This is a genomic window from Zoogloea sp. GDB6, from assembly GCF_056724105.1.
Genome location: NZ_CM161497.1, coordinates 4,194,983 through 4,250,956, shown reverse-complemented (window position 1 = coordinate 4,250,956; position 55,974 = coordinate 4,194,983). Strand labels below are relative to the sequence as shown.

At 68.6% G+C, this 55,974-nt stretch carries 47 protein-coding genes (2 of these 47 only partly in view); 16 read left to right on the top strand and 31 right to left on the bottom strand.

Annotated elements, in window-relative coordinates; all coding sequences use genetic code 11:
- Window positions 1–1,117, top strand: partial view of a monovalent cation:proton antiporter-2 (CPA2) family protein gene (locus AC1PQG_RS19320; protein ID WP_481119423.1) — the 3' portion only. 668 nt of this gene lie to the left of the window's left edge; the window shows 1,117 of its 1,785 coding nt (coding positions 669–1,785); the start codon falls outside the window, past its left edge; its stop codon occupies window positions 1,115–1,117.
- Here AC1PQG_RS19320 and AC1PQG_RS19315 read toward each other — a convergent pair.
- From AC1PQG_RS19315 to ftsH, 7 genes are all read right to left on the bottom strand, one after another.
- Window positions 1,107–1,466, bottom strand: coding sequence for a hypothetical protein (locus tag AC1PQG_RS19315; protein ID WP_481119422.1), 360 nt, complete (start codon window positions 1,464–1,466; stop codon window positions 1,107–1,109). The genes AC1PQG_RS19320 and AC1PQG_RS19315 overlap by 11 nt on opposite strands.
- A 30-nt stretch (window positions 1,467–1,496) precedes the next feature.
- Window positions 1,497–2,432, bottom strand: a complete 936-nt coding sequence (locus tag AC1PQG_RS19310) for an asparaginase (RefSeq protein ID WP_481119421.1) — start codon at window positions 2,430–2,432, stop codon at window positions 1,497–1,499.
- A 19-nt stretch (window positions 2,433–2,451) separates the two neighbouring features.
- Window positions 2,452–3,180 (bottom strand): amino acid ABC transporter ATP-binding protein, encoded by a 729-nt coding sequence (locus tag AC1PQG_RS19305; protein ID WP_481119420.1) that lies wholly within the window; start codon window positions 3,178–3,180, stop codon window positions 2,452–2,454.
- Between the two features lie 15 nt (window positions 3,181–3,195).
- Window positions 3,196–3,885: a glutamate/aspartate ABC transporter permease GltK gene (gltK, locus tag AC1PQG_RS19300; protein WP_481119419.1), complete on the bottom strand. Its 690-nt coding sequence runs from the start codon at window positions 3,883–3,885 to the stop codon at window positions 3,196–3,198.
- 1 nt (window position 3,886) lies between these two features.
- Window positions 3,887–4,627 carry an amino acid ABC transporter permease gene (locus AC1PQG_RS19295; protein ID WP_481119418.1) on the bottom strand — a complete coding sequence of 247 codons (741 nt, stop codon included), beginning with the start codon at window positions 4,625–4,627 and terminating at the stop codon, window positions 3,887–3,889.
- Window positions 4,628–4,723: 96 nt separating this feature from the next.
- Window positions 4,724–5,626, bottom strand: a complete 903-nt coding sequence (locus AC1PQG_RS19290) for a glutamate/aspartate ABC transporter substrate-binding protein (RefSeq protein ID WP_481119417.1) — start codon at window positions 5,624–5,626, stop codon at window positions 4,724–4,726.
- 159 nt (window positions 5,627–5,785) lie between these two features.
- A complete protein-coding gene (ftsH, locus tag AC1PQG_RS19285) occupies window positions 5,786–7,603 on the bottom strand; it encodes an ATP-dependent zinc metalloprotease FtsH (protein WP_481119416.1) in 1,818 nt (605 codons plus the stop codon).
- 212 nt (window positions 7,604–7,815) lie between these two features.
- On the opposite strand from ftsH, the gene prsT reads away from it, so the two are divergent.
- Window positions 7,816–10,653 (top strand): XrtA/PEP-CTERM system TPR-repeat protein PrsT, encoded by a 2,838-nt coding sequence (prsT, locus tag AC1PQG_RS19280; RefSeq protein WP_481119415.1) that lies wholly within the window; start codon window positions 7,816–7,818, stop codon window positions 10,651–10,653.
- Between the two features lie 189 nt (window positions 10,654–10,842).
- Window positions 10,843–11,715 carry an exosortase-dependent surface protein XDP1 gene (xdp1, locus tag AC1PQG_RS19275; protein ID WP_481119414.1) on the top strand — a complete coding sequence of 291 codons (873 nt, stop codon included), beginning with the start codon at window positions 10,843–10,845 and terminating at the stop codon, window positions 11,713–11,715.
- Between the two features lie 96 nt (window positions 11,716–11,811).
- Here the strand turns inward: xdp1 and AC1PQG_RS19270 are convergent, their stop codons facing one another.
- From AC1PQG_RS19270 to AC1PQG_RS19195, 16 genes are all read right to left on the bottom strand, one after another.
- Window positions 11,812–13,635: a DEAD/DEAH box helicase gene (locus tag AC1PQG_RS19270; RefSeq protein ID WP_481119413.1), complete on the bottom strand. Its 1,824-nt coding sequence runs from the start codon at window positions 13,633–13,635 to the stop codon at window positions 11,812–11,814.
- A gap of 241 nt (window positions 13,636–13,876) precedes the next feature.
- The gene (locus AC1PQG_RS19265; RefSeq protein WP_481119412.1) at window positions 13,877–14,296 is read right to left on the bottom strand and encodes a YbaN family protein; all 420 of its coding nucleotides are present in this window, start codon (window positions 14,294–14,296) and stop codon (window positions 13,877–13,879) included.
- Window positions 14,297–14,663: 367 nt separating this feature from the next.
- Complete coding sequence (locus AC1PQG_RS19260; protein WP_481119411.1) at window positions 14,664–15,626, bottom strand: LLM class flavin-dependent oxidoreductase; 963 nt, start codon at window positions 15,624–15,626, stop codon at window positions 14,664–14,666.
- 14 nt (window positions 15,627–15,640) lie between these two features.
- Window positions 15,641–16,669, bottom strand: a complete 1,029-nt coding sequence (locus tag AC1PQG_RS19255) for an ABC transporter substrate-binding protein (RefSeq protein ID WP_481119410.1) — start codon at window positions 16,667–16,669, stop codon at window positions 15,641–15,643.
- Between the two features lie 2 nt (window positions 16,670–16,671).
- Window positions 16,672–17,706 (bottom strand): TonB-dependent receptor domain-containing protein, encoded by a 1,035-nt coding sequence (locus AC1PQG_RS19250; RefSeq protein WP_481119409.1) that lies wholly within the window; start codon window positions 17,704–17,706, stop codon window positions 16,672–16,674.
- 15 nt (window positions 17,707–17,721) lie between these two features.
- Entirely contained in the window at window positions 17,722–18,909 is a 1,188-nt protein-coding gene (locus tag AC1PQG_RS19245; protein WP_481119408.1) for a TonB-dependent receptor plug domain-containing protein, read from the bottom strand.
- Window positions 18,906–19,745: an ABC transporter ATP-binding protein gene (locus tag AC1PQG_RS19240; RefSeq protein WP_481119407.1), complete on the bottom strand. Its 840-nt coding sequence runs from the start codon at window positions 19,743–19,745 to the stop codon at window positions 18,906–18,908. The genes AC1PQG_RS19245 and AC1PQG_RS19240 overlap by 4 nt, the downstream gene beginning before the upstream one ends.
- Window positions 19,742–20,764: a FecCD family ABC transporter permease gene (locus AC1PQG_RS19235; protein ID WP_481119406.1), complete on the bottom strand. Its 1,023-nt coding sequence runs from the start codon at window positions 20,762–20,764 to the stop codon at window positions 19,742–19,744. Before AC1PQG_RS19235 ends, AC1PQG_RS19240 begins: the two co-directional genes overlap by 4 nt.
- Complete coding sequence (locus AC1PQG_RS19230; RefSeq protein ID WP_481119405.1) at window positions 20,761–21,183, bottom strand: ExbD/TolR family protein; 423 nt, start codon at window positions 21,181–21,183, stop codon at window positions 20,761–20,763. The genes AC1PQG_RS19235 and AC1PQG_RS19230 overlap by 4 nt, the downstream gene beginning before the upstream one ends.
- Entirely contained in the window at window positions 21,183–21,935 is a 753-nt protein-coding gene (locus AC1PQG_RS19225; protein WP_481119404.1) for a MotA/TolQ/ExbB proton channel family protein, read from the bottom strand. The genes AC1PQG_RS19230 and AC1PQG_RS19225 overlap by 1 nt, the downstream gene beginning before the upstream one ends.
- Before the next feature lie 2 nt (window positions 21,936–21,937).
- Complete coding sequence (locus AC1PQG_RS19220) at window positions 21,938–22,684, bottom strand: energy transducer TonB (protein ID WP_481119403.1); 747 nt, start codon at window positions 22,682–22,684, stop codon at window positions 21,938–21,940.
- Between the two features lie 10 nt (window positions 22,685–22,694).
- Window positions 22,695–23,102, bottom strand: a complete 408-nt coding sequence (locus tag AC1PQG_RS19215) for a hypothetical protein (RefSeq protein WP_481119402.1) — start codon at window positions 23,100–23,102, stop codon at window positions 22,695–22,697.
- 314 nt (window positions 23,103–23,416) lie between these two features.
- The gene (locus tag AC1PQG_RS19210; RefSeq protein ID WP_481119401.1) at window positions 23,417–24,094 is read right to left on the bottom strand and encodes a globin domain-containing protein; all 678 of its coding nucleotides are present in this window, start codon (window positions 24,092–24,094) and stop codon (window positions 23,417–23,419) included.
- 23 nt (window positions 24,095–24,117) lie between these two features.
- Complete coding sequence (locus tag AC1PQG_RS19205; RefSeq protein WP_481119400.1) at window positions 24,118–25,161, bottom strand: ABC transporter substrate-binding protein; 1,044 nt, start codon at window positions 25,159–25,161, stop codon at window positions 24,118–24,120.
- Between the two features lie 3 nt (window positions 25,162–25,164).
- Complete coding sequence (locus tag AC1PQG_RS19200) at window positions 25,165–26,028, bottom strand: ABC transporter substrate-binding protein (protein ID WP_481119399.1); 864 nt, start codon at window positions 26,026–26,028, stop codon at window positions 25,165–25,167.
- 8 nt (window positions 26,029–26,036) lie between these two features.
- On the bottom strand, window positions 26,037–28,286 hold the full coding sequence (locus AC1PQG_RS19195; protein WP_481119398.1) for a TonB-dependent receptor: 2,250 nt from the start codon (window positions 28,284–28,286) through the stop codon (window positions 26,037–26,039).
- Window positions 28,287–28,696: 410 nt separating this feature from the next.
- On the opposite strand from AC1PQG_RS19195, the gene AC1PQG_RS19190 reads away from it, so the two are divergent.
- The 3 genes from AC1PQG_RS19190 to AC1PQG_RS19180 are packed head-to-tail and all read left to right on the top strand — an operon-like array spanning window position 28,697 to window position 33,403.
- Entirely contained in the window at window positions 28,697–30,748 is a 2,052-nt protein-coding gene (locus AC1PQG_RS19190) for a TonB-dependent receptor plug domain-containing protein (RefSeq protein ID WP_481119397.1), read from the top strand.
- A 10-nt stretch (window positions 30,749–30,758) separates the two neighbouring features.
- Window positions 30,759–32,060 carry an ABC transporter substrate-binding protein gene (locus AC1PQG_RS19185; RefSeq protein ID WP_481119396.1) on the top strand — a complete coding sequence of 434 codons (1,302 nt, stop codon included), beginning with the start codon at window positions 30,759–30,761 and terminating at the stop codon, window positions 32,058–32,060.
- Window positions 32,060–33,403 (top strand): di-heme oxidoreductase family protein, encoded by a 1,344-nt coding sequence (locus AC1PQG_RS19180; RefSeq protein WP_481119395.1) that lies wholly within the window; start codon window positions 32,060–32,062, stop codon window positions 33,401–33,403. Before AC1PQG_RS19185 ends, AC1PQG_RS19180 begins: the two co-directional genes overlap by 1 nt.
- A 188-nt stretch (window positions 33,404–33,591) precedes the next feature.
- Here AC1PQG_RS19180 and AC1PQG_RS19175 read toward each other — a convergent pair whose 3' ends face one another.
- Window positions 33,592–34,020 (bottom strand): TOBE domain-containing protein, encoded by a 429-nt coding sequence (locus AC1PQG_RS19175; RefSeq protein ID WP_481119394.1) that lies wholly within the window; start codon window positions 34,018–34,020, stop codon window positions 33,592–33,594.
- A 166-nt stretch (window positions 34,021–34,186) separates the two neighbouring features.
- Between AC1PQG_RS19175 and AC1PQG_RS19170 the strand changes: the two genes are divergently transcribed.
- From AC1PQG_RS19170 to modC, 4 genes are read left to right on the top strand one after another with little or no spacing between them, the layout of a single operon-like run.
- Window positions 34,187–35,014, top strand: a complete 828-nt coding sequence (locus AC1PQG_RS19170; protein WP_481119393.1) for a TOBE domain-containing protein — start codon at window positions 34,187–34,189, stop codon at window positions 35,012–35,014.
- 25 nt (window positions 35,015–35,039) lie between these two features.
- The gene (modA, locus tag AC1PQG_RS19165; protein WP_481119392.1) at window positions 35,040–35,798 is read left to right on the top strand and encodes a molybdate ABC transporter substrate-binding protein; all 759 of its coding nucleotides are present in this window, start codon (window positions 35,040–35,042) and stop codon (window positions 35,796–35,798) included.
- 14 nt (window positions 35,799–35,812) lie between these two features.
- Window positions 35,813–36,499 (top strand): molybdate ABC transporter permease subunit, encoded by a 687-nt coding sequence (gene modB, locus AC1PQG_RS19160; protein WP_481119391.1) that lies wholly within the window; start codon window positions 35,813–35,815, stop codon window positions 36,497–36,499.
- Window positions 36,496–37,578: a molybdenum ABC transporter ATP-binding protein gene (gene modC, locus AC1PQG_RS19155; protein WP_481119390.1), complete on the top strand. Its 1,083-nt coding sequence runs from the start codon at window positions 36,496–36,498 to the stop codon at window positions 37,576–37,578. The genes modB and modC overlap by 4 nt, the downstream gene beginning before the upstream one ends.
- 27 nt (window positions 37,579–37,605) lie before the next feature.
- On the opposite strand, the gene AC1PQG_RS19150 is transcribed toward modC, so the two are convergent.
- The 3 genes from AC1PQG_RS19150 to AC1PQG_RS19140 all read right to left on the bottom strand — a co-directional run bounded on the left by AC1PQG_RS19150 (window position 37,606) and on the right by AC1PQG_RS19140 (window position 42,300).
- A complete protein-coding gene (locus AC1PQG_RS19150) occupies window positions 37,606–39,108 on the bottom strand; it encodes an aldehyde dehydrogenase family protein (protein WP_481119389.1) in 1,503 nt (500 codons plus the stop codon).
- Between the two features lie 29 nt (window positions 39,109–39,137).
- The gene (locus AC1PQG_RS19145; RefSeq protein WP_481119388.1) at window positions 39,138–40,001 is read right to left on the bottom strand and encodes a transporter; all 864 of its coding nucleotides are present in this window, start codon (window positions 39,999–40,001) and stop codon (window positions 39,138–39,140) included.
- 160 nt (window positions 40,002–40,161) lie between these two features.
- Entirely contained in the window at window positions 40,162–42,300 is a 2,139-nt protein-coding gene (locus AC1PQG_RS19140; protein ID WP_481119387.1) for a PQQ-dependent dehydrogenase, methanol/ethanol family, read from the bottom strand.
- Between the two features lie 266 nt (window positions 42,301–42,566).
- Between AC1PQG_RS19140 and AC1PQG_RS19135 the strand changes: the two genes are divergently transcribed.
- Entirely contained in the window at window positions 42,567–44,519 is a 1,953-nt protein-coding gene (locus tag AC1PQG_RS19135; protein ID WP_481119386.1) for a sigma-54-dependent Fis family transcriptional regulator, read from the top strand.
- Between the two features lies 1 nt (window position 44,520).
- On the opposite strand, the gene AC1PQG_RS19130 is transcribed toward AC1PQG_RS19135, so the two are convergent.
- The gene (locus AC1PQG_RS19130; RefSeq protein WP_481119385.1) at window positions 44,521–46,131 is read right to left on the bottom strand and encodes a methyl-accepting chemotaxis protein; all 1,611 of its coding nucleotides are present in this window, start codon (window positions 46,129–46,131) and stop codon (window positions 44,521–44,523) included.
- 201 nt (window positions 46,132–46,332) lie between these two features.
- On the opposite strand from AC1PQG_RS19130, the gene AC1PQG_RS19125 reads away from it, so the two are divergent.
- Window positions 46,333–47,193, top strand: a complete 861-nt coding sequence (locus tag AC1PQG_RS19125; RefSeq protein WP_481119384.1) for a fused MFS/spermidine synthase — start codon at window positions 46,333–46,335, stop codon at window positions 47,191–47,193.
- A 9-nt stretch (window positions 47,194–47,202) separates the two neighbouring features.
- Here the strand turns inward: AC1PQG_RS19125 and fdhD are convergent, their stop codons facing one another.
- Entirely contained in the window at window positions 47,203–48,045 is an 843-nt protein-coding gene (gene fdhD / locus AC1PQG_RS19120; protein WP_481119383.1) for a formate dehydrogenase accessory sulfurtransferase FdhD, read from the bottom strand.
- Window positions 48,046–48,114: 69 nt separating this feature from the next.
- Complete coding sequence (locus tag AC1PQG_RS19115) at window positions 48,115–49,962, bottom strand: diguanylate cyclase domain-containing protein (RefSeq protein ID WP_481119382.1); 1,848 nt, start codon at window positions 49,960–49,962, stop codon at window positions 48,115–48,117.
- 212 nt (window positions 49,963–50,174) lie between these two features.
- Here AC1PQG_RS19115 and gluQRS point away from each other — a divergent pair, with 212 nt between their 5' ends.
- The 4 genes from gluQRS to AC1PQG_RS19095 all read left to right on the top strand — a co-directional run bounded on the left by gluQRS (window position 50,175) and on the right by AC1PQG_RS19095 (window position 54,736).
- Window positions 50,175–51,101, top strand: a complete 927-nt coding sequence (gluQRS, locus tag AC1PQG_RS19110; RefSeq protein ID WP_481119381.1) for a tRNA glutamyl-Q(34) synthetase GluQRS — start codon at window positions 50,175–50,177, stop codon at window positions 51,099–51,101.
- A gap of 110 nt (window positions 51,102–51,211) precedes the next feature.
- Window positions 51,212–51,823, top strand: coding sequence for a glutathione peroxidase (locus tag AC1PQG_RS19105; protein WP_481119380.1), 612 nt, complete (start codon window positions 51,212–51,214; stop codon window positions 51,821–51,823).
- A 112-nt stretch (window positions 51,824–51,935) separates the two neighbouring features.
- On the top strand, window positions 51,936–52,721 hold the full coding sequence (locus AC1PQG_RS19100) for an SDR family NAD(P)-dependent oxidoreductase (RefSeq protein ID WP_481119379.1): 786 nt from the start codon (window positions 51,936–51,938) through the stop codon (window positions 52,719–52,721).
- 563 nt (window positions 52,722–53,284) lie between these two features.
- On the top strand, window positions 53,285–54,736 hold the full coding sequence (locus AC1PQG_RS19095; RefSeq protein ID WP_481119378.1) for an aminotransferase-like domain-containing protein: 1,452 nt from the start codon (window positions 53,285–53,287) through the stop codon (window positions 54,734–54,736).
- Between the two features lie 25 nt (window positions 54,737–54,761).
- Here the strand turns inward: AC1PQG_RS19095 and AC1PQG_RS19090 are convergent, their stop codons facing one another.
- On the bottom strand, window positions 54,762–55,974 hold the 3' portion of the coding sequence (locus AC1PQG_RS19090; RefSeq protein WP_481119377.1) for a potassium transporter Kup. 659 nt of this gene lie beyond the right edge of the window; 1,213 of the gene's 1,872 nt are visible here — the last part of the coding sequence; the start codon falls outside the window, past its right edge; its stop codon occupies window positions 54,762–54,764.

Sequence of the window (55,974 nt, the reverse complement as noted above, 5' to 3'; positions counted from 1 at the left end):
GGCGCTGTTGATGCAAGCGGGCGGTCTGTCCATGTCCCTGGGGGCTTTCGTGGCGGGCGTGCTGCTGGCCGACTCGGAATTCCGCCATGAACTGGAAGCGGCCATCGCACCTTTCCAGGGTTTGCTGCTGGGCCTGTTCTTCATGGCCGTCGGGATGTCCACCAACCTCGACCTGCTGCTCAAGTTCCCGTGGCAGATCGCCCAGCTCACCGCCGGGCTGATCGTCGTCAAGGGCGTGGTGCTGTTCGTGCTGCGGCGCCTGTTCGGCGGCACGACAGCGGACGCACGCCTGTTGGCCCTGGTGCTGGCCCAGGGTGGTGAGTTCGCCTTCGTGCTGTTCGATGCGGCCCAGTCCTTCCGCGTGCTCGGCGAGGTGCAGGCCGACAAGCTGACGCTGGTGGTGGCGATGTCGATGGCGGTGTCGCCGCTGCTGCTGATGTTCGGCGACTGGCTGGCCAAGTCCGCCAAGAAGAATGAAGTGCCGCGGGACTTCGACGAGATGCCGGAGGACGGCAGCGAGGTGGTGATCGCCGGCTTCGGGCGTGTCGGGCAGGTCGTCGGGCGCCTGTTGCTGGCGCGGGGCGTCAGCTTCACGGCGCTGGACTCCGATGCCGGCCAGGTGGATACCGTGCGCCGCTTCGGCCTCAAGGTCTTCTACGGCGATGCGGCCCACCTGGATCTCTTGCATGCGGCGCAGATCGGCCAGGCCAAGGTCTTCGTGCTGGCCATCGACGATGTGGAAGCGTCGCTGCGCACCGCCGAGCTGGTGCGCAAGCATTTCCCGCATGTGCAGATCGTCGCCCGGGCGCGCAACCGCTTCCACGCCAGCCGCCTGATGGACCTCGGCATCGAGCGGCAGATCCGCGAGGCGCTGCCGTCGAGCCTGGAAATGGCCAAGTGGACGCTGGAGCTGCTCAACGAGCCGCCGGCGCTGGCCGAGCAGATGGTCAATCGCTTTGCCCGCCACGATGCCGAGGTGCTGGCCCGCCAGCAGGCCATTGGCCATGACGAGCACAAGTTGATCCAGTCTTCGCTGGAGGCCCGCGAGGAGCTGGCCCAGGTGCTGGAGGAGGCCCGCGTGGCCTTCACCCGCAAGGGGCGCGGCGCTACGTCCTGAGCGTGGGGCCTCCTGCGGGCAGCCCCGGGCGTGCTGACGAAGTGATTTTTCCCCATGAAAAAATCATTTTTTCGGCTGAAAAAAGCCGTCGCTCACATGACAAAAAGCTCGGGCGGCGTCCCTCGATGATTGGGGGGCGTGCCACAAGCTTTTTTGTCACGCCGCCCGATGATTTTTTCATGCATCCCGTCGATTCAGCGGCATGACGCAAAAATGCCGTCGTGCCGCTGGACGATTCCTCGGCGTGAAAAATCCAGTTTTTCATATGAAAAAACGGATTTTTCGCCTGACGGAAAAAATCCGTCAGGCGTCCCGACGATCGGGTGACGTGTAAAAAGCCATTCGTCACGCCGCCGGATGATTCCGCGGCGCCACCGGATCATTCTTCCAGTTGCAGAAAGCTCTGTGCTTCGCCGCCGCGGGCGAGGGCCAGCATCAGCGCGATGCGGGCCTTGGCGGGGGGCAGGTCGCCAGCGGTGAGCCAGCCTTCCCGGTCATCGTCGGCGTTGGCGTTGTGGACCACCGGGCCGGCGCAGCGGCTGGCACGCAGGATCGCCACGCCGTGTTCGCGGGCCCGGGCGAGGGCCGGCAGCCAGGCGGCGGGCACGCTGCCGTGGCCGGTGAGGGCCAGCACCAGGCCGCGGGCGCCGGCGGCGATGCAGGCCTCCACCAGCTCCGGCGGCGCCCCGGCGTAGCCCATCAGCACGTCCACCCGCGGTAGCGTGGCCGGGCTCAGGTCGGCGCAGCGCCCGTCGGGGCGGCCGTCGGTCCATGGCCTTGCCGACTCGAAGGCGTCCAGCCCATGGGTGCGGGCCTTGCCGAGCCAGCGTGCCGGGTAGGCGGTCCGGTTCATCACCGCCAGCACCCCCTTGCCGTGGGCGCTCGGGCTGGCGGCCAGGCACACGGCGGCGCGCAGGTTGGCCGGGCCGTCGGCCTGCGGGTGGTCGGCCGGGCGCATCGCGCCGGTCAGCACCACCGGCTTGTCGCCGGGCAGCGTGAGATGGAGGAAGTAGGCGGTCTCTTCCAGCGTGTCGGTGCCGTGCAGGATCACGATGCCGGCAATCGCCGGGTCGGCCAGCGCGCGCCGCGCGGCGGCGAGGATCACCAGCCAGTCGGCCGGGGTCATGTCCTTGCTGTCGAGGGACAGGATCTGCTCGGCGCTCAGTTCGGCGGTGGCGTCGAGGCCGGGGACGGCCGCCAGCAGTTGTTCCACCGGGCGCACGCCAGCCCGGTAACGGGGGCTGTCGGCGGCGGGATCGGCTTCGCCGGCGATGGTGCCGCCGGTGGCCAGCAGGTGGATGTGCGGACGGGGCATGGCGCTGGCGTTCAGTGAGTCAGTGGGTCAGGATCTTGGCGAGGAACTGGCGCGCGCGTTCGGAGCGCGGGTTGCCGAAGAAGCTGTCCTTGTCGTCGTCCTCGACGATCTGGCCCTTGTCCATGAAGAGGATGCGGTTGGCGACCTTCTTGGCGAAGCCCATCTCGTGGGTCACGCACATCATCGTCATGCCCTCGTGGGCGAGCTCGACCATGACGTCGAGGACCTCGTTGATCATCTCCGGGTCGAGGGCCGACGTGGGTTCGTCGAAGAGCATGCAGATCGGGTCCATCGCCAGCGCGCGGGCAATCGCCACGCGCTGCTGCTGGCCGCCGGAGAGCTGGCCGGGAAACTTGTCGGCGTGGGCCTTGAGGCCGACCCGGTCGAGGAGCTTGAGGCCCTTGTCGGTAGCTGCGTCCCGGCCACGGCCGAGCACCTTGATCTGGGCGATGGTCAGGTTGTCGGTGATGCTCATGTGCGGGAACAGCTCGAAGTGCTGGAAGACCATGCCGACGCGGCTGCGCAGCCGGGGCAGGTCGGTCTTCGGGTCCCCGACGGAGATGCCGTCGACGCTGATGGTGCCGCTCTGGAAGGGCTCCAGGCCGTTGACGCACTTGATCAGCGTGGATTTGCCGCTGCCGGACGGCCCGCAGACGACGATCACCTCGCCCTTCTTGACCTCGGTGGAGCAGTCGGTGAGAACCTGGAAGGCCCCGTAGTGCTTGGAAACGTTCTGGATGGAAATCATCTCGGGCTCCGGAAATCAGTGCGCCACGTGGGCGTTGAGCTTTTTCTGGTAATGGCGCACGGCCTGGGAGGCCGCGAAGCAGATCAGGAAATAGACCGCGCCGGCGAACAGCAGCAGCTCGACCAGCCGTCCGTCCCGGTCGCCGACCTTGTAGGCGGCGCCGAAGAAGTCGGCCAGCGCCGACACATAGACCAGGGACGTATCCTGGAACAGCACGATGGCCTGGGTCAGCAGCAGCGGCACCATGTTGCGGAAAGCCTGGGGCAGCACGACCAGGCGCATCGCCTGGGCGTAGCTCATGCCCAGCGCCGACGCGGCGGAGATCTGCCCCTTGGGTACCGACTGGATGCCGGCGCGGATGATTTCCGAGTAGTAGGCCGCCTCGAACAGCGCGAAGCCGACCAGCGCCGAGGCTAGGCGGACGTCGGTGTTCGGATCGAGATTGAAGAAGCCGCGCAGCACCTGCGGCACGATCAGGAAGAACCACAACAGCACCATCACCAGCGGGATGGCGCGGAACAGGTTGACATAGCCGGCGGCCAGCCAGGCCAGGGGTTTGAGGGCGGACAGGCGGGCCATGGCCAGCAGCGTGCCCCAGGCGATGCCGAACAGCACTGCGCAGGCGGTGATGCCGAGGGAGACCTTCATGCCCTCCCACAGGAAAGGCAGCGCGCCGGGAATCGAGGACCAGTCGAATTCGTACATGTCACTTGCCTCCCAGGTAGCCGGGCACCCGCGTGCGCGCTTCGACGATGCGCATCAGGCCCATCACGACGACGTTGATGGCGAGGTAGAGCAGCGTCACGGCGATGAAGGACTCGTAGGGCTGGGCGGTGTAATCGACGAGTTGGCGGCCCTGGGCGGCCAGCTCGAGGAGGCCGATGGTCGAGCACACCGCGGAGTTCTTGAAGATGTTGAGGAATTCCGAGGTGAGCGGCGGCACGATGAGGCGGAAGGCCATCGGCAGCAGCACGTGGCGGTAGGTTTGCGGCAGCGTGAAGCCGAGGGCCAGGCCGGCGGCCTTCTGGCCGCGGGGCAGCGCGCCGATGCCGGCGCGGACCTGTTCGGCGACGCGGGCGCTGGTGAAGAAGGCCAGGCACAGCATGGCCGCCAGGAACTGCTGGGTGAGCGGCGACAGCTGCTGCTTGAAGGCGTCGCCGAGGCCGAAGGGCAGGATCTCCGGCAGCACGAAGTACCAGCTGAACAGCTGCACCAGCAGCGGGGTGTTGCGGAAGATCTCCACGTAGGCGGCGGCGAGGCCGGACAAGGCCTTGCTCGGCGCGGTGCGCAGCACGCCCACCAGGCTGCCCAGGGCCAGCGCGACGAGCCAGGCCGACAGGGACAGCACGATCGTGGTCTGCAGGCCCGACAGCAGCCAGGCCAGGTAGGTGGTTTCACCGGTCGGGACCGGACTGCCGAAGATGCTCCAGTTCCATTGGTAGCCCATGCGGGTCTCCTTGCGGAAGGTGGCGGCGGCGATGGCCTTCGCCTCTACGTGGAACGGAAGCCGGCGGGGTGGCTTCCGTCGCCTGCAGTCACGCGCTCACTCGAAGGGTTTGTCGTTGGGTGCCTTGTAGAGCTTGAGCATCGCGTCGGAGAGCGGGAAGTTGAGGTTCAGGCCCTTGGGCGGGATGGGCTGGGTGAACCACTTCTTGTAGATGGCCTCGGCCTCGCCGGAAGTCATGGCCTTGGCGAGGGCGGCGTCGACGACCTTCTTGAAGCCGGGGTCGTCCTTCCTGAGCATGCAGCCGTAGGCCTCGAAGCTCTGCGGCGTGCCGGTGACGACCCAGTCGGCGGGGCGCTTGGCCTTGGCCATTTCGCCGTAGAGGAGGGCGTCGTCCATCATGAAGGCGACGGCGCGGCCGGTCTCGAGGGTGAGGAAGGCCTCGCCGTGGTCCTTGGCGGAGATGATGTTCATGCCGAGCTTCTTGTCCTCGTTCATCTTGCGGATGAGGCGCTCGGAGGTGGTGCCGGCGGTGGTGACGACGTTCTTGCCGGCGAGATTGGGGAAGTCCTTGATGCCGGACTCCTTCTTGGTCAGCAGGCGGGTGCCGATGATGAAGATGGTGTCGGAGAAGGCGACCTGGCGGGCGCGCTCGGCGTTATGGGTGGTGGAGCCGCACTCGATGTCGATGGTGCCGTTCTGGATGAGGGGGATGCGGTTCTGGGAGGTGACGGGGGTGAGCTTGACCTGCAGGGCGGGCAGCTTGAGGTTGGCCTTGACCGCGTCGACGACCTTGAGCATCAGCTCCTGGCTGTAGCCGACGACCTGCTGCTTGTCGTCGTAGTAGGAGAAGGGGATGGACGACTCCCGGTGGCCCAGGGAGATCGTTCCGCTGTCCTTGATCTTCTTGAGCGTCGGCGATTCCTGGGCGACGGCCGGCAGGGTGGTGAGGCCGGCGGTCAGGGCCAGGGCGGCGAGGGTGAACTTGGGGATACAGGACATGAGCGGCTTCCTCCACGGGATGTCGAACGATCACGGATGGGGTGGTTTCGCCCGTCGCCCGGCGGCGAAGCGAGGCGGGGCGCGCCTTGGCGCGCAGTGCAGGCATTGTAGCCCGCTCCGTCGCCAGGCGGGCGGCTGCCGCGCGTGTGCCCGTTTGGCCTATACCGATTCGATACGCGCGTGGATGGCCTTGAGGTCGGCTTCGTCGAGGGTCTCGCGGGCCAGCAGATCGTGGGCCGTTTCCTCGAGGATCGTCCGGCGCGCGGTGAGGATAGACAGGCTGCGCTCGAAGGCCGAGGCGACGATGCGGCGCACTGCGCAGTCGATCTCGCGGGCGGTTTCCTCGGAGTAGGCGCGCTCCTGCGGCGGGGCCGCGTTCTGGCCGAGGAAGTTGGCCTTGTCGGTGTCGTAGGCCACGTTGCCGAGCTCGACGTCCATACCGAAGCGCATGACGATGGAGCGGGCGATGGAGGTGACCTTCTGCAGGTCATCGGCGGCGCCGGTGGACACTTCGCCGAAGACGATCTGCTCGGCGGCACGGCCACCCAGCAGCACCGCCATCTTGTTCTCCAGTTCGGCGCGAGTCATCAGGAAGCGGTCTTCGGTGGGGCGCTGGATGGTGTAGCCGAGGGCGCCGACGCCGCGCGGGATGATGCTGATCTTGTGCACCGGGTCGGTGCCGGGCAAACCCATGGCCACCAGTGCGTGGCCCATCTCGTGGTAGGCGACGACGGTGCGCTCGTGCTCGTTGAGGACGCGGTTCTTCTTCTCGAGGCCGGCGACGATGCGCTCGACGGCTACCGTGAAGTCCTCGACGGTGACCGACTGGCCGTTGCGGCGGGTGGCGACCAGCGCCGCCTCGTTGCACAGGTTGGCCAGGTCGGCGCCGGAGAAGCCCGGCGTCAGCGCGGCGACCTTCTCGGCGTCGGTGTCCGGGGCAAGGGTGATCTTCTTCATGTGCACCGCCAGGATCGCGATGCGGCCCTTCTTGTCAGGACGGTCGACGAGCACCTGGCGGTCGAAGCGGCCGGCGCGCAGCAGGGCCGGGTCGAGCACTTCGGGGCGGTTGGTGGCGGCCAGCAGTACCAGGCCGGAGGAGGAGTCGAAGCCGTCCAGCTCCACCAGCAGCTGGTTGAGGGTCTGTTCCTTCTCGTCATGGCCGCCCATCGCGAAGGCGCCGCGGGCACGGCCCATGGCGTCCAGCTCGTCGATGAAGATGATCGCCGGGGCCTTGGCGCGGGCCTGCTCGAAGAGGTCGCGCACGCGGGCGGCGCCGACGCCGACGAACATCTCGACGAACTCCGAGCCGGAGATCGAGAAGAAGGGCACGCCGGCCTCGCCGGCCACCGCCTTGGCGAGCAGGGTCTTGCCGGTGCCCGGCGGGCCGACCAGCAGCACGCCCTTCGGCACGCGGCCGCCGAGGCGGCCATAGCGCTGCGGGTCCTTCAGGAAGCCGACGACTTCCTTCAGTTCGTCCTTGGCCTCGTCCACGCCGGCCACGTCCTCGAAGCTGACGCCGGTATTGGCCGCCACATAGACCTTGGCCTTGCTCTTGCCGAGGTTCATGAAGCCGCCGCCGAGGCCCTGCTTGCCCGCGAAGCGGCGCATCGCGAACATCCAGATGGCGACGAAGATGACGGCCGGCAACACCCAGCCGAGGATGTCGCGGAACAGGGTGTTCTCGACGACGCCGGTGAACTTGATGTCGTACTGGCCGAGGTCCTTGGCCAGCGCCGGATCGACGCGGGTGGTGACGAATTTCTGGCGGCCGTCCTGCAGGGGCTGCTTGAAGGTGCCCTGGATGGTGTTGTCGGCGATGGCGATCTCGGCCACCTCGCCGGCCTTCACCATGCGCTGGAATTCGCTGTAGGGCACCGGCTCGACGGTGCGCATCTGCACCCACAGGTCGTGCAGGGTGAAGATCGCGAACAGCGCGAAGATGAAGTACCAGAGGCTGAACTGGGTTTTCTTTTCCATGGGGCAGAGCAGAGGGAGGGCGGACTGGTTCACCCCATATGGGGCCGTGAGCTGCGCCCTTCAAGCGGCAGCGGCGCCGGGCTGCGCACTTGGTGGGCCGCGTGACTTCCTTCCTGCTGACCTGATGGCGCGGTGCGAGTTCCGTCACGGGGCGGTTTTCACCAGCCGGACATAATGGCATCCGAGAAAAATTGAATCTGGATGCGCCTTCCATGTCTTCTGCCAGTTGTCTGCTCAAACCTGCATTGCGTCACTCCCTCCTGGCTTTCCTGGTCTGCGCGGGCTTGGCCGGAGGCGGTGTGGAGGCCGCGGTCCGTGCCCCCAACGACAAGGCCGTCCGCTACTACGAGGATGCCAGCGGGCGCTTCGCCCGCAAGGATTACGCGGGTGCCGTTGTCCAGGCACGCAATGCAATCCAGCAGGAGCCGGGCATGCTTGCCGCGCATCTGCTGCTGGGCAAGGCCCTGCTGAAGGATGGGCAGGCCGCGGCGGCCGAGGCCGAGTTCGAGCGTGCGCTGGACTTGGGCGTCAACCTCTCGGAAATTGCGCAGCCCTACGGCACGGCCCTGATGATGTTCGGCAAGAGCAAGAAGGTGCTGGAGCGTATCCGCCCGGATGGCCTGCCACCTGAAGCGAGGGCCGAAGTGCTGGCCATGCGGGCGACGGCCTACGCGGACGAGGGCAACATGCAGGAGGCCTTCCGTGCCGTCGATGCCAGCCGCCAGGCCGACCCGAAATCCCTGGCCCCCCTGCGCGCGGAAGTGGACCTGTCCCTGCGTGAGCGTAATCCCGAGCGGGCCCGCAAGGCGCTCGACACGGCGCTCGGCATGGCGCCGGCCGATGCCTCATTGCTGAGCCTGCGCGGCGCGCTGCTGCAGTCCGCCGGAGATGTCCAGGGGGCGCTGGCCTATTTCGGCAAGGCCCTCGCTGCCGACCCCCGCCTGCTGGATGCGCTGGTGGCACGGGCGTCCCTGTTGATCGACCTGAAGCGTCCGGAAGAAGCCTGGCCCGATCTGGAGAAGGCGGCCGGCCTGATCAAGCGGGAGCCGCGCGTGGCCTATCTGAAGAGCCTGGTCCTGGCCGCCCGCGGTGACAGCAAGGCATCCCACACCCAGCTGGAGGAGGTCACAGCGCTGGTGGATGCCCTTCCGGAGGATTTCGTGTCCCGCCAGCCGCCGCTGTTGATGCTGGGAGGACTGGCGTCCTATGCCACCGGCCGCTCGGAACGGGCGAGGGCGCTGCTCGAGCAATACGTGCTGCGGATGCCCAAGGACCCCGCCGGCCGCAAACTGCTCGCCAACATTTACCTCGCCAACGGGGAGTTGGCGCGGGTCGGAGATCTGCTGGAGCCCATGCTGCGTTCCGGCGATGCCGACCAGCAGGTGCTGACGACGCTGGCTGCGTTGCGGCTGAAGCAGCGCCGCTACGCGGAGGCCGCGACGGCCCTGGAGGCGGCCGGGCGGATGTCCGGTGACGATCCGGGGATCGTCGCGCAACGGGGGTTTGCCCTGCTCGGCAGCCAACAGCCGGATCTGGGCCTGGCGACGCTGCGCCGAGCCTTTGACAAGGACCCGCGCCAGGTGAACGTGGCATCCGCCTTGAGCGCCTTGTATCTACGCCGGGGAGACAGGCGGAATGCGCTGCAGGTTGCTGAGGCCCTGCTCAAGGCCGTGCCGTCGGAAGGGCTTGCCTACAATCTGCTCGGGGCTGTCCGGTCCGCCAGTGGCCAGCCGGCAGAAGCCCGTGTCGCCTACACGAAGGCCTTGTCGCTGGCACCGGAGCTTGTGCCGGCACAGCTCAATCTGTCTCGCCTGGATATGACCGAGGGCAAGCTGGATGCCGCGCGCATGCGCCTGAGCGCGCTGCTCCGCAAGTCGCCGCAGCATGTGCAGGCGACCACGGAACTGGCGCGGGTGGAGATGCGGGCCGGCCGTCTGGCCGAGGCGCAAGGCTTGCTCGAGAAGGCCTGGGGCTTGGCGCCCGGTGACCCGCAGGTTGGGCTTGAGCTGTTGGGCTTGTACCGGCAGATGAACAAGGCTGAGCCGGCGCTGGCCGTGGCGAAGCGCATGAGCCAGGGACGCCCCGATGATCCGGCGGTGGCTGAGGCCCTCGGGCGATCCGCGTTGGCCATGGGCGACAAGGATGCGGCGCGAACGGCCTTTGCGACGCTGGCCAGGCTGATTGGGGCGAATGCCGAGCGGCTGGTCGAGCTCGGCAGGCTGCAATTGGAGGCCGGCGCCGCCATGGAGGCTGCGGCGAGCGCGGAGAGGGCGCTGGTGGCCCGGGCCGGCTATCTGCCCGCCCAGATCCTGCAGGTGGAGGCCGAACTGGGCGTGGGTAATTTGTCGCGGGCGGAGTCGCTGCAGCGTGCGCTGCTGGCCCGCACTGCCAACGGGGCCGATGCACTGCGTCTGGCTGGCGACATCGCCATGGCAAGGAAAGCGCCGGTGGATGCGCTACGACAATATCAGGCAGCCATGGCCAAGGCGCCCGCGTCGAACCTGGCCCTGCGGGCCTTTGCCGCGGCGTTCCGTGCCGGAGACGGTGCGCAAGGGGTGGCCCTGCTCGAGACATGGCTGCGGGGGCATGCGGATGACACCGCCGCGCGCACGGCGCTGGCCGAGGGCTATCTGCGCCTGAACCGGCTGGCCGATGCCCGCTCCACCTATGACGAAGTGCTCGCCCGCGATCCACGGAACGGCATGGCGGCCAACAACCTGGCCCAGGTCCTGCTGCGCCTCAACGATGCAGGGGCGGTGGCTGCCGCGGAGCGCGCCGCCAAGCTGGCGCCGGGCGATGCCAACGTGCTCGATACGCTGGGTTGGGCGCGTGCCCGCAACGGGGCGCTGGATATCGGCTTGAAGACCTTGCGCGACGCCCGGCTGAAGGCGCCGGAGTCTCGTGACATCCGCTACCACCTGGCGTGGGCGCTGCACCGCAGCGGAAAGCGGGAGGAAGCGCGGGTCGAATTGGCGGCGGCGCTACGTGCCGAAGGGGAGTTCGACAGCGCACAGGAAGCCCAGCAATTGAGGGGTGAGCTCGGATTATGAGTCGAAGTGTGAAATAGTTGTTGTCGGTATGTTTTACAGATTTCGATAATTTGTAGTAATTGAATAAAAAAATTGTTGTTTTTCATTGAATTATAGAATTGGTGCGGATTTTGCATTAAGAATCCCCAAGTGCCTGTCGTTCGTCGTGTTTCGACGAATCCGGGGCGTAAATTCTTAGTGGGGTGTGAAATGTCAAAATATGTGTTCGGGTCCCTGGCGCTGGGACTGGCGCTCATCGCTACGGCTCCGGTCCAGGCCGCGTCTTCGTGGAGTTTCACGACGGGGGGCACGGAAGCCAATGCGAACAGTTTCGGAAATACGCGTACATACTCGGCGGGCACCAACCAGAACGTGACCATCTCCGCGTGGTCCGATACGAAGAACAGCGGAAGCGGGGCCAACACTGTTACCAACGCATATATACAGAATGCGTATCTCGGCTCCTATTCGGGTGGTCTTGGCGTGACCAACCGCGATGGCGCAACTGGGGCTGGCGATACCAATGAAGGCACTATCGCGAATACGTCGGTGCCCGGCCACACGATGGACAACAGTGTCCGCTATGACTCGATGCTGTTCGACTTCGGAACGGGTAAGTCGGTCGCACTCAACAGTGTGACGGTTGGCTGGTGGTATTCCGATTCGGATATCACCGTGCTGGCCTACACGGGAACCGGCACACCGACCTTCGTCTCCGCCAATCAGGGCTACGCCAGTCTACTGAGCAGTGGCTGGAGCGTCGTGAAGGCGTCGGCGGGGACGACCGGTACCGCGAACTATTCCAATGCGGCAGGCAATACTCCGCAGCAGAGCAGCGATGCGAGCAAATACGTGCCGCTGGCGGTGAATGATTTGAACGTCAGTGCGCGCTACTGGTTGGTCGGTGCGCTCAACAATCTGGTGCAAGCTCTGCCGAATGGTGCCACCGTGAATGCGGGTAACGACTACGTCAAGATTGCGGCGATCAGTGCCACCTACAAGACGCCGGAGCCCTCCAGCATGGTGCTGGCGAGTGGGGCGCTGGCCGGCATTATGCTGATGCGACGCCGCCGGAAAAATTGACGGTCTTTCCTTTTTCAAGGATGACGACAAAAACGGCACCGTGAAGGTGCCGTTTTTGTTTCAGTGAACCCCGTACGCGACGGGGCCGGTCTGGATTCAGCGGTTGCCGTTGTTGCTGCGCGGCGAGAACAGCGCGGCCGGCTTGATGTCACCGGTCTTGCGGCCCGTGAGGGTGACGGCCGGGCGGGTGCTTTCTTCCAGCGCGGCCGGCGTGCCACGGTTCGGATTGCCGCCGTTTCCACCCCTTCCGTGTCCGCCCTGACCGTTGCCCTGGCGGTGGATGTTGAAGCTGGCTTCCGGGTCACGATACTGCGGCTTGGCCTTGGATTTGTAGTCGACGCGGTTGCCGAAATCGTCGTCCATGTCGGCCTGGCGGGGAGCGCGCTGTTCGCGGTTGCCCGGTTCGCCACTACCACTCTGGGGCTTGTCGCTCCGGTTGCGACCCTGGCGCTCCTGCGGTTGTCCCTGGCGAGCGGGCCGGCCCTGGCCCTGGCCTTGTCCTTGGCCCTGTCTTTGGGGGCGGGACTGCTGGCCCTGGCCCTGGCCCTGGCTCTGGCCTTGAGCCTGCTCCTGGCTTTGACCCTTCGGCTTGCCCTGGCGCTGCCCCTGTTTCTGCCCCTGACCCTGCTTCTGGCCTTGGCCCTGGGATTGACCTTGGCCCTGCCCCTGGCGGCGGTCGCGGCCGCCGTTGTGGACGCCGCGGGGTTCGCGGGGCGGGCGCTCGTCGCTCTCGGCGGGGGCTGCGGAGGGCACGAAGTCGGGCACCTCGACCTTGTCGATGAGGCGCTTCATCAGACGCTCGATGTCCTTCAGCAGCGGCAGCTCTTCCCGGTCCACCAGGGACACGGCTGCGCCGGAGGCGCCGGCCCGGCCGGTGCGGCCGATGCGGTGCACGTAGTCTTCCGACACGTTGGGCAGGTCGAAGTTGACGACCTGCGGCAGCTGGTCGATGTCGAGGCCGCGGGCGGCGATGTCGGTGGCGACCAGCACCTGCAGCTTGGCGTCCTTGAAGTCGGCCAGCGCGCGGGTGCGGGCCGACTGGCTCTTGTTGCCGTGGATGGCGGCGGACGGGATGCCGTGCTTGGCGAGGTATTCGGCCAGCTTGTTGGCGCCGTGCTTGGTACGCGTGAACACCAGTACCTGGAACCACTGGTGCTTGTTGATCAGGAAGGCCAGCAGTTCGCGCTTCTGCTTCTGCGGGCACAGGTGCACCGATTGCTGCACCAGCTCGGAGGCGGTGTTGCGGCGCGCGACCTCGACGAAGCCGGGGTTGTGCAGCAGGCCGTCGGCAAGGGCCTTGATCTCGTCGGAGAAGGTGGCCGAGAACAGCAGGTTCTGGCGCTTCTTGGGCAGCAGCGCGAGGATCTTCTTGATGTCGCGGATGAAGCCCATGTCGAGCATGCGGTCGGCTTCGTCGAGGACGAGGATCTCCACGCCGGACAGGTCGATGGTGCCCTGGGTCTGGTGGTCGAGCAGGCGGCCCGGCGTGGCGACCAGGATGTCCACCTTCTTCTTGAGCTTGGTGATCTGCGGGTTGATCGCGACACCACCGAACATGACCATCGACGTGAGCGGCAGATGCTTGCCGTAGGTCTGCACGGATTCCTCGACCTGGGCTGCCAGTTCGCGGGTCGGCGTGAGGATCAGGCAACGGGGCCGGCCAGCCTTCTGGTTGTGGGCATGTTCCTCGGAGAGGATGTGCAGGATCGGCAGCGTAAAGCCGGCGGTCTTGCCCGTGCCGGTCTGCGCTGCGGCCATCAGGTCGCCGCCGGCGAGAACCTGCGGGATGGCCTGGGCCTGGATCGGGGTGGGGGCCGTGTAGCCGGTTTCGGCGATGGCCTGCTGGATGGGCTCGCTGAGGGCGAGATCGGCAAAAGTAATCGCAACCGGCGCGGGGGCGGCGGACTGGACTTGAGTCATGGGATGTCGGGCTCCTGCGACGGCCTGACCGCTCATGGAAAGCGGCACCAATCGGGGCGGACGCAACGAGAGTTCGTGATCGCGGGGCGATCAGTCGAAACGGATGAAAGATTGGCCTTTACGCTGATTGGCTTGCGTAAGGCACACGGATTGTACGGGCTTTGGCGGTTCTTTGGGGCGTTTTTTGGCGCTTGCGTGCGGTGTTTCGGAGCGCCGCACGCAAGCGGCGGGAGTGGTTGCCTCAGACTTCCGGCCGGGTGGCGACGTAGACCCCGGCGACGATCTGCGGCAGGCCCGCGACGGCCAGCAGCACCGGTGCATCCTGCAGCGCGAAGGCGCTCATGGCGAGCCCGAAGCTGAGACCACCGAGGGCGAACTGCTTGCCGCGCCGGCTGATCGTGCCGTTCTCCATCCACGCGCGCACGTGGGGGCCGACGGCGGGGACTGCGTACAGCTTGTGCTGCAGGCGCGGACAGCTCTTGCTCCACGCCCACGCGGCGACGATCCAGAAGATGGTGGTGGGCATCAGCGGCAGGAACAGGCCCACCGTGCCCACCGCGAAACAGGCCCAGCCGATCAGGAACAGGCTCTGGCGGCCGATGAGCTGGATGAGGCTGGGGGCCGGCGGCGCGACGGCGTCGTGGCAGGTGTCGGGGGGCATGATGCTTCCTTTCTTCTTATGGGCACGCGGCCGGCTTGTGGCCGGAGCGTGCCGATGGTCGTGCTGAACTGTCTTCTGCCACTGGGCGGGCCGCGCATCTCCGGCGGGGAAGGCGATCATGCCGCCTGTCGTTGCAGCCACGCAAAGACCGCCCTGGCTCCCATGTAGTCAGTGTTTTCGTCTCAATGGTTCCTGCATTCCACAATTTGGCCTGGATATGAAGACCGTGAGTCGATCCCGGCGGTCGCTGACGCATGCGGCAAGCCTTGCGGAGTGTGCTGAAGCCAGTATCGGCGGAGGCGGGATGGAGCGTCCAGTTAATTGATTCTCTGCATTGAATAGAAATTATCTATTCAGACCGGGCGGCTCAGAGCTGTGGGCGGACCTTCTCGGCGAACAGCGTCAAGGCGTGGCGGGCAGTGTCCGGGTTGTCGGTGGCCGGCTTCAGCAGCAGGGTGTGCGGCGTGTCCAGCTGGGACTGCAGGGTCCGGACCTGATCGAGGATCGCTGCCGGATCGCCGACCAGCGCGTTGGCAAGTGGCGATGGGGCTTTCCTGTCCCGGGGCGGCTGGCGGCCTCGGGCACCCATGCGGGCCGGAAAGGCCTGGATGAAGGTCGCCGCTTCGTCGCAGGCGCGCTGGTGGTTTTCGTTGCACAGGAAGTAGCGGGCCAGCACGAAGGGCCGGCCGGGGGCCGTGCTGCAGTCCCGGTAGCGGCGCAGGGCTGGCAGCAGGCTGTCGACGGGGGCGGCAGAGGCGCCCATCAGGCCGAAGCCGCGGCGGGCGGCCAGGTCGATGCTGTCCTCGGCGAGGCTGGCGAGCCAGATCGGCACGGGGCGCTGCAGCGGGCGCGGATGGATGGTGACCCGGTCGGTCCAGTACCAGCGGCCCAGGTGGCTGACGTCTTCCTCGTGGAGGAGGCGGTCCACGACGCACAAGGCTTCCAGGGTCCGGTTGCGGCTGTCTTCCTCACCGACGCCGAAGTGCCGGAACTGCTGGGGAAAGGGGCCGCCGCGGGCGACGCCGAGCATCAGGCGTCCGCCGGACAGGGCATCGAGAGTGGCTGCGTCCTCGGCGACACGGATCGGATGGTGGAAGGGCAGCAGCACTGCCGCCGAGCCGAGGCGGATGTGCCGGGTGCGTCCGGCCAGCCAGCCGAGCAGCGGAAAGATCGACGCGCTGACGCTGAAGCGGTTGAAGTGGTGCTCGGTGACCCAGGCCTCCTCGATGCCGAGGGCTTCGGCCAGTTCGACGGTGGTGGTGGTTTCCGCCAGCGCGCGGGCCGGATTGTCGGAGGTGTTTTCGACGTTGGCGAAGAGGGCGAAGGACATGGTGGGGCTCCCGGTCAGCCGGTCAGCCTGGCGAGCTCGTCCTCGGGCAGGGCGCGGCCGAAAAAGTGGCGATAAAAGTAGTCGGCTTCCCGCCGCAGATCCTGGTCGGCCAGTTGTTCCGGATGGAGCAGGCGGGCCAGCCACAGGACGCCCAGCGGATGCTCGGGTGTGTAGTGGGTCCAGATGTGGGCGCCGTGGGGAACCCCATGGATGCGGCGGCTGCGCATGGCCGGCAGGGTGGCGAGGCGCGGATCGGCGGCGAGCTTGCCGGCTTCCTCGGCGAAGGCCAGGAGGATCACCTCCGGTTGCCAGGCCAGGATCTGTTCGATGGAGAACGGATAGACGTCGAGCCCGAGGGGGTTGTCGCCGGCCGTCACACTGAGGCCGCCGGCCCGCTCGATCATCTGGTTGGCCGGCAGCATGATCGGCTGGCTGAGGGTGCTGTAGCGCATGTACAGCACGCGGGGCCGCCAGGCCGGCTGGCCAAGGCGTCGGGCGATGCGGCTGCGTAGATCGTTTTCCCAGGCGAAGTAGTCGCGGGCCCGCGGCTCGGCCGCGAAAATCTCCGCCAAGAGGCGGATGGTCCGCTCGACGCCGTCCGGGCGGTCCCAGTTCAGCACGATGGCCGGCAGGCCGGCCCGCGCCAGGATCGCGGCGGCCGGTTCGCTGACCACGAAGGCGATGTCCGGCCTGAGGGCCAGCAGGGCCTCTACATTGGGCGTCCATGCCGGTGGTGGTCCGGACACCGCGGGGAGGCTGGCGATGCCGGGGGCGAAGTGGCGCTGCAGGCGCCATGCCGGTGTCTGGAAGGCGGCCGGCAGGCCGGTGACGATGCGCGGACCGAGCCCGAACAGGAACAGGAAGGCATTGACGGCCGGCGAGCCGCCCGCCGAGGCGATGCGTTCCAGCCGGGCGGGTATGGCGACGCGCCGTCCGGCCATGTCGGTCACTTCCCGGGGGGCGCCATGGCCGGAGCCGCCGCGCCCCAGCAGCAGGGTCGTGGCGGTGGCCGTCAGCAGGCGGCGGCGGGTGGTGGAGGTCATGCTCAGAAGCGTCCGTTCAGCGACAGCACCAGCGTGCGCGGGGCACCCGGGTAGTAGGTGGTCGCACCGGGGCGGGCGTCGTCCTGGCCGGCGTTGATCGAGGCGATGTACTGGCGGTCGAACAGGTTCAGCGCCGACAGGCCGATCTCCAGGGCGGGGCGTCCGCCGGCTGCCGCCAGCGTATAGGCGGCGTGCAGGTCGGCCAGCGTGTAGCTGTGCACCGCCTCGGTGTCGAGGGCGTCGCCGTAACGCTTGCCCACGTGGCGCAGCTGTGGGCTCAGGCGCCACGGGCCGCTGTGGTAGTCCGCCGCCAGCTTGGCGAGCAGGCGGGGTGCGTCGGGCACCTGCTTGCCGCTGCTCGCCAGCTGGGTGCCGGCACCGCTGCGGATGTCGTCGTCGAGGCGATTGACGTTCCAGGACAGGCTGCCGATCAGGTCCAGGGCGCTGCTCGCCGCCCAGGTCGCTTCGAGTTCCGCACCGTAGGCATGGGAGCGCACGCCAGGTTGCAGGTAGGACAGGCCGACGGCCGGATCGTAGGCGGTAACCTGCTTGTCCTTGGCGCGGCTGACGTAGAGGGTCGGCGCCAGGGTCACGGCGCCGTGGCGCCAGGACAGGCCGGCATCCACGGTGTCGGCGGTCTCCAGGCGCAGATTGCTCCACAGGCTCTGCAGGCTCACGCCGGCGGACTGGAAGCGGGCGGCGTTGCTCGCGTAGGTGGAGTACAGCGGGCCCAGCCAGGGATTGCCGACGCCACGCCCGTAGGCCAGGCGGCCTTCCAGGGCCGGACTGAAGGCCCACTGCAGGGAGGCGCTGGGCAGCACCGCCGAGTAGTCGCTTTTCGTCGTGCTGAGGCCTGCATTGACAGCCGGGTTGAGGGCCAGCGCGGCGTCGCGGCCGAGATCGCCGATGCTGCCGGCGCTGTAGGTGGTGATGCCGGGCACGCTGAAATGCAGGTAGCGGACCCCTGCGGCGAACTTCAGCGGCCCGCTGCCGCCGGCCAGCTTGAGGTAGGGGCTGTCGTAATCGCGCTTGCCCATGTCGGCGAGGATGCCCTAGCGGCTGAAGACCAGCTGGCCGCTGCCATTGATGGCATACACCTTCTGGGCGAGCGGCGGCGGGATGGTGGCGATGCGCTGGGGCCACCAGCCGGCGGTGAGGTCGAGGGCGGCGAGGCGGGTGGCCACCTCGGCGACCAGCCCGCTCTGCTCCTGCTCGATGTCCATGCGCATCACGTTGCTGCCGCTGGCGGTCAGGCGGAAGCCATTGGTCTTCAGCCAGTAGGGGCTGAGCTTCAGTACGGTGTCGGCGCCGAGCCGCCAGTTGAATTTGGCGAAGATGTTGTCCTCGGTGAACTCCTGGTGGTTGAAGCGGTAGTAGAGGGCATCCTGGGCGGCGACGCCGGTCAGCCGCGGGGTGTAGTCGAAACCGTTCCAGTTGCCGAGGTCACGGCTCTGGGCGTAGCTGAGCGGCCGGTAGTCGTCGCGGTTGAAGCTGTTATGGACGGCGTAGAGCTCGACGCTGGCATCCCGCCCCAGGGCCTGGGCGAAACCCAGCGTGGCGTTCTTGCGGTCCTGGTCGCCGGGGCCGCGCCATTTGTCGGTGGCTGCGTCGGAGGCGGACAGGAAGAAGCGCGTGCCGGCGCCGAAGCTGCCGCTGTCCACACGGGCGAACAGCTTGTGGAACTGCTCGCTGCCGGCTGCCGCGTGGACGCTGACGCCGGTCCGTTCCTGCGGGGCTTTCAGGCTCAGGTCCATGGCGCCGGCCAGGTCGCCGAAGCCAAGGCCCTTGTCGGCCGGCAGCGGGCCGCGGATCAGGCTGACGCCGGCCACGTTCTCCAGGTCGAACAGGTTGCCCATGCCGCCGTTGCCGACATTGACCGACGAGGGCACGCCGTCCACGGTCAGGGCCAGGTTGCTGAAGGTGTAGGCGGAAATGCCGCGGATACGCAGGAAGTTCTGGTCCACGGTCAGGCCGTAGGCGTCCTGGCCCGACAGATTGACCGAGGGCATCAGGTCGAGGGCCCGGTAGGGGCTGGTCTGGGCCGGGCCGCCGAGGATGGCGACGCCTTCTGCCGACACGGAGGACTGGCTGTGGCCGCGTCCGCTATCGGGGCCGACGAGGGGCGCTGCGTCGGCCCCGACATCCACCGGGGCGAGGACGGGATCGGCGCCGAGGGCCGGGAGCGCCAGCAGCCCCAGGCCGGGGGCGAGCAGGCAACATCGAATGGTCGAGGCTTTCATGCGGGGGACTCCGAAGGATGGGATTGGGGGTAACGGGGGCTGGGCGGGGTTTGGGCCGTCGCCGGCATGAAGACCAGCCGCCCGTCGGCAAGGCGGTGGGGCTCCACGTCCACGTCGTAGAGGCTGCGCATCAGGGGCCGGGTGAGGATCTCCGCGGGGGGGCCGTCGGCGACGATGCGGCCGTCCCGCAGGATCGCCACGCGGTGGGAGCCGTGCAGTACGTGGTCCGGGTGGTGGGTGGTCTTGAGGATGCCGAAGCCGTCGGCGGCCAGCGTGCGCAGCAGGTCGAGGAGGCGCAGCTGGTTGCCGTAGTCGAGGCCGCCGGTCGGTTCGTCCATCACCAGCAGGTGGGCGCCCTGGGCGAGGGCGCGGGCGATCAGCGCGAGCTGGCGTTCGCCGCCGGAGATCTCGGTGTACGGGCGCTCGGCCAGGTGTTCGATGCCCAGCCGGGTGAGGGCGGCGTCGGCCGCCTGCCGGTCGGATGGCCCGATGCGGCCGCTGAGGCCGCCGAGGCCGGCGTGGGGCAGGCGGCCGAGTAGCACGACATCCCGCACCAGATACGGAAACGGGCTGACGTGCACCTGCGGCACATAGGCCAGCCGGCGGGCCAGCAGGCGCCGCGGGATCGACACGATGGGCGCGCCGTCGAGGTGGATCGCGCCGGCGGCGGGGCGCAGCAGGCCGAGGAGCAGGCGCAGCAGGGTGCTCTTGCCGGCGCCGTTGGCGCCCAGCAGGGACACCACTTCGCCGCTGCCGACGTGCAGGTCCACGCCGTTCAGCACGGTTCGGCCGCGCCAGGCGTAGCGCAGGTCGCGGGCGAGCAGCGTGGCGCTCATGCCCACGCCTTTCGGGCCCGGCCGAGGACCAGCAGGAAGACCGGGATGCCGATCAGCTCGGTGACGATGCCGATCGGGATCTCGGTGCTGCTCCAGGTTCGCGACAGGCTGTCGGCGCCGAGCAGGAACAGCGCACCGAGGCCGGCGCTGGCGGGCAGCAGGCGGCTGTTGCCGGGGCCGACCAGGAGGCGCGCGATGTGCGGCACGATCAGGCCGACCCAGCCGATCATGCCGGCCAGCGACACGGTGAGTGCCGAGACCAGCGTGGCGGCGGCGATCACCGTGTAGCGGACCGCGCGCACCGGTACGCCGAGGGTGCGCGCTTCGTCGTCGCCCATCGACAGCGCGTCGAGGGCACGGCCGAGGGCCGACAGCAGCAGCACGCCGCCGCCGATCGGCAGGGCCAGGCTGCCGACCTGGGTCAGATCGGCGACCGCGAGGCTGCCCATCAGCCAGTAGACGATGGCCGGCAGCTGGTTGTAGGGGTCGGCGACGTATTTCACCATCGACAGCAGGGACGAGAACAGCGCCGCGCTGACGATGCCGCCGAGCACCAGCATGACGATCGCGCCGTCGCCGAACAGCGTGGCGATGCCGACGCCGATGGCCACCGCGGCGACCCCCATCGCGAAGGCCAGCGCCTGGACCTGCAGCCAGTCCAGCGACAGCAGGATGCCCAGCGCCGCCCCGAAGGCCGCGCCGGCCAGCACGCCGAGCAGGCCGGGGGACACCAGCGGGTTGCGGAAGACCGCCTGGAAGGCCGCGCCGGAGCTGGCCAGCGCGGCGCCGACCAGCACCGCGGCGAGGACCCGCGGCAGGCGGATGCGCACGACCAGGTTGTAGAGCACCTCGAACTCTTCCGGCGGCAGCGGCCGCCAGCCCAGCGCCGCGCCGAGCAGGCGCAGGATGTCGTCCACCGGCAGCGGGTAGCGGCCAATGCTCAGTGCGGCCAGCATCGCGGCGCCGAGCAGGGCTGGCAGGCCGAGGAGCGGCAGCAGGGGATGGCGGGCGAGACTCATCGCGGCTCCGGGCGCGGGTCGCTGACGAAGCCGATGCGGCTCACCCCCTGACGGGAGGCTGTCGCCATGCTGCGCGCCACGGTGCCGTAGGGGGTGGCGGCGTCGGCCTGCAGGTGCAGCTCGGGAACCGGGTCGAGCCGTCCGGCGGCGCCCAGGCGGGTTTCCAGTTCGGCGCTGGAGATCGGCTGGCCGTTCCACAACAGCTGCCCGTCGGCCGTCAGCCCCAGGTGGATCGCGTCGGGGCGGGGCCGCGTCGGGGTGCTTGCGGCGCGCGGCAGCTCGACCTGCACCGAGTGGGTCAGCAGCGGTGCGGCGACGATGAAGATCACCAGCAGCACCAGCATCACGTCGATCAGCGGGATCATGTTGATCTCGGCGATCGGGCGGCGCTCGCCGCCGGGGGTGAGGGAGAAGCCCATCACGCGGCCCTCGCGACGGGGGCTGCGTGGGCGGGCGCAGTGCTGTCCGCCGGCCGCGGGTCGGCGACGGTCGGTGCCAGGCCGCTGACCAGAAAGCCCAGCAGTTCGTGGGCGAAGCCTTCCAGCTCGTCGAGCAGGCGTCGGTTGGCGCGCCCCAGCGCGTTGTAGGCCAGCAGAGCCGGGATGGCCACGGCGAGGCCACAGGCGGTCATCACCAGTGCTTCGCCAACCGGGCCGGCGACCTTGTCCAGGCTGCCGGCGCCCTCCGCGCCGATGCCGATGAGGGCGTGGTAGATGCCCCATACGGTGCCGAACAGGCCGACGAAGGGTGCAGTGGCGGCGACCGAGCCGATCACTGCGAGGCCCGCATCGAGGCGGGCGCCCGCCTCGGCGAGACCGCGGTTGAAGGCCTGCAGCAGGAACACGTCGGGGGCCGACAGCTGGATCGCCGCCTGGCCGTCGCGGCGGCCGTTCCACTGGCGGCAGGCGTCCATGGCCAGGTGGGACAGGCGCACCCACGGACAGTTTGGCGGCCGGGCGGTCAGCAGGCGTTCGAAGGTGGCCGGCGACGCGCAGGCGGTGAGGCCGGCGGCGGACCGCCGCCCCTGGCGCCGCAGCTGGAAGACCTGCCAGCTCTTCAGGGCGATCTGGTACCAGCAGGCGAGGGACATCGTGAGGAGGACGGCGAGTACCAGGCGCCCGAGGGCGTCGGCGTGGGACAGGGAATGGAGGATGCCGCTGCTGTCGGCCATGGTCAGGATCTCCGCAGGGTGAAGTTGATGGGGACGATGACCCACGCGGCCACCGGGCCGTCGCCCTGGCGGGCGGGAACGAAGCGCCAGCGGCGCACCGCGTCGATGGCGGCCTGGTCGAGGCGCTCGAAGCCGGAGCCCTGATGCACCCGAATGTCGCCGGCGTGGCCGTCGGTGGTGACGAAGACCCGCAGCTGCACGCTGCCCTGTTCGCGCAACTGACGGCTGGCGGCGGGATAGTCGGGGGCCGGATTGCTCAGGTAGTCGGCGTCGAAGCGCGGCGGGCTGTCCGCCACGGGGGCGGTGCTGCGCGGCGCTGGCGCGGCGGCCTCGCGGGGCGTGGGGGATTCGTGGGCGCGGCTGTCAGGAGTGCTGTCGGCGGGTGGGGTGGCGCTGGGCGCCAGGGCGGGTGAGGTGGCGGGTGACGGGGCCGAGGCTGCCGAGCGGCTGGACTGCAGTGGTGTCGCCTGCGGGCGCGCTACCGGCCGAGGCGCCGGAGTGGCATCGGCGTGGGCTTGGGGGCGGGGCGTCCGTGGAGCGGCGGTTGGCGCCGGGGGCGCGGGGGGCGGCTGTGTGGGAGCAGCTGGTTCGGTGATCCAGGCGACCTGCAGGATCTTCGGTGGGGCCGCCTGCGGCGCCGGGGGGCTCAGGGCCAGCAGGCCCGCCGCGGCCAGGCCGTGGGCGGCGAGGACGACGCCCGCCGCACCGAGCCGGGGGGCTGCTGCCGGAGTGCACACCGTGGCGTTCATCCCGTCTGCCTCAGCGCGGCATCGATTCGGCGAGGGAGAAGAAGCCGTGGGCCTTGTCCAGCTCGCCGTCGCGGACGACCACCCGGTGGATCAGCCAGCGGCCGTCGCGCAGGCGCCACGCGCGCAGGGACTCGGCGTAGGCCAGGGTGCGGAAGGCGGTGGGGATCTCCGGCCCGCGGCTTTCCTCGAGCACGTAGCTGTGGGCGCAGTAGCAGGCGTTGTCGTCCTCGTCGCGGCCGAGGATGCGCGCGGCGGTGACCACGTAATCCATGTAGTGGTCGAAATACAGGGGCGCGATGACCTGCTCCTGCCATTCGGGGGGCAGGCCCTCGTTCCAGCGGATCGATGTTTCCGTGCGGCGGGTATGGCCGGGTCGGATATCAAAATATTGATGTGTATATAGCGTTACGTGAGACATGGTCGGGCCTCGTTTGTCGGTGGCATTGCCGGCCGTGTCGGCCGTCAGTGTCGTTGTTATTACAGTCTTTGTCGGTTGTGCTTCAGAAACCGTGGCCTTGCGCCGGATTTGGCGCATCACGCCGTTTCGTTATGTACTTGTGCAAATAGCGTGCCGGTGGGCGGGGGCTGCGGCAGGGTGGTCAGGGCGGCGTGCGGAGCGGGCCGGAGCGCGGCCAGGGGGGGCGGGTTTCCGCTTCCATGCACCAAAAAAAGGCCGTGCTCCGTTGTCGGGGCACGGCCAAGGCGCGCTTTACGCGAGCTTGGAGTCTCACATCATGTGGGAGCGGGGAGGCCGTGCTGGGCGGCCATTGCGGCGTAGGGGCGGCGGGCCGGCGCCGCCTTGGTGGTACGGCGGTTGATCATGCGGATCGACATGGCTTCCAGCCAGTTCCAGTATTCCTCGCGCACGTCGTTGGGGAAGCCTTCCTCGTCCAGGGCCTGCCACAGGAGATCCAGCCAGGTTTCGCGGGCTGTTTCGTCGATGGTGAAGGGGAAGTGGCGGGTGCGCATGCAGGTATGGCCGAACTGCGGCGTGAAGTTGGCTGGGCCGCCACAGGCTTCGACGATGAAGTCGGCGGTCTTGTCGGTGCCGCGGGCGAATTTCTCATCGTCGGCTGGGAACAGGTGGCCGACCGGCGAGGCCCTCAACAGCGTGTGGTGGCGCCACACCACCGCGCGCAGGCGGGCTTCCCCGGCGCTGCGGATGACCCGCAGGGACGGAAAGGGGACGGGCGGGTAATCCGCATCGTGGCCGCTGGCGACCCAGCGGACGGTCTCGCCGACCTGCATCGCTTCCTGCAGGGAATGCACGGTCTGTTCCGTCTGTGGTGCGGCGTGGGCGTGCCCGTGCCCGCCGCAGCCACAGGCGGGGGCGTCGGCGGACAGCAGCGGCAGCTCCGTGGCGGAGGTGCTGGAGGAGGATGGAGCGGTCGAGGAAGAGGTCTGGCACATGCGGGCAATCTCCGGAAAAAGGGTCAGGGACGGGGCAGGAGTTCGGCGAGGTCGCCGTCGCTGACCTGCGTGTGCAGGAACAGGCGGTAGAACTCGCGGGTTTCCCGGCGCAGGTCCAGCGGCAGGCGGCTGGGGTAGAACAGGCTGGCCAGCCACTGGGCGCCGAGGGCGCGCATTGCGGACGGCGGTCGGTCGAGCCAGTTGAAGGGCCAGCGCGGCACCACGTAGACGCGGCCGTCCTTCACCGCACGGATGGCCTGCCAGCGCGGGTCGCTGCGCACGGCGGCGGCGAACTTCGGGTCCTGGGCGAGGATCACCTGGGGATCGGCGGCGATGACCTGCTCCAGGCTGATCGCCTCCATGCCCATGTGGGAACGGGGTTCGCAGCGATGGATGTTGTAGCCGCCGGCCAGTTCGATGGCCTCGGTGTGGAAGGAGCGGTGGCAGTCCGTGGTGAGGCCGGCCGGGCCTTCGGCGTAGTAGACGCGGACCCGTTCCTTTTCGGGAATGGAGGCGATGCCGGCCTTCAGGCGGGCCAGGGCTTTCTCGGTGTAGGCGGCCTGGGCTTCGCTGGCCTTGCCGTCGTGGCCCAGCAGGCGGGCGGTGAAGCGGAGCGCCGCCGGCCAGTCGGCGAGGGTGTCGAGGCGGATGAAGACCACTGGCATGCCGATGCGGCCGAAGAAGTTCTCCACCATCGCCCGGTCCACGAAGGGGCTCTGCCAGGCCAGCGCGATCTGCGCGCGGGTGCCCAGCACTTCCTCCGGGTTGGCGGTGCGGCCCATGCCGTAGACGCCGCCGAGCACCGGCAGGTCGGCGAGGCCGGCGGGCAGGTAGCGCCGGGCTTCCGGCTCGAAGACCAGGTTGACGCCGACCATCGTCTCCGGCGCGACCATCGCCAGCAGCACGCTGAGCGGTGGGGCGGAGCCGTAGACCCGCTCGATGTGGTCGGGGACCTGCACGCGGCGTCCGGCCATGTCCACGATCTCCCGCGCCGGTGCGGGCGGAGCGGCGAGGAATAGCAGGGCCAGCAGGCCCATCGGGCGGAGGATGTTGAGGAGGAGGCGCATGGCTTACTCGGCTGGAGGCAGGCGCCGGCCGGTGGCCGACAGGGGGAAGATCCACGGGCCGCCGGCGGCCTTGTCGGCGGCGACGAGGTCGGCCTGGCCCTGGGGCCCGGTGAGGTAGTCGGCGATGCGGCGGGCCAGGCGGCGGCGCGTGCCGTCGGCCGGATGGCGCGGGCCGGGCTCGACCACCACGAAGACCCGGCGCATCGCCGGGTCGCCCTTCACGAGTACCTTGAGGCCGGCGTCGGGCATCTTGCCGAAGGCCACCGGCATGTGTCCGACCACTGCGTAGGCGCCCTGGCGGGCGGCCGACAGCAGGACTTCCTGCGGGCGCTCGGCGTCGTCGTAGAGCTGCTGGCGCGGGCCGGGGCGCAGGCCGGCCTGGCGCCACAGGTGCTGCACGATGGTGAAGCTGCCGGGATCGCGGAAGGCCAGCAGTGGCGCGTCGTGGGCGACGATGCGGCGCAGCGCCTCGGCAGCGTCGGGCGCGTCGGCGATGCCGGCCGGGTCGGCGGCGGGGCCGACCAGCACGTGCTCGTTGAGGGCCCAGGCGCGTAGCGGCGCGGCGTAGCCCGCGGCGAGGAGCTGGAAGGTCTCGTCGCTGCCGTGGATCACCAGCAGGTCGGCCTCGCCGCGCTGGAAGACCGGCACGACGGTCTCCTTGGGCGCCGCGGCGACCAGTTCGATGGGAATGCCGGTGGCCTTGCTGGCCCGGCGGGCCAGTTCGGGCCACACGCCAGCCATCACCGGGCCGCCGACCACCGCCACGTGCAGCACCGGCGGCGTGGGGCTGGCGGCGGCGGGCCGGGCGACGGCCAGCAGCAGGCCAGCCAGCAGCGGCGCCAGGCGCCGCAGGTTGCGGGATGTCATCGCGGACCTCAGAAGCTCAGTGCCAGCTTGCCGAGCAGCGTGCGCGGGTTGCCGGGGTAGTAGTTGGTGGTGCCGGTCTGCAGGTCGCCGGAGTCGATCAGGCCGAGGTACTTGCGGTCGAACAGGTTGAGGGCGCTGAGGCTGGCGTCCACGCGGGTCGGGCCGATCTGCCAGCGGTAGCCCAGTTCCAGGTCCACCAGCGTGTAACCGCCGAAGCGGTTGGTATGTACCGAGTCGTCGTAGCGGCCGCCCATGTAGCGCAGCAGCGGCACGGCACGGAAGTCGCCGGCCTTCCATTCGGCGCCGAGGGTGCCGATCAGGCGCGGGGTGTCGGGGAACTGCTGGCCCTTGACGGCGACGACGGTGCTGGCCGCGGTGCTCAGGTTCTCGTCGAACACCGCACGGCTCCACGATGCGCTGCCGAACAGGTTCAGGTTGGGACGCGCTTCCCAGCCGGCGGCCAGCTGCACGCCGGCCAGGTGGCCGTTGCCGATGTTCTGGCCATAGTTGAGGCCGACCGTCGGGTCGTACACGTTCACCGACTTGTCGTTGATGCTGGCGTAGTAGACCGTCGGCTCCACGTAGCCCTGGGCGAAGCGCAGGCGCAGGCCGAGGTCGGCGGCGTCGTCGGTTTCCGGCTTCAGCTTGTTCCACAGGCTCTGGGCGAGGGCCTGCTGGCTGGCCTTGAGGTTGCGGATGTTGCTGTTCCAGATGTCGAAGGAGGCCGGGCCGATGTTGCGGCCGGCCGAGAAGCGCCCTTCGACGGCCGGCGTGAAGGCGTAGCGCAGGCCGAACCACGGCAGCACCTTGTCGACGGTCTGGCCGTCCACCGCCACCGAGACGCCCGGCGAGGCGGCCAGCGCGGCGCGGTAGGACACGTCGCCGACACCGGTCTTGGTGTATTCGGCGAGGCTCGGCATCTTCTCCTGGAACCAGCGCAGGCCGCCTTCGACCTGCAGCGCCCGGTACTGCCAGGAGGCCATCGCGAAGAGGGTCTGGAAGACGTGGCGGCCGGTGACTTCGCTGAGGGTGGTCCAGCCCTGGTTGTTGCTGCTGGCGGTGGCGGCGGCCCAGCTCAGGCCGCTGGCGGTGGCGGTGTAGAAGCGCTGGGCGTTGGGCGGGCCGGGCGGCTGCATCGACGTGTAGCTGTAGCCGGCCTTCAGGCGGGTGGCGTCGATGCGGGTTTCCACGTCGGCGCTGGCGCCGAAGCTGTTGTGTTCCATGATCCACTGGCGGACCTTGTTGGTGCCGTTGGCATCGAAGGTGGAGCCGGATTCATCGAAGCTGAACAGCTTCAGGCGGGCCCGGGTGTCGTTGCTGACGCGGTATTCCGCCTCGCCGATGTAGGCCTGGTTGTCGAAGCTCTGGCGGTTGTAGGCGTAGTAGTTCTGGTAGTTGCCGGCCGCCGGCTTGGCGTCGTAGCCGGTGTAGCGGTAGGTGGACAGGTCGAGGGCCTGGGCGGCGGTCAGCGGCTTGTAGTTGTTCTGGTCGATGTTGCTGTTCACCGCCAGCAGCTTGAGGGTCAGCGGGCCGAGGTCGGTGGCGACGGCCAGCAGGTAGTTCTGGCGCTCGGCCTGGCCGGGGCCGCGCCACAGCTTGGCATGGGCAGTGGAGGCGGACGCGGCGATGCGCGTATTGGCCGGGCCGAAGCTGCCGCTGTCCACCCGTGCGAAGTAACGCTCGAAGCCGTTGTCGCCGCTGGCCGCAGACAGGCTGCCGCCGGCCTTGAGGGCCGGCCACAGGAGCTGGCTGTCGAGGGCGCCGGCGGTGTTGAAGAGGGCGGCCTGATCGGGCGCGATCGGCCCCTGCGCCAGGCTCACGCCGGCCAGGTTCTCCACGTCGAACATCTGCAGATAGCCGGGACCGGGGTTGATGTTGGACAGGGTCAGGCCGTCCACGGTGCCGACGGCGCCGTGCCAGGCGGCGATGCCGCGCACCCGCATGCCCTTGTTGCCGCCGATCCGGCTGGTCAGGCCGTAGGGGTCGAGGGCCTGCACCTTTACGGCCGGCAGGCCGGAAACCATCGTGTAGGGATTGCTGCCGCCGGGCGCGCCGAAGGTCTCCAGGCCGTCCGGCCCGACCTGATAGGTGGTGGCGGAGGTGTCCGGCCGCGAAGACAGGAAGCCGGCGTAGCCGGGCTCCGCGGTGCCGGTGACCTGGACTGCACTCAGCGTCGGCGTGTCGGCCGCGCGCAGGTCGGCGGAAATGAGAATGCTGGCGAAGGCGGCCCCGACCGCGGCAGCGACAGGGGTTGGCATGAAGGAGCGGGCAGTAGGGCGACGGCGCGGGGCGGAGCGGATTCTCATGGCAGGCACGAATCTAATTCGATGTGTTGTTGTTGATATAGCGTTGTTAGCAGCTGGCGTGCCCGTTTGCTGCATTGCACCCAAATGAAGCCTGTTTTGCCCGCTCTGGTGCGTCCGGAAAGGGTGCGAAATCCATTCTTACGGCGGATCAATTTATTTCCGATTGCACTGAATCAGCCTTTTATTTGTAGGGTTTCAGACATCGTTATGTAGTAAGTTACACATCGATGCAAGGTTCTGCTTGGTTTTGTGTGCGGCGCACAAGGATTTCCCCGCAGGCATGGTCATTGCTGGGATTGAAGGAAAGCAGGTCTGTCTTTCGATATATACAAATTTATATAGATGGTGTTCAGGGGGTCTCTATGAAGAAGAAGCAGATGCAGGCGTGGGTGCTGAGCGGCGTGTCGGCGGCACTGGCCGGATCGGCAGTAGCGGCGGACGGGGTGTTCCAGCTTGGCACCGTGGATGTGGTGGCGAGCCCGGTCGATGCCGTACCCGGGGAAACCGTGATCAAGGGCGAGGCGCTGCGCCAGTTCAACCGCGATACGCTGGGCAATGCGGTGGCGTTGACACCGGGGATCAGCCTGTCCCGCAACAGCCGCAACGAGGACATCGTCTATCTGCGGGGCTTCGACGTGCGCCAGGTGCCACTGTTCATCGACGGCATTCCGGCCTACGTGCCCTATGACGGCTACGTGGACTTCAGCCGCTTCACGACCTTCGACCTGGCCGAGATCCGCGTCGCCAAGGGCGCGGCATCGCTGCTCTACGGGCCCAACACGCTGGGCGGGGCGATCAACCTGGTCAGCCGCAAGCCGGTGAAGGAACTCGAAGGCGACCTGCGGGCCGGCTTCGGCGCCGGCGGCCAGCAGAAATACGCTGCCAATGTGGGCAGCAACCAGGGTATGTGGTACGTGCAGCTCGGCGCGTCCTACACCGACAGCAACTACTTTCCGCTGTCGAACAATTACTCGGCGAAGTCCATTCCGACCAGCACCAGCAACGCGACCCGCAACGTGCTGGAGGACGGCGGTCATCGGGAGAATTCCTACCAGACCGACTCCCGCCTGTCCGTCAAGCTGGGCCTGACCCCCAACGCCACCGACGAATATGCCATCGGCTACGTCCAGCAGAACGGCCGCAAGGGCAACCCGCCCTACGCCGGCAATGCGCCGGGGCAGTACCTGAACATTGGCGGCGGCGCCAACAGCCGCTTCTGGCAGTGGCCGTACTGGAACCTGGAGAGCACCTACTTCATCGCCAACGTGGGGGTGGGGCAGGACCACGTCGTCAAGGCGCGGGTGTACCAGGACAACTACGACAACAAGATCCTCGCCTACACCAACGGCAGCTATTCCTCGCTGATCGCCAACACCACCAACTTCCCGAGCTGGTACAAGGATTCGACCACCGGCGTGTCGGTCGAGCTGGACAGCTTCGCGTTCAGCGGCCACGAGCTGGCCATCGCCTACCACTACAAGGAAGACAAGCACCAGGACAATGGCCTGGCCCTCAGCAAGAACTACCGGGACGTGACCACCTCCATCGCGGTGGAGGACATGATCCGCGTGTCCGACCTGTGGCGCCTGCGCCTCGGCGCCAGCCACGACCAGCGCGACGCGAAGGAGGTGTACTACTGGCCGACCGGCTCCACGTCCGGCACCAACTGGCTGGCCGAGCTGACCCGCAAGCTCGGCGGCGGGGCCGAGGCCTTCGCCAGCGTCGCCCACAAGACCCGCTTCCCGACCATCAAGGACCGCTACTCGGCGTCACTCGGCAGCGGCCTGCCGAACCCCGACCTCAAGCCCGAACGTGCCCTCAATGTCGAGACCGGCCTGCGCGGCAGCCCGTGGGGCGGTGCCCGCGGCCAGGCCAGCCTGTTCTACAGCCGCATCGAGAACCTGATGCAGCGCGTGAACATCATTCCGGTGTCCCTGTGCAACCAGCCGGGCGTCGGCGCGGCGACCTCCTGTGCGCAGCTGCAGAACATCGCCGAGGCGCGCCACGCCGGCGTCGAGCTGTCCCTGGAGCAAACCCTCGGCCATGGCTGGACGGTGGGCGGCAACTACACCTACCTGGATCGGGAAAACCGGACCTCGACGACCCCGCTCACCGACACGCCGCGCAACCGCCTGTTCGCCTACGCCAGCTGGAAGCCGTCCGACCGCTGGGAATACCAGGCCTCGGTGGATGCCGAGAACGGCCGCATGGTGGCCTACGGCAGCGGCAATGCGGCGACCTACGTGAAGATGGGCGGCTTTGCGCTGGCCAACGTGAAGGCGGTGTACAAGCCGCTGCCGGCGTGGGCGCTGGAAGTGGGCGCGACCAACCTGTTCGATGCCAACTACGCGCTGGCCGACGGCTACCCGATGCCCGGCCGCATGTGGTTCGCCAACGGCTCCTACAAGTTCTGAGGATAGCGTCATGGACAGCCTGCACAAGCCTTCCCGCCGTGCCTTCGTGCGCGCCGCCGGCGCCCTCGCGGCGGCGGGGGCGTCCGGCCGCCTGTGGGCGGCGCCGACGAAGGACGTGGTGGTGCTCACCGCCTACCCGGACGCGGTGGTGTCGCGCTTCGAGGCCGCCTTCGAGAAGGCCTGGCCCCAGTACCGTCTGCGCATCGTCTGGCGCATGCCCCACGACGCCTTGCCCTACCTGCGCCAGGCGGGGCAGGGTGGCGTGGACGTGTACTGGAGCGCGTCGCCGAAGACCTACGCCCAGCTCAAGGACGAGCATGCCTTCCGCAAGCTGCCAGTGAGCCTGGAGGGCCTGCCGGGGCGGGTCGGCGGTAGCGTCATCAACGATCCGGACGGCTTCTACGCTGCGTCCGAGGTGGCCGGCTACGGTTTCGCGGTGAATCCGGCCTACCTGCACAGCCACAAGCTGCCGCCGGTGGCCGACTGGAGCGACCTGGCCGATCCGGTGTATGCCGGCCACCTGGCGGTGCCGGACCCGGTGGAGGTGGGCTTCGCACCGGTGCTGGTGGACATTCCGCTGCAGGCCTACGGCTGGGACATCGGCTGGGCGCTGTGGAGCGCTATCGCCGCCAATGCGGCTTTCACCGGGCGCGGCGGCACCTTCGTCAGCGACGAGATCGGCGGTGGGCGCAAGGGCATCGGGCTGTCCATCGACTTCTTCGTCGCCTCGGCGGTGGCCAATGGCGCGCCGGTCGAGTTCATCTACCCGCGCCAGGGCGGTGTCAATCCGGCCCACATCGCGGTGACCGCCGGCAGCCCGAACCCGGACGGCGCGAAGGCCTTCGTGGGCTTCGTGCTGTCCGACGCTGGGCAGAAGATTCTGGCCCACCCGGACATCCGCAAGCTGCCGGTGCGTCCGTCGGCCTACGCGGGCCTGCCGGCCGGCTACCACGACCCCTTCGCCACCGCGGCACGGGGTGGCTATCTCTATGACAACGGCCGCGGGCGCGGCCGCGCGGCGCCGATCGCGGCGGCCTTCGGGCAAGCCTTCGTGCGGCCCCATGCGCGTCTGGTCGAACTCTGGCGGCGCCTGCACGCGGCCGACGGGGCGGCCTGGAATACGGTCTGGCCGCTGCTGACGGCGCCGCCGCTGAAGGAGGCGGAGGCCGATGATCCGGCGATCCAGCGTGCCTTCTTCGCCCGCCGCGACGACCCGGCCGCCGAGACGCTGGCCGCCGGCCTGGAAAAGACCTGGGCGAGCCGCGTCGATGAGCGCTATGCGAAGGCCGCCAGCCTGCTGGGGGTGGCCTGATGCGGCGACTGGGTTTCCTGTTGTTGATGTGCGGCGTCCTCGCCGGGGCGCCCGCCCGGGCCTTGGCGGACTGGCAGGTGGCGGACGCCGGCCGTGAGGCTTTCGCGCGGCCGCTGGACGGCCTAACCGATGCGGAGCGGGAACGCTTCTTCCACGGTCGTTCCCTGTTCAACCAGAGCTGGGTGGTGGCGCCGGCCAAGGACGACCAGGTGGATGGCCTCGGCCCGCTGTACAACCGGCTGGCCTGCATCTCCTGCCACGCCCGCAACGGCCGCGGCCTGCCGCCGGAACAGCCGGACGAGCGCATGCAGTCGATGCTGGTACGGCTGTCGGTGGCAGGGCGCGGCCCGCATGGCGGACCGCGGCCCCACCCGGCCTATGGCGACCAGTTCAACGAGGAGGGCATCCCCGGCGTGCCCGGCGAGGGGCGCATCCGCCTGGGCTGGGTCGAGTCGAAGCGCCGGCTGGCGGATGGCGAAGCGGTGTCGTTACGCCGTCCGCGGCTGACCTTCACCGAACTGGGCTACGGGGCGATCGGCAAGGTGCTGACCTCGCCGCGGGTCGGCCAGCAGGTGGTGGGCATGGGCCTGCTCGATGCGGTGTCGGCGCAGGCCCTGGCGGCGCTCGCCGCGGAGCGCAAGGCGGACGGCGTGAAAGGGCGCGTGAACCAGGTGTGGAATCCGGAAACCGCTGCACTGGAGGCCGGCCGCTTCGGCTACAAGGCCAACATGCCGACGTTGCGCGCGCAGATCGCCGGGGCTTTCCTGGGCGACCTGGGCATCACGTCCGACCTGCATCCGGCGCAGAACTGCACCGCCGCGCAGTCCGCCTGCCGGCAGGCGCCGAACGGCGGTACGCCGGAGCTGAGCGCCCGCCAGCTGGATGATGTGGAGTTCTATCTGGCCCACCTCGCCGTGCCAGCCCGCCGCAATGCGGACAGTGAAGTCGTGCGGCGCGGCGAGGCGCTGTTCGCTGCCAGCGGCTGCGCGCAGTGCCACCGGCCGAGCCTCTCGACCGGCGCGTCGCCGCGTTTCCCGCGCCTCGCCGGGCAGACCATCGCGCCTTACACGGATCTGCTGATCCACGACATGGGGCCTGGCCTGGCCGACGGTCGGCCGGATTTTGCGGCGTCCGGGCGGGAGTGGCGCACGCCGCCGCTGTGGGGAATCGGGCTGACGCAGACGATCAGCGAGCAGCAGCGCTATCTCCACGACGGCCGCGCGCGCAGCCTGAGCGAGGCGATCCTGTGGCACGGCGGCGAGGCGAAGGTCGCCCGCCGGCGTTTCGCTGCGCTGCCGATCCAGGAGCGCCGTGCGCTGCTGGCCTTCCTCGAAAGCCTGTGAGGCGAAGGGCGGTCAGCTTGCAGAAGGTGCTGGGGGCCGATTGATACGCAAATAAGCTGCGCAAATGCACTCTGATTGGGCATTCGCTATATTTGAGTGCATATAGAGGCCGCGTAGAGGGGCTGCGGCATGTGTGGCGTGTGCCACGGTGCGTGCCGAAGAAAGGAGGCAGGGCGGTGTCGGTGCGCTCAGCCGACGAGGCCGAGGATCACCGACGGGGCCTTGAACGCGGCGGTGGCTGGAGCGCCGACTTTCAGGCCGAGGGTGACTGAGCTTTCATGGGTGATCGTGGCGTGGACGGTCTGCCCATTGCCGAGGGTGAGGGCTACGTCGGTGCTGATCGGCCCCTCGGTGATCGCCGAGATCGTGCCGTCGAGGCAGTTGCGGGCCGACAGCCTGGCCCCCGTGCCACCGGCCACGAGCAGCACCGACGAGGCTTTGACGAAGGCCTGGACGGGCGTGCCGGCGGCCAGGTTGAGCTCCCTGATCGCATCGTTGGCGACGGTGGCGATGATCTTCAGGCCGCCGGGCAGCACCACGTCCACCTCGGAGTTGATGGTGCCGAGCGTGATGGCGTCGATGGTGCCGTCGAAGGCGTTACGGGCGCTGATCTTCATGGGGCGTTTTCCGGAAACGATGGCTGCGGGCGCCAGCATGCGATGGTGCCGCCCGCTTGCGCAAGTGCGTCGATGCCTTTCAAGCGTGCGGCACTGCGGGTTGGTGGCCCGCTATTTGCTGGAGTACAGTACGCTCCGTTGTATATCGATATATATAGGAACAACAATGACAACCCGCCGCACCATTCACCACAAGCTTGTCGGGAAGCTGACAGTCGATACCGAGTTCGGCACCTTTCTCGGCGACACGCGCATCCGCCTGCTGGAATCCATCGACCGCTACGGTTCGATCTCCCAGGCCGCCAAGGCCGTGCCGCTGTCCTACAAGGCGGCGTGGGACGCCGTGGACGCGATGAACAATCTGGCCGAGTCGCCGCTGGTGGAGCGTTCGGTGGGCGGCAAGGATGGCGGCGGCACCAGCCTCACCGACTACGGCCGCCGGGTCATTGCGATGTACCGGGCGGTGGAGCAGGAATACCAGGAGGCCATTGACCGCCTGTCGGCCCGCCTCGGTGACGGCGGGGAGGGCAGCATGCGCCAGTTCCAGACCCTGCTGCGGCGCATGTCGATGCGCACCAGCGCGCGCAACCAGTTTGCCGGCACGATCAGCGGCCTGCGCGAAGGCGAGGTGAGCTTCGAGGTGCGGGTGCGTCTCGACGATGCCAACGAAATCGTCGCGGTGATCACCCGCGAGAGCGCCGAGACGCTGGAGCTGGGTATCGGCCAGGACGTGCATGCCTTCGTCAAGGCGCCATCGGTGCTGCTGATCACCGATCCGCAGGCGCGCACCACCGCCCGCAACCACCTGTGGGGCGAAGTCAGCCGCATCCACGAAGGGCCGGTGAGCTCGGAAGTGACGATCACCTTGCCCGGCGGCCGCACCGTCACCTCGGTGGTGACCCACGACAGCATCGACAACCTCGGCCTCGCCATCGGCACGCCGGCCTGTGCGGTCTTCCAGGCCACGTCGGTGATCCTCGCCATCTTCGACTGAATTTCAACCTGACCGGAGTCCTTCGATGAAACCTTCCTTCCGTTCGCTCGCGCTGTTCGCCGTCCTCGCCGGTTCTTCCCTGCTGGCCCAGGCTGAAGAGGTGTCGGTGGCGGTGGCCGCCAACTTCACCGCGCCGATGCAGAAGATCGCCGCCGAGTTTGAAAAGGCCACCGGCCACAAGGCCCAGTTGGTGTTCGGCTCGACGGGCAAGTTCTACGCCCAGATCAAGTCCGGTGCGCCCTTCCAGGTGCTGCTGGCGGCCGACGACGAAACGCCGGCCAAGCTCGTCAAGGAAGGCGACGGTGTGGCGGGCAGCAGCTTCACCTACGCGATCGGCAAGCTGGTGCTGTGGTCGCCGAAGGCCGGCGTGGTGGACGACAAGGGCGAGGTGCTGAAGGCAGCCAAGTTCGAGCACCTGTCCGTCGCCAATCCCAAGCTGGCGCCCTACGGCCTGGCCGCGATGGAAACCCTCAAGGCTCTCGGCCTGGCCGACAGCCTGCAGCCGAAGATCGTCCTCGCCGAGAGCATCGGCCAGGCCCAGCAGTTCGTCTCGTCGGGCAGCGCCGAGCTGGGTTTCATCGCCTATTCGCAGATCCACAAGGACGGCAAGCTGATCGACGGGGGTTCCTACTGGCTGGTGCCGTCCAAGTATTACAGCCAGATCCGCCAGGATGCGGTGGTGCTGAACAAGGGCAAGGGCCAGGCGGCCGTCACTGCGCTGACCGCCTTCCTGAAGTCGCCGGCCGCGGCGGCGATCATCAAGTCCTACGGGTACGAACTCTGATCGATGGTTGAGCGATGGAATTGACACCGGAAGACTGGTCGGCGGTTCGCCTGACCCTCGAGCTGTCCACCCTCGTCACGGTGTTGTTGCTGATCATAGGGACCCCCATCGCCTGGTGGCTGGCCCGCACCCGGTCGCGCCTGCGCGGCGTGATCGGGGCGGTGGTGTCACTCCCTATCGTGCTGCCGCCGACGGTGCTGGGTTTCTACCTGCTGGTGCTGATGGGGCCGCAGGGGGCGGTGGGGCGCTTCACCGAGGCCCTCGGCCTCGGGCGCCTGCCGTTCACCTTCACCGGCCTGGTTGTGGCCTCGATCATTTATTCGCTGCCGTTCGTCGTGCAGCCTATCCAGAACGCCTTCATGGCGATGGGCGACCGCCCGCTGGAGGTCGCGGCGACGCTGCGCGCCTCGCCGCTGGTCACCTTCTTCACCGTAACGCTGCCGCTGGCCCGGCCGGGTTTCATCACCGCAGCCATCCTCGGCTTTGCGCACACCGTCGGCGAGTTCGGCGTGGTGCTGATGATCGGCGGCAACATCCCGGACAAGACGCGGGTCATCTCGATGCAGATCTACAACCACGTGGAAGCGATGGAATACGGCCAGGCCCATGGCCTCGCTGCCGGCCTGCTGGCCTTTTCCTTCATCGTGCTGCTGGGGCTCTACGCCGTCGGCGGGCGCAACGGGCTGGGGGGCGGGCGATGAGCGAGGCCGGCATCCAGCTGCAGTGCCGCTTGCCGCTGGCGGATTTCACCCTCGAGGCGGACCTGAACCTGCCCGGCCGCGGCGTGACCGCGCTGTTCGGAGTTTCGGGCTCGGGCAAGACCTCCCTGCTGCGCTGCGTGGCCGGGCTGGCGCGGCCGGCCGGGCGCGTGAAGATCAACGGCGAGTGCTGGCAGGACGACGCGCAGCGGGTCTTCCTGCCGACCCACAAGCGCGCCCTCGGCTACGTGTTCCAGGAGGCCAGCCTGTTCGCCCACCTGTCGGTGCGCGCCAACCTGGAGTTCGGCCGGAAGCGCATCGCCGCGGCGGAGCGCAAGGTTGGCTGGGAGGCGGCGGTCGAACTGCTGGGCATCGGCCATCTGCTCGATCGCGGCACGGCGGCCTTGTCCGGCGGCGAGCGCCAGCGGGTGGCGATCGCCCGCGCGCTGCTGACCAGTCCGCAGCTGTTGCTGATGGATGAGCCGCTGGCGGCGCTGGACAGCCGGCGCAAGCAGGAGATCCTGCCCTATCTCGAGCGCCTGCACGACGAGTTGGCGACGCCGATCCTGTACGTCAGCCACTCGCCGGACGAGGTGGCGCGGCTGGCTGATCACATGGTGCTGCTGGAGCAGGGCCGGGTGGTGGCCAGCGGGCCGACCGACGAACTGCTGGCCCGTCTGGACTTGCCGCTGGCCCTCGACGAGGACGCGGCGGTGCTGGTGGACACCCAGGTCGTCGGCCACGACGAGGATTACCAGCTGACCCGCCTGGGTTTCCCCGGCGGCGTCATCAAGGTGACCCGCAAGGCCCTCGATGTCGGGAAACGGGCCCGCCTGAAGATCCAGGCCCGCGACGTGAGCATCGCGCTGACCGGCGAGAACCCGTCGAGCATCGTCAACCGCCTGCCGGCGCGCATCGTCGGCTTCGGCGACGCGGCCCATCCGGCCCAGTGCCTGGTGCGTCTGGACGCGGGTGGCACGCCGCTGCTGGCGCGGATCACCCGCTTGTCGAAGGACCAGCTCGAACTGCGCGAGGGCCTGCCGGTCGTCGCGCAGATCAAGTCGGTGGCGCTGCTGGCCTGAGCTACCGGCCGGCAGCGCCGCCGGCCTTTACAGCATCATGATCACCGACTTCGGTTCGGTGTACAGCTCCAGCGCCGAACGGCCGGCCTCGCGGCCGATGCCGGACTGCTTGAAGCCGCCGAAGGGCATCACGCTCTCGATGATGTTGTGGCAGTTCACCCACACGGTGCCGGCCTGGATCTTGGGGATCAGGCGATGGACCCGCGCCAGGTCGTTGGACCAGATGCTGGCGGCGAGGCCGTAGGGCGTGTCGTTGGCGCGGCGGGCGATGTCGTCCAGGTCCTCGAAGGGCTGGGCGACGACCACCGGGCCGAAGATCTCCTCGCGCACCACCCGCATGTCCTCGCGCACGTCCACCAGCACGGTGGGCTTCACGAAGCAGCCCGGGCCGTCGCCGCCCGCCCCGCCGGCCGCCGCGCGGGCACCTTCCGACAGGCCGCTGCGCACGTAGTCGAGCACGCGGTTCTGCTGCACCTTGGACACCAGCGGGCCGATCTGCGTGCTCGGGTCGATGCCGGGGCCGATCTTCATGCCGTCGGCGATGCCGGCGAGCTGCTCCACTACCGCGTCGAAGCGGCTGCGATGCACGTACAGGCGCGAGCCGGCGGTGCACACCTGGCCCTGGTTGAAGAAGATGGCCTGGGCGGCGCCGGCCGCGGCGACCGCCGGATCGACGTCGTCGAGGACGATCACCGGGCTCTTGCCGCCCAGCTCCAGCGACACGCGGGTCATGTTCTCCATCGCCGCCTTGCCGACCAGCTTGCCGACCTCCGTCGAGCCGGTGAAGGCCACCTTGTTGATACCGGGGTGGGAGGCCAGCGCGGCGCCGGCGGTGTGCCCCAGGCCGGTGACCACGTTGAGCACGCCGGCCGGGTAGCCGGCCTGCTGGGCCAACTCGCCGAGGCGCAGGGCGGTCAGCGGGGTGTCCTCGGCGGGCTTGAGGATCATCGTGCAGCCGGCGGCCAGCGCCGGGGCGACCTTCCACACCGCCATCAGCAGCGGGAAGTTCCACGGGATGATCGCGCCGACCACGCCCACCGGCTCGCGGCGGGTGAAGCCGAAGAACTCCCGGTCGCGCACCAGCGGGGCCGACAGCTCCATCGTCGCGCCTTCGATCTTGGTGGCCCAGCCGGCCATGTAGCGGATGAAATCCACCGACAGGGCCACGTCCACGTGGCGCGCCATCGTCACCGGCTTGCCGTTGTCGAGGGCTTCCAACTCGGCGAATTCCTGGGCGTTGGCTTCCAGCAGGTCGGCCAGTTTCAGCAGCAGGCGCTCCCGGTCCACGGGGCGGTGGCGCGGCCATTCGCCGGATTCGAAGGCACGGCGGGCGGCCTGCACGGCGCGGTCGATGTCGGCGGACTCGCCGGCCGGCACGTGGCAGAAGGCCTCGCCGCTGGCCGGGTCGATGACCGGCAGCGTGGTGCCGGACAGGGCGTCCACCCACTCGCCGCCGATCAGCATCTTGCGGGGCGCGGCGAGGAATGCGGCGGTGGCGGGGTTCAGTTCGATTCCATGGAAGCGGTTCATGTGGCGTGTCTCCTTCTTGTTGGGGGCGATCAATAGACGTACAGCACGCGGGCCTGGAGGGCGCTGGTCTTGGGCCCTTCCTCGACCTTCAGGTCTTGCGAGTACTGGAGCTGGACCTGCCACTGCTTGTCGACGAAGGACGCCCAGGTGAGCATCCCGGTGCCGTTGTTCTTGGCGCCGGCCAGCTCGACGCCGTCGAGCTTCTCCTTGGCGCCCCAGGCGTGGCGGTAGGTGGCGGCGACGTAGGTGGCGTCGCTGAGGTGGTAGCGCAGGTGGCCGTGGGCCTGCAGCAGCGGGTCCTTCTGGGCCTTGGTGTCACGCTGGTCCTGGTAGAACTCGGTCTCGCCGATCAGATCGATGGTCCATTTGTCGGACAGCTTGCGGATGTAGCCGACCTGCAGGTCGGTGGCCCAGCGGTTGTTGCTGAGGGCGAAGCCTTGGTTCTTGTCGCCGCCGGTGGGGGCGGTGAAGAACACCGACCAGCCCAGGTGCTCGCCCTTGGCCAGATCGGCGAGGGTCCATAGCGTGGCGCCGAAGATCACGTCGCCGAGGCCGCTGGTCTTGCTGTCGGACAGGCCGATCTTCTGGTTGCCGAAGGGCACGATGATCTGCGGGTCGATGATGTAGTCGCCCAGCTTCATGAAGTGCACGTAACGCAGGATGCCGGCATTGACCGACAGGTCCAGGTTGTCGACGACCTTGTTGCCCTTGCTGTAAACCTTGTCGCCGCGGGGGAACTGGGCGTAGGCGAGGAGCAGGTTGGTGCCGGCGGGCAGGCCGGTGTAGTCGCCCGGATCGGGGCGCACATCGGCGAAGGCCGGGCTCGCCGACAGGCCGGCGGCGAGGAGGCTGGCGGCGCACAGGCGCAGGGCGAAGCGCTGGGTGGTGGTCATGGTCTTGTCTCCTGGTTGTTATGGTTTGGGTGCTGCGGAATAAAAAGGGCCGCGGTCCGCCGGATAGGGGAGGGCTGTGACCGCGGCAAGAGGGAGCAGGTGCTCCGGAGGAGGCGGTGCGTCAGTGCCGCAGGCGCTGCTTCATGGCTGTGGCCGCGGCTCAGGGCTTGGGCCGCACGGCGTCGGCGGTGCCCTGGATGAAGGCCTTGATCTTGTCCACGTCGGTAGCGCTGAGCTTGCCGGTGAAGTCGGGCATGCCCTTCTTCACGAAGGGGCCGTTGAAGACGAAGTCGGACAGGTTCTCGATGTCCTTGGCCGGCACGTAGCCCAGGTTGGGAACGTTGCCGCCCTTGTCGACGCCGGGCACACCGTGGCAGAACACGCAGTTGCTGACGTAGAGCTTGGTACCTTCGGGGATGTGGGCCGGGTCGTACTTGACGCCGGAGATCAGCTCACCCAGGGCGTAGGGCTGCGGCTGGGGCAGCGGTGCGTTGGCGCCGAGGGCGAAGGTGTAGACGCGGCCGTGGTCCTGCTTGTCGGTGGCCCGCTGCATCAGCCCGAACACGCCGCCCCAGCCCACCGCGATGGATACGTACTGGCGGCCATCCACCTCGTAGGTGACCGGCGGGGCGATGATGCCGGTGCCGATCGGGGCCTCCCACAGCTTGTCGCCCTTGTCGGCGCTGTAGGCCGCGAAGCGCCCGTCGGCGGTGCCGGCGAAGACCAGGTTGCCGGCGGTGGTGAGGGTGCCGCCGTTCCACGGCGAGGCGTATTCCTGGCGCCACACTTCCTTCTGCTTGACCGGATCCCAGGCGATCAGGCGGCCGAAGGCCTTGCTCTTCGGCGGCTGGGTGTTGATCAGCATGCCGGTGTTCCAGCCGGTACCGGCCTGGGGTTGGCCGGGCTGCTTGTTGTTGTGGGACCAGCTGTTGTCCTCGGCCAGGTTGAGCGGCACGTTCTGCACCGGGAAGTAGGCTAGGCCGGTCTTCGGGTTGAAGGACATGGCGTGCCAGTTGTGGCCGCCGAAGGGGCCGGGGACGCTGTCGAAGGCCTCGCGGGAGCGGGCTTCAGGCGTCTCGATGGGGCGGCCGTTCTTGTCGTAGCCGGTCGCCCAGTTCACCTCGGTGAAGGGCTTGGCGGAGATGAACTTGCCATTGGTGCGGTCGATGACGAAGAAGAAGCCGTTCTTCGGCGCGTGCAGGATCACCTTGCGCTTCTTGCCGTCGAGGACGAGGTCGGTGAGGATCATGTCCTGCACCGAGGTGTAGTCCCAGTTGTCGCCCGGCGTCTCCTGGTAATGCCAGACGTACTTGCCGGTGTCCGGGTCGAGGGCGACGATGGAGGCCAGGTAGAGGTTGTCGCCGCCGCCGGGGCTGCGCTTGCGGTGGTTCCACGGCGAGCCGTTGCCGGTGCCCACGTACATCAGGTTGAGCTCCGGATCGTAGGTCATGCTGTTCCAGGCGGTGCCGCCGCCGCCGTTCAGCCACCACTTGCCGGCCGGGTCCCAGGTCTTGGCGGCCTTGGCCATGGCTTCGTTCTCGAAGGGCTTGGCCGGGTCGCCGGGCACCGTGTACCAGCGCCATTTCTGCTCGCCGGTCTCGGCGTCGTAGGCGGTGAGGTAGCCGCGCACGCCGTATTCGGCGCCGCCGTTGCCGATGATCACCTTGCCCTTGATGACCCGCGGTGCGCCGGTGACGGTGTAGGAGTGGCTGTGGTCCTCGATGGTGTCCTTCTCCCACACCGGCTTGCCGGTGGCGGCATCGAGGGCGACCAGGCGGCCATCGAAGGTGCCGACGAAGACCTTGCCCTTGTACAGCGCCACGCCGCGGTTCACCACGTCGCAACAGCCTTTGTAGCCGATCTCGCGGGGTACCTTGGGATCGTAGGTCCACAGCTTCTTGCCGCTGCGCACGTCCACCGCGTGCACCACGCTCCACGACGCCGACACGTACATGATGCCGTCCACCACCAGCGGGGTGGCCTCGACGCCGCGGGTCGATTCCAGGTTGTAGCTCCACGCCAGGCCGAGCTGCTTGACGTTGCCGGCGTTGATCTCGGTGAGCTTGCTGTGGCGGGTCTCGGCATAGTCGAGGCCGTAGGTCGGCCAGTCGCGGCTCGTTGCGGTGTTGGCGCGGACGGCCTTCTCGTCCACCCGGGTGGTGGCGGCGGCGATGTGTTCGCGGGAGCTCTTGGCAGGCTCGGCGAAACTGGAACTGGTGGTCAGGCCGAAGGTGGCCAGGAAGGCCAGCGCGAGCGCCTTTGCGAGCCGGCGGCGGGGGGCGTGAGGGTGGTGGTGCATCGTGTCTCCTGATTGACTTCGTTTGTTGAAGTTCTTTACTGTGGAACGCGTTTCCGCGGGATCGCGGAGCAGACTCCCGGTGGTGCACACATCGATTCGCAGCATCCGTGCCGACCTCGGGCGATACGTAAAAATCACAAGGAATCAGGCCTTTGCAGCCGCCAGGGGAGCGCCCGGAGAAAACACCGGGAAGGGCGGTTGACTTGAAACGAGTCAATCCGCGGCTGACGGTTGACTCGTTACTGGCCGCATCGAGGAGACAATTCATGGGCGAGCTGCTGGCAACTTTTGAAGCGCGGGTACAACGGGCCCGGCGCGATTTCTTCGACGAGGGGCGGATGCCGACCGGCCTCGTTTCCGACGCCGTGATCCGCTCTTGGGAACGGTCGCGCGGGCAGGGGCTGGAGGTTGCAGACCGGCGTGTGTTCAGCCCGATTTCCCGCCGGCAGGTGGCATGGATCGAGGAGCGCAACCGCCGCCTGGTGGAACATGCGCTGCCGGAGATGGAGAAGCTGCGCGCGGCGCTGGCCCGCGGCGGCTGGGGGATCGTGTGCACGGACGCCGACGGGGTGGTGGTGAAGGCCTTGTTCGGAAGCGGAAGTGCCTACCGGGACATGGACCGGATCTTCGAGGTGGGCCGGCCGATCGGCGAGGCAAGCATCGGCACCAGCGGCCCCGGCTGTGCGCTGGTGGACCGTCAGCCGGTGGTGGTGCGCGCAGCCGAGCATTTTCTCGACGAGATCCGCGGCTTCTCCTGTGCGTCGGTGCCGATCTTCGACCCGGCCGGCGATCTGGCCGGCGTGCTCGACGCCACCCGCTACTGCAACGGCGGGCCGGTTACGGTGCTGGAGCCGCTGGCGATCGCTGCCCGCGCGGTGGAGAACCGCATGCTGGCCGGCCTCGGCGCGGCGCTGACGATGGGTTTCCATTACCGTCCGGACCTGCTCGGTACGCCGCTGGAAGGGGTGATTGCCTTTGCTGAGACAGGGCAGGTGCTGGGCGCCAACGGGGCGGCCCGGCAGTTACTGGAACTGGCAGCGGAGGGGCAGGCCGGCATGGACTTCGCGGGGTTGTTCGATTGCCCGCCGGAGACTTTCAGTCTGGCCCTGTCTGGTCGCTTGGCCCAGGGCGTGGTGTGGAGCGACGGTGGCCTGCGCTTCGAGGCCCGTTTCGAGGCGGCCCGCAAGGGGTCGCTGCTGGCCTGCCTGGGGGAAGCCGCGCGAACCGCGCAGCGGGCCGGGACGCTGCCGGTCACGGCGCCCGCCGCGCCGGAGCCGAGTGAAGTGGACGGCGTGGCGGAGCGCGCGCTGCAGATCGCACGGCGTGCCTTCCAGCGCGACATCCCGGTGCTCATCAACGGCGAAACGGGCACCGGCAAGGAGGTGCTGGCGCGCCACCTGCACGACGGCAGCGAGCGCGCGGCCGGGCCTTTCGTGGCGATCAACTGCTCGTCCCTGCCGGCCGGGCTCATCGAATCGGAGTTCTTCGGTTACGAGGACGGCGCCTTCACCGGTGGCCGGCGTGGCGGGGCGCCCGGCAAGTTCGAGCTGGCGCGGGGCGGCACGCTGTTCCTCGACGAGATCGGCGACATGCCGCTGGAGTTGCAGGGGCGTTTGCTGCGGGTGCTGCAGGAGCGCAGCTTCACGCGCCTCGGCGGGGCCAAGCTGATCACCTTCGACGCGCGCATCGTTGCCGCAACCCACCGCAGCCTGGATGAGCTGGTGGCCCGCGGAGGCTTCCGGGAGGATCTGTACTACCGCATCAAGGGCGTGCGGGTCAGCCTGCCGGCGCTGCGCGAGCGGGCCGACCGGGAAGCCCTGATCGAGCGCCTGCTGGCCCGGGAGGCCGGTGACGGGCCCTGTCCGCCGCTATCGGCGGCGGCCCGCCGGCTGCTGCTGGGCTATGCCTGGCCGGGCAACATCCGCCAACTGGGCCATGTGCTGCGCCTGGCGCTGACGCTGGCCGACGGCGAGGCGCTGATCGACGTGCAGCATCTGCCCGAGGAGTTGCTGGAGGATGCCGGCCGGCCGGTGGCTGCGGCAAGCGCAGCCGCACGGGACGGCCAGGCGTCCCTGCGCGACGTGGAGCTCGATGCGGTGCGGGCGGCGATGGAGAAGTGCGCCGGCAACGTGTCGGCCGCCGCCCGCTGCCTGGGGGTGGCGCGGGCGACGATGTACCGCAAGCTGCGCCTGCTGGAGGCGACAGGCGCCGCCGGCTAGCTTAGACGCGGAAGCGGGCCACGCTGCTGCGCAGCTGGTCCGCGACGCCGGTCAGGCGGCTTGCAGTATCGGCGGCGGACGCGGCTGCTGCTGCGTTCTCCTCGGACATCTGCGCGATGTTCTCCACGTTGCGGGCCAGCTCGGTGGAGGCGCCGCGCTGTTCGTGGAGGGCGTCGGAAATGCTCTCGATGGCGCCCTGCATGGTCTGGGTGGAGGCCTGGATCTCGCCCATCGACTCGCCGGCGGTACGGGCGCTGATCACCACCTGGCCGACCAGCTCACGGCTGGACTGCATGCTGTTCACGGCATCCACCGCGCCCTGCTGGATCGCGCTGACGACCTGGCTGATCTCCTGCACGGAACTGGTCGTGCGTTCGGCCAGCTTGCGCACTTCGTCGGCCACCACGGCGAAGCCGCGGCCCTGTTCGCCGGCGCGGGCGGCTTCGATGGCGGCGTTGAGGGCCAGCAGGTTGGTCTGGTCGGCAACCTCGCGGATCACCACAGTGATGCGGTCGATCTGCCGGACCTGCTCGGACAGGGCCTGGATGCGCTCGGCGGTGCTGTCCACCTGATTGGCGACCTGGCTGATGCGGTTGGTCGCGTCGTCCACGCCGCGGGCGCCGGCGGCGGCCTTGTTGCCGGCGTCCTCGGCCTGGCGGCTGGCGTCGTCGGCGCCCGAGCCCACGTGATCGATGCTCACCGTCAGCTCTTCGACGGCAGCAGCAGCGGCGGCCGTCGAGCTGGACTGCTGACTGGAGCTGAAGGATACCTGCTGGGCGGTGCTGGATAGCTGGGCGGCGGAGCCGGCCACGCTCTCGGAGCTAGAGATGATTTCGCGAATGGTCTGGGCCAGATCCTGGCGCATGGATTGCAGCGCTTCCAGTAGTTTGCCGATCTCGTCCCGCGGGCCGTGGCTGTCATTGCCGGCGGTGAAGTCGCCGGCGGCGATGCGCCCCGCGATCCGGTTGGCGTCGGACAGGCGTTGCTTGAGGTAGCGGGTCGTCGTCACGCTGATGAGGCCTTGCAGGATGGCCGCGACGACGAGTACCACGATGGCCGTGGTGCTGGCCCGGCCCTTGATCTCGCGGGCGTCGACGGTGGCCTGTTCGCCAAACTCTTTGTTGAACTTGAAGTGATCGTCGAGCTGGCTTTCGAACTTGCGCGCCAGCGGCACATGCTTGAGCAGGTGTTCCCTGGCCTCGGCCTTGCGTTGGGTGCGGGACAGGGCCAGGGTTTCGTCGAGGAGCTTGTCGAACTCGGCGAGCGTGGCTTTTTCTGCCTCGAGATACTGGCGGTCCCGTGAATTGGTAATCAGGCCTTCGTAATCCTTGAGAGCCTTCGCGGTGCTGGCCTGGGCCTCGCGGATCGACTTCTCGGTGGCCTCCATCTGCGCGGGGTCATCCTGCATCACGTGGCGGTCGGCCCGCAGACGGCTGCGGCTGTACCACAGGCGCGCGTCGTTGAGCTGGATGAGGCTCGGGATCACGTTGGCGCTGGCCTGGCTGGTGGTCTCGAAGACGCGTTCCGTCTCGTAGTAATTCACCGCGGTCAGGACGATCAGTCCGAGGATCGCGCAGCCCACCAAAAGCTGCAGGCGTTGAAGAATGGACATCGTGGCGTCTCCCTCTGATTCATCTGTTTATGGGATTTCCACCAAGGTGGAAATCCTGATGGGGTAAATACGGCGTCCTTGAACATTACTTTAGGCGCGTGAAGATCGGTGCCGCGTGTGTCGGACAGTACGGACCTGCGGACGGTCGTACAATCCACGCCTGTCCTACTGCGCTGCCGGTCTTGCCGGCGCTCTGCCCCGATGTCCCATGCTGCTTCCGTGCTCGTCCTGCCGAGCCCCTTCTTCTCCGATTCCGACACCATCCGATTGCTCGAAGCGGCGGATTGCGACACCCAGTGGATCTTGCGCCAGGTGGTTTCGGGCGCTTATGACAAGCCCTTCGTCATCGACGACGGGACGACGCGGACTCTGCATTTCTCCTTGTCGCTGATCCAGAGCACGATGAGTCTGAAGGACCCTTTCGCGCTGGAGCTGGATTACACCCAGGCGATGATGAGCTTTCTGTTGTTCCTGCCACGCCCGCGCCAGATGCTGATGCTGGGCCTCGGCGGCGGCTCGCTGGCCAAGTTCTGCTACCGGCATGTCGGCTCGGCGAAGATCGCCGTGGTGGAGATCGACCCCCATGTGATTGCCTTCCGCGACCAGTTCGAGCTGCCGCCGGACGACGGGCGCCTGCAGGTCATCGAAGGCGACGGCGCCGACCACGTGCTGCGCAGCGCCGACTGGGAGGAACGGCCGGACGTGATCATGATGGACGCCTTCGACCGTCACGGCCTGTCCGGCTCGGTGAGTTCGACGCAGTTCTATCAGAGCGTGCATGACGCGCTGGCCGGGCGCGGTGTGATGGTCGCCAACCTGGCCGGCGACAAGGCCGACCGGGAGGAGCATCTGGCGATGATCGCCGAGGTCTTCGACGACCGCCTGCTGACGATGGCGATCCCCGATGGCAACGACATCGTGCTGGCCTTCCGCGCGCCGTCCTTCGCCCCCCGCTGGCGGGACATCGCCAACCAGGCCAAGGCTTTGCGTGCGCGCACCGGGCTGGATTTCCCGAGATTCGCCGAGCGCCTGGAGCGCAGCCGGCGCCTGCGTTACGTGTGAGCGCGCGCCTTACGGCGCGATGCCTTGCGGGTGGCTGTACACCACCAGCCGGCGGTCGCGGGCGAAGCCGGCCAGCGTGACGCCGGTGTCGGTGGCGAGGCGGATCGCCAGCGCGGTGGGCGCCGAGACGGCGACCAGCGTGCGGATGCCGACGGCAGCGACTTTTTGCACCATCTCGTAGCTGGCACGGCTGGAGACCAGCACGAAACCGTCCTCCGTGGGCCGCCCCTGGCGGGCCAGGTGGCCGAGCAGCTTGTCGAGGGCGTTGTGGCGGCCGACGTCCTCGCGCAGCGCGTGGATGCGCCCGCCCCGATCCATCCACGCGGCGGCATGCACGGCGCCGGTGGCGTGACGCAGGCGCTGCCAGCCGGGCAGTTCTGCCAGGCCGTGGCCGATGGCGGCGGCGGGAACCGGCTCGCCGGGCGGCAGCGGCGCAACTGGGCGGGCGAGGGCGTCGAGGCTCTCCAGCCCGCACAGGCCGCAGCCGGTGCGGCCGGCCAGGTTGCGGCGGCGTTCCTTGAGGGCCACGAAGCGTTCGGAGGCGATCTGCAGGCGCAGCTCGATGCCCTTCGGATGCGGGTGCTGCTCGCTGTCGTAGAGCTCGCCGCGGGTGGCCAGGATGCCTTCGCTGAGGCTGAAGCCGAGGGCCAGGTCGTCCAGGTCGGACGGCGTGGCCAGCAGCACGGCGTGGGAGATGCCGTTGAAGACCAGCGCCACCGGCACTTCCTCGATGACTTCGTCGATGTCGCTGCGGGCCTGGTCGCCATCCACGCGCAGCACCGCGGTCTGACGGGTGGTGGGCCAGGTGTATTCGCTGTCGGCGGCGGGGAGGGGGCAGGAGGGGGTGTTCATCGGTGGAGCCGCGGGTTGGCGTGAGGGCGTCGCCCCATTGTAGCGGCGGCCACGGCCACGGGGCCGCTTTCAGGCGTGGGCGATGCGTGGGCCGCCGAGTTGGCGGGCCCGCAGCGCGCGCGCATCGGCCAGCGCCAGCAGGCCGTCGGCGTCGTCGGCGTCCTGCGGGAAGATGGCAATGCCGACGTGCGTGCCGAGCAGCGTGTAGGGGGTACTGTCACCGAAGGGGCGGTCGAGGGCGGCCAGCACCTTGGCGGCGACCTGGTCGGCATCGGCTGGGCGCTCCAGCTCGGCGAGCAGGATCACGAAGTCGTTGTCGTCCAGGCGGGCCACCGTGTCGCAGGCCCGCACGCAGGCACGCAGGCGGCTGGCGGTGTCGAGCAACTGGCGGTCGCCGGCGGCCTGGCCGTCGAATTCATCCACGCCCTTGAAGTCGTTGAGATCCACCAGCACCACGCCGACCTGACCGTGCTGGCGCTGAGCGCGGGTGATTGCCTGGCGCAGCCGATCGGTGAGCAGGCGCCGGTTGGGCAGGCCGGTGAGGGCATCGTGGTAGGCGAGGTGGCGCACCCGCTCGTTGCCACGCACCTGTTCGGTGACGTCCAGCGCGATGCCGTGGTGGCCAATGAAGGCGCCGTGTTCATTGACGCGAGGCATGCCGCAGATGCTGAGCCAGCGGGGCTGACGCTCGTCGTCAGGGACTTCGAGGAGCAGGTTGCGAAAGCCGTGGCGATTCTCGAAGGCGCGCAGCGTGGCGGCCTGGCCGGCGGGTACGCCGTCGGCCCGGTGGAAATGCCACCAGTGGCGGCCGATGCTGTCCGCCAGGTGGTCGTCGTCGGCGCCGTGGCGGGTGATGCGGGTCAGGCGGTGCTGGGTGTCGGTCTGCCAGTACCAGTCGGCGCTGTGGCCGAGCAGGTCGTGCAGCTGGGCGCTGGCCAGTTGCTGGCGGGCTGTTGCGCCGACCCGTTCGCTGATGTCGCTGACGATCCACACCACCTGTCGCGGCGTCGGGCCCGGATCCACCGCCTGGGCGGCGATGTCGGCCCAGAAGACGCTGCCGTCGCCGCGGCGCAGGCGAGCGGATTCCCGGTAGGGCTGGCCACGCAGGAAGGCGCTGGCGGCGGCACGGGCATGGCGCCGCCATTCGCGACGGTCGGCCAGCCAGGAGGCCAGGCGGCGGCCGGCGATGTTGCCGGGGCCGTCGTGGATGAGTTCGGCAAAGCGCTGGTTGCTGTGTGCCACCCGACCGCCGTGGGATAGCACGATGGCCTCGCTGGCGTGGTCGAGCATGGTCTGGTGGCGGCGCCAGTGTTCGCCATCCGGCAGCTGCGTGGCGCGCAGGCTGCCGTGCAGCAGGTCATTGATGGCCACCGCGAGCAGCGCGAAGACGCCCAGCCACAGCCCAGCCAGCGGCAGGGCCGGCGGCGGGCTGGCGAGGGTCTGGATGAACAGCGGGAGCAGGGCGGCGCCGGTGAAGATCGCGTAGGTGCCGCGGCTGCGCGCCAGTACGCCGGCCCCTGCGACGATCACTCCGCCGAGGATGAGGAACAGCGTCAGCTGGGCGTGGGGGCTGGATTCGTAGGGGCCGAGCAAGGACAGGGTGCCCCAGGCGGCCCCCGCAAGAAGGGCGCCGACGCTGGCCAGGTAGGTCTGCAGTGCGCGGTCGTCGGCCTGGGCGGCGCTGCTGCGCCGGCGCAGGGGTTGGGTGGCCAGCAGTAGCTGGATGCTGCCGGTGCCCAGCCACCAGGCCAGCAGCGGGTAGGGCTGGGACAGCTGCGGCCACAGGGCGGCGACGGCCAGGATACAGGCCAGTTGGGAGATGACGTGGACGCGGAAGCGGGCCCAATTGCGCCGGTTGCTGTCGGCAGGCGCCAGCAGTAAGGACGGATTGGGTGGAAGAATGCAGCCTGACTTCATGCGAGGGATGGGAACGTGGCAGTTGCACTGGGCTTTGACGCGCATGGGTTTCGCGCGGCTGTCGGGGGCTGCGACAATGGCGGGTGATGGGCCTGCGCAGGAATCCGGGATTATCCCGGCACCGGGCGGTCGGAGGAATATGCCAAAAGTCATAAGATATGTGTTTGGATTTGCATTTCGTGGCGCCGGGGCGCTTTTGATGGAGCGCGCGCATGAGTCTTGAGGCGGATGCGGGGCGTGGGCTGGTGGTCGGCCGCTTCGCCCCGTCGCCGAGCGGCCCGCTGCATTTCGGGTCCCTGGTGGCGGCCCTCGGCAGCTGCCTGTCGGCGCGCAGCCAGGGCGGGCAGTGGCTGCTGCGCATCGAGGATGTCGATACGCCGCGCTGTGTGCCCGGTGCCGCCGAAGGCATCCTGCGCACGCTGGAGCGCTTCGGCTTCGAATGGGATGGTCCGGTGGTCTGGCAGAGCGCCCGCGGCGCCGCCTACCGGGATGCTTTCGCGCGCCTGCAGGCGGCGGGCCGGATCTTCGGCTGTGCGTGCACCCGCAAGGAGATGGCCGATTCGGCGCTGGCCCGGGACGGCACGCGGCGCTATCCCGGCACCTGCCGCGATGGCCTGCCGCCAGGCCGTGCGGCGCGGGCCTACCGCCTGCGCGTGGAGCCCGGCACGGTGAGCTTCGACGACCGCGTGCAGGGGACCATCGCCGAGGATGTCGCCGCTGACGTGGGGGACTTCGTGCTGCTGCGCGCCGATGGCCTGTTCGCCTACCAGCTGGCCGTGGTGGTGGATGACGCCGAGGCGGGCATCACCGAGGTGGTCCGCGGCGCCGACCTGCTTGACTCGACCTGTCGCCAGATCCTGCTGCAGCGCCTGCTGGACTTTCCGGTGCCGGTCTACGCCCATCTCCCGGTGGCCTGCAACGCCGCCGGCGAGAAGCTCTCCAAGCAGACCCTTGCCCGTGCGGTGGACGAGGCCGAGCCGGCCCGGCTGCTGGTGGAGGTGCTGGCCTTTCTCGGCCAGTGCCCGCCGGCCGACCTGGCCGCGTCGGGCCTGGCGGCGGTGTGGGCCTGGGGGCGCGACAACTGGTCGATGGACAAGGTGCCGCGCCGGCGCATCCAGCCGGCACCCGGCTACGCTTAGGGGCGAGTCGTCGCGGGGAGGGGGGCGAACTCCGTGCCGGCGGGGCGGGTCCACCGGCTATCGGTTGGGAGCACGGGGCTTCCGCTGGAATGATCAGACTGGAGATACGAATGAATGCAGTCCTATCCCGCGTCGTGCTGAGCGCGCTGCTGGGCCTGGCGTTGCCGGTGGCGGCGACGGAACCCGCGGCCAAGGTGGTGCCAGCAGCGCCACCGGCCCAGGAGGCCGGGCAGGCCTGCCCGGCGCTGCTCAACTACACCTTCCCGCGCCTGCAGGACGAATCTCCGCAGCCTCTGTGCCAGTACCGGGGCAAGGTGGTGCTGGTGGTCAACACCGCCAGCTATTGCGGCTTCACCGGCCAGTACGATGGCCTCGAGAAGATGTACGCCAAATATAAGGACCAGGGCCTGGTGGTGCTCGGCTTCCCGTCCAACGACTTTGGCGGCCAAGAGCCAGGCAGTAACAAGGAGATCGCCGATTTCTGCCGGCTGACCTACGGCGTCAAGTTCCCGATGCTGGGCAAGTCGGACGTGGTGGGCAGCGCCACCAATCCGCTCTACAAGCAGCTGGCCTCCATCACCGGCGAGAAGCCGAAGTGGAATTTCCATAAATACCTGATCGACCGCAGCGGCCAGAAGGTGCTCAGTTTCCCGAGTTCGACCGCACCGGACAGCAAGACCTTCGTCACCGCCGTCGAGCGGGCCCTCGCCGAACGTCCCTGATCACTGGGGCGCGGGCAGCGGAGCCCGCGTCGGTGCGCTACGCTGAAAAGAGGTGGCGGCCGATCCGCGCTTGCGGACGGTGGTCTGTGGGCCACCGGAAGCGGGAGCCGCGATGACCTGGTTCGGTCCGACGAATACGCCCATCACCGACTGGCGGGGCCGGCGGGTGTGGATCATCGGTGCATCCAGGGGCATCGGGGCGGCGCTGGCACTGGAGCTGGACCGGCGCGGCGCGCGGCTGGCCCTGTCGGCGCGCAATGCGCCGCGCCTGCGCCAGCTGGCGGCGGAACTGCACGACGCGCTGGTCCTGCCCCTCGACGTGACCGATGCCGGCGCCTTCACGCCGGCCATGCTGGACATCCTCGATAGCTGGGGCGGCGTCGATCTGGTCATCATCAGCGCCGGAACCTACACCCCGCTACGGGCCTGGGACCTGACCACCGACTCCGCCCGCCAGACCGTGCACACCAACCTGCTGGGCGTGATGGACGGCGTTGCCGCGGTGGTGCCCCAGTTGATCCGCCAGGGCGCCGGCGCCATCGCCATTTTCGGCGGCGTGGCCGGCTACCGGGGGCTACCCCAGGCGCTGGCCTACGGGCCGAGCAAGGCGGCGCTGATCAACTTTGCCGAAATCCTCTATCTCGACCTCGCACCACGGGGTGTGTCGGTCTTCCTGATCAATCCCGGCTTCGTCGCCACACCGCTGGGCGCCAGGAACGACCCGGAGACGGCAACGCTGATCTCGGCCGAGGACGCCGCCCGGCGCATCATCCACGGCTTCGCTGGCGGCACCTTCGAGATCCATTTCCCGCACCGCTTCACGCGGATCATGAAGGTGTTGCGCTGGCTGCCGGACCGGGTCTACTTCCACCTCATCTCGCGGGGGGATGGCCTGTAGCCCTGCGGGTGATTCCGGTGTGCCCAGCAGCCGCTGCAGCAGTTGGCGTTCGCGACGCAGCCAGTCCAGTTCGAGCTGGCGCAGCCGGCGCAGGCGGGTCAGCACGGCGGCCAGGAGGCTGTCGCCGGCGGGGGGCGGCGCGATCAACAGGGTGCCGTCACTGGCCGCCCGCAAGCTGGTCCAGCCGCCTTCCTCCAGTTGCAGCGGAACGCCGGGTTCGAGGATCTGCGAGGCGTGCCAAAGCTGTTCGCCGAGCCAGCGCGGCGGCGGCGTGCAAGCCAGCCGGCCGTCCTGGACGATCAAGCGGGTGCCGGCGTCGAGCTGGAGCAGGCGCGTTTCCCCGGTATGAAAGCGCAGGCTGCGGATGGCGGAAATGGGGGCTGGCATCGTGGCGACTCCTGGCGGTGAGGAATGGCTCCAGCCTACGGATCGGAGGTTTGCACCGACAGACACAGGGCCTGACTTTCTGTGCCGGTACAGCGGTGCTGCCGATGGACTGTTATGGTGCGTGTTGTGCCGATCTGTGCCTGTGTCGGTGCGTTCCGATCGGAGATCATCGGGCGATGGAGAACGCCGAATTCGAAGACCTGCTGTATGCCCGCGTCGCCGGCCACTACCGGCGCGCGATCCGTGCCGGCGTGCTGGCGCCGGGAGCGCGCATGCCTTCCCTGCGCACCCTCACGCGGACCCACCAGGTCAGCCTGAGCACGGCCCTGCAGGCTTGCCGCAGCCTGGAGGATGAAGGCTTGCTGGAGGCGCGGGCCCGTTCCGGCTACTTCGTGCTACACCAGCGTCACGCGCAACTGCAACCGGTACGCGAACCGGACCTGCGGCAGGCGCTGCCCGATCCGGCGTCCTTCAGCGGCATCCACGACCGGGTGTCGGATTTCGTGACCAAGTGCGAGCGTTTCCCGGTGCATACCAACCTGGCGCTGGCCTTCGGTGCGCCTGAGGCCTACCCTCAGGAGGCGCTGAAGAACGCCGCGCTGCGTGCCCTGCGGAGGCATCCCGAGGTGCTGGTCAGCCCGGTTCCGCCACAGGGCGATCCCGGCTTCCGCAAGGTGTTGGCGCAGCGCGCCTTGGCGGCCGGCATGCAGCCGACGGCGGACGAGATCCTCGTCACCCACGGATGTACCGAGGCGATCAACCTGGCCCTGCGGGCCGTTGCCCAGCCCGGTGACGTGGTTGCGGTGGAGTCGCCGACCTATTTCGGCCTGCTGCAGGTCATCGAGAGCCTGGGCTTGCGGACGCTGGAGATTCCCACCAGCCCGAGCCGCGGCCTGTCGGTGGAGGCCCTCGAGCTGGCCTTCCGGACCCATGAGCGGATCCGTGCGGTGGTGGTGGTGCCGAATTTCCAGAACCCCCTCGGTTCAGTCATGCCGGACACCGAGAAGGCCCGCCTGGTAGCCCTGTGCGAAGCCCACGGGGTCGCGCTGGTGGAGGACGACATCTATGGCGCCCTCGGGGATGACGGCCTGCCGTTGAAGAGTTGCAAGGCCTGGGACCGGACCGGCAACGTGATCTACTGCGGCTCGCTGCACAAGACGCTGGCGCCCGGCATGCGGATCGGCTGGATGATCAGCGGGCGCTGGCAGGCGCGGGTGCGCATGCTCAAGCACGCCCAGAGCCGACCCAACGACGCTCTGGCGCAGATCGCCCTCGGCGAGTTCATGGGGAGCCACGCCTTCGATCGGCACCTGGCCCGGCTACGGCGGCTGCTCAAGGCCCAGCGGGCGTCGATGGCCGAAGCCATCGCCAGCCATTTCCCGGCGGGTACGCGCCTCAACATGCCGCGGGGCGGCATGCTGTTATGGGTGGAGATGCCGGAGGGGCGTTCGTCGCAGACGGTTTTCGAAGCCGCGCTGGCGGAGGGCATCCGCGTGGCGCCGGGGGCGATGTTCTCCAACTCCACGCGTTTCGATCATTTCCTGCGCATCAGCTGCGGCTTTCCCTTCTCGCCGCGGATCGACGCGGCCCTGCGGCGCCTGGCGCAGATCGTGGCGGACGGCCGCTGACGGCCGTCCGTACCACCTCTCGCCGCTAGATCACCAGCTGGGTGCCCAGCTCGACGACGCGGTTGTTGGGGATCTTGAAAAAGTCCGTCGCGCTGGTGGCGTTCTTCGACATGAAGGCGAACAGGCGGGCGCGCCACGGGTTGATGCGGCGGCCGAGCACGCTCGGGATGACGGTTTCGCGGGACACGTAGAAGGTCGTCTCCATCATGTCGAAGGATTCGCCGTAGCGCTTGCAGCATTGCAGGGCCTGCGGTACGTCTGGATCCTCCATGAAGCCGTAGCGGATCACGATGCGCAGGAAGCTCTTGTTCATGCGGTGCAGGTAGATGCGCTCCATCTCGTTCACGTGCGGCGTGTCGGCGGTTTCGACGGTCACCAGGGCGACCCGTTCATGCAGTATCTGGTTGTGCTTCAGGTTGTGCAGCAGCGCGGCCGGCACGCCTTCCTTCGAGCTGGTCATGAAGACCGCGGTGCCATTCACGCGGTGCACGTCGCACAGGGTGTCGAGGAAGATCGACATCGGGATGCCCTGCTTGGCGAGTTCGCGCCGCACCAGCCGGCGGCCACGACGCCAGGTGGTCAGCACGGTGAAGGAGACCAGGCCGGCGGCGATCGGGAACCAGCCGCCTTCCGGGATCTTGAGGGCATTGGCGGCGAAGAAGGCGATGTCGACCGCGAGGAAAGCGCCGGCCACCAGCGCCACTACCAATGGGTGCCAGCGCCACAGCAGGACCATCACGAAGGCCACCAGCACGGTGTCGATGAGCATCGTGCCGGTGACCGCGATGCCGTAGGCGGCAGCCAGGTTGGACGAGTTCTTGAAGCCGAGGACCAGCGCCACGACGGCCAGGTAGAGGGTCCAGTTGGTGAAGGGGACGTAGATCTGGCCCGCTTCGGCGCCCGACGTATGGACGATCAGCATGCGTGGCAGGAAACCCATCTGCACGGCCTGGCGGGCCACCGAGAAGGCGCCGGATATGACCGCCTGGGAGGCGATCACGGTGGCCAGCGTAGCCAGGATGACCAGCGGGATCGTGGCCCAGTTGGGACCCAGGTGGAAGAAGGGACTTTCGATGGCGGCCGGTTCGTTGAGCAGCAGGGCGCCCTGGCCGAAGTAGTTGAGCACCAGGGCCGGCAGCACGAAGCCGAACCAGGCCAGGCGGATCGGAAAGCGGCCGAAGTGGCCCATGTCGGTATACAGCGCCTCGCCCCCGGTCACCGACAGCACCACCGAGCCC

Excerpts from the sequence above, each read along its gene's own strand:
- fdhD (WP_481119383.1), bottom strand. The coding sequence starts at position 48,045 with ATGAACACCCCCTCCTGCCCCCTCCCCGCCGCCGACAGCGAATACACC.
- AC1PQG_RS19215 (WP_481119402.1), bottom strand. The coding sequence starts at position 23,102 with ATGTCTCACGTAACGCTATATACACATCAATATTTTGATATCCGACCC.
- AC1PQG_RS19260 (WP_481119411.1), bottom strand. The coding sequence starts at position 15,626 with ATGTCCTTCGCCCTCTTCGCCAACGTCGAAAACACCTCCGACAATCCG.
- AC1PQG_RS19270 (WP_481119413.1), bottom strand. The coding sequence starts at position 13,635 with ATGACTCAAGTCCAGTCCGCCGCCCCCGCGCCGGTTGCGATTACTTTT.
- xdp1 (WP_481119414.1), top strand. The coding sequence starts at position 10,843 with ATGTCAAAATATGTGTTCGGGTCCCTGGCGCTGGGACTGGCGCTCATC.
- AC1PQG_RS19235 (WP_481119406.1), bottom strand. The coding sequence starts at position 20,764 with ATGAGTCTCGCCCGCCATCCCCTGCTGCCGCTCCTCGGCCTGCCAGCC.
- ftsH (WP_481119416.1), bottom strand. The coding sequence starts at position 7,603 with ATGGAAAAGAAAACCCAGTTCAGCCTCTGGTACTTCATCTTCGCGCTG.
- AC1PQG_RS19140 (WP_481119387.1), bottom strand. The coding sequence starts at position 42,300 with ATGCACCACCACCCTCACGCCCCCCGCCGCCGGCTCGCAAAGGCGCTC.
- AC1PQG_RS19135 (WP_481119386.1), top strand. The coding sequence starts at position 42,567 with ATGGGCGAGCTGCTGGCAACTTTTGAAGCGCGGGTACAACGGGCCCGG.
- AC1PQG_RS19245 (WP_481119408.1), bottom strand. The coding sequence starts at position 18,909 with ATGAAAGCCTCGACCATTCGATGTTGCCTGCTCGCCCCCGGCCTGGGG.
- AC1PQG_RS19305 (WP_481119420.1), bottom strand. The coding sequence starts at position 3,180 with ATGATTTCCATCCAGAACGTTTCCAAGCACTACGGGGCCTTCCAGGTT.
- AC1PQG_RS19255 (WP_481119410.1), bottom strand. The coding sequence starts at position 16,669 with ATGACCTCCACCACCCGCCGCCGCCTGCTGACGGCCACCGCCACGACC.
- gluQRS (WP_481119381.1), top strand. The coding sequence starts at position 50,175 with ATGAGTCTTGAGGCGGATGCGGGGCGTGGGCTGGTGGTCGGCCGCTTC.
- gltK (WP_481119419.1), bottom strand. The coding sequence starts at position 3,885 with ATGTACGAATTCGACTGGTCCTCGATTCCCGGCGCGCTGCCTTTCCTG.
- AC1PQG_RS19200 (WP_481119399.1), bottom strand. The coding sequence starts at position 26,028 with ATGACATCCCGCAACCTGCGGCGCCTGGCGCCGCTGCTGGCTGGCCTG.
- AC1PQG_RS19310 (WP_481119421.1), bottom strand. The coding sequence starts at position 2,432 with ATGCCCCGTCCGCACATCCACCTGCTGGCCACCGGCGGCACCATCGCC.
- modB (WP_481119391.1), top strand. The coding sequence starts at position 35,813 with ATGGAATTGACACCGGAAGACTGGTCGGCGGTTCGCCTGACCCTCGAG.
- AC1PQG_RS19105 (WP_481119380.1), top strand. The coding sequence starts at position 51,212 with ATGAATGCAGTCCTATCCCGCGTCGTGCTGAGCGCGCTGCTGGGCCTG.
- AC1PQG_RS19175 (WP_481119394.1), bottom strand. The coding sequence starts at position 34,020 with ATGAAGATCAGCGCCCGTAACGCCTTCGACGGCACCATCGACGCCATC.
- AC1PQG_RS19100 (WP_481119379.1), top strand. The coding sequence starts at position 51,936 with ATGACCTGGTTCGGTCCGACGAATACGCCCATCACCGACTGGCGGGGC.
- AC1PQG_RS19095 (WP_481119378.1), top strand. The coding sequence starts at position 53,285 with ATGGAGAACGCCGAATTCGAAGACCTGCTGTATGCCCGCGTCGCCGGC.
- AC1PQG_RS19220 (WP_481119403.1), bottom strand. The coding sequence starts at position 22,684 with ATGAACGCCACGGTGTGCACTCCGGCAGCAGCCCCCCGGCTCGGTGCG.
- AC1PQG_RS19125 (WP_481119384.1), top strand. The coding sequence starts at position 46,333 with ATGTCCCATGCTGCTTCCGTGCTCGTCCTGCCGAGCCCCTTCTTCTCC.
- modC (WP_481119390.1), top strand. The coding sequence starts at position 36,496 with ATGAGCGAGGCCGGCATCCAGCTGCAGTGCCGCTTGCCGCTGGCGGAT.
- AC1PQG_RS19130 (WP_481119385.1), bottom strand. The coding sequence starts at position 46,131 with ATGTCCATTCTTCAACGCCTGCAGCTTTTGGTGGGCTGCGCGATCCTC.
- AC1PQG_RS19265 (WP_481119412.1), bottom strand. The coding sequence starts at position 14,296 with ATGCCCCCCGACACCTGCCACGACGCCGTCGCGCCGCCGGCCCCCAGC.
- AC1PQG_RS19115 (WP_481119382.1), bottom strand. The coding sequence starts at position 49,962 with ATGAAGTCAGGCTGCATTCTTCCACCCAATCCGTCCTTACTGCTGGCG.
- AC1PQG_RS19170 (WP_481119393.1), top strand. The coding sequence starts at position 34,187 with ATGACAACCCGCCGCACCATTCACCACAAGCTTGTCGGGAAGCTGACA.
- prsT (WP_481119415.1), top strand. The coding sequence starts at position 7,816 with ATGTCTTCTGCCAGTTGTCTGCTCAAACCTGCATTGCGTCACTCCCTC.
- AC1PQG_RS19210 (WP_481119401.1), bottom strand. The coding sequence starts at position 24,094 with ATGTGCCAGACCTCTTCCTCGACCGCTCCATCCTCCTCCAGCACCTCC.
- AC1PQG_RS19290 (WP_481119417.1), bottom strand. The coding sequence starts at position 5,626 with ATGTCCTGTATCCCCAAGTTCACCCTCGCCGCCCTGGCCCTGACCGCC.
- AC1PQG_RS19205 (WP_481119400.1), bottom strand. The coding sequence starts at position 25,161 with ATGCGCCTCCTCCTCAACATCCTCCGCCCGATGGGCCTGCTGGCCCTG.
- AC1PQG_RS19295 (WP_481119418.1), bottom strand. The coding sequence starts at position 4,627 with ATGGGCTACCAATGGAACTGGAGCATCTTCGGCAGTCCGGTCCCGACC.
- AC1PQG_RS19195 (WP_481119398.1), bottom strand. The coding sequence starts at position 28,286 with ATGCCAACCCCTGTCGCTGCCGCGGTCGGGGCCGCCTTCGCCAGCATT.
- AC1PQG_RS19230 (WP_481119405.1), bottom strand. The coding sequence starts at position 21,183 with ATGGGCTTCTCCCTCACCCCCGGCGGCGAGCGCCGCCCGATCGCCGAG.
- AC1PQG_RS19150 (WP_481119389.1), bottom strand. The coding sequence starts at position 39,108 with ATGAACCGCTTCCATGGAATCGAACTGAACCCCGCCACCGCCGCATTC.
- AC1PQG_RS19225 (WP_481119404.1), bottom strand. The coding sequence starts at position 21,935 with ATGGCCGACAGCAGCGGCATCCTCCATTCCCTGTCCCACGCCGACGCC.
- AC1PQG_RS19180 (WP_481119395.1), top strand. The coding sequence starts at position 32,060 with ATGCGGCGACTGGGTTTCCTGTTGTTGATGTGCGGCGTCCTCGCCGGG.
- AC1PQG_RS19145 (WP_481119388.1), bottom strand. The coding sequence starts at position 40,001 with ATGACCACCACCCAGCGCTTCGCCCTGCGCCTGTGCGCCGCCAGCCTC.
- AC1PQG_RS19185 (WP_481119396.1), top strand. The coding sequence starts at position 30,759 with ATGGACAGCCTGCACAAGCCTTCCCGCCGTGCCTTCGTGCGCGCCGCC.
- AC1PQG_RS19190 (WP_481119397.1), top strand. The coding sequence starts at position 28,697 with ATGAAGAAGAAGCAGATGCAGGCGTGGGTGCTGAGCGGCGTGTCGGCG.
- AC1PQG_RS19240 (WP_481119407.1), bottom strand. The coding sequence starts at position 19,745 with ATGAGCGCCACGCTGCTCGCCCGCGACCTGCGCTACGCCTGGCGCGGC.
- AC1PQG_RS19250 (WP_481119409.1), bottom strand. The coding sequence starts at position 17,706 with ATGGGCAAGCGCGATTACGACAGCCCCTACCTCAAGCTGGCCGGCGGC.
- modA (WP_481119392.1), top strand. The coding sequence starts at position 35,040 with ATGAAACCTTCCTTCCGTTCGCTCGCGCTGTTCGCCGTCCTCGCCGGT.